49 protein-coding genes, 1 pseudogene and 1 riboswitch (1 of these 51 only partly in view) are annotated in these 50,231 nt (G+C 61.2%); of the genes and pseudogenes, 29 read left to right on the top strand and 21 right to left on the bottom strand.

The features are described from left to right. The 3 genes from ACE04I_RS05870 to ACE04I_RS05880 all read left to right on the top strand — a co-directional run. Positions 1-712 carry the 3' portion of an ABC transporter permease gene (locus tag ACE04I_RS05870; protein WP_046793271.1) on the top strand. 170 nt of this gene lie to the left of the window's left edge, so the window shows 712 of its 882 coding nt (coding positions 171-882); the start codon falls outside the window, past its left edge; the stop codon is at positions 710-712. Between the two features lie 61 nt (positions 713-773). Continuing rightward, the gene (locus tag ACE04I_RS05875; protein ID WP_046793272.1) at positions 774-1,649 is read left to right on the top strand and encodes a glycine betaine ABC transporter substrate-binding protein; all 876 of its coding nucleotides are present in this window, start codon (positions 774-776) and stop codon (positions 1,647-1,649) included. Positions 1,650-1,721: 72 nt separating this feature from the next. Further along, positions 1,722-2,030, top strand: coding sequence for a helix-turn-helix domain-containing protein (locus tag ACE04I_RS05880; protein WP_487206741.1), 309 nt, complete (start codon positions 1,722-1,724; stop codon positions 2,028-2,030). Between the two features lie 16 nt (positions 2,031-2,046). Here the strand turns inward: ACE04I_RS05880 and ACE04I_RS05885 are convergent, their stop codons facing one another. The 10 genes from ACE04I_RS05885 to aztD form a co-directional block, all read right to left on the bottom strand. After that, positions 2,047-2,985 (bottom strand): dihydrodipicolinate synthase family protein, encoded by a 939-nt coding sequence (locus ACE04I_RS05885; protein WP_046793273.1) that lies wholly within the window; start codon positions 2,983-2,985, stop codon positions 2,047-2,049. A 13-nt stretch (positions 2,986-2,998) separates the two neighbouring features. After that, positions 2,999-3,952, bottom strand: coding sequence for an ABC transporter ATP-binding protein (locus tag ACE04I_RS05890; protein WP_046793274.1), 954 nt, complete (start codon positions 3,950-3,952; stop codon positions 2,999-3,001). Beyond that, complete coding sequence (locus ACE04I_RS05895; RefSeq protein WP_046793694.1) at positions 3,953-4,969, bottom strand: ABC transporter ATP-binding protein; 1,017 nt, start codon at positions 4,967-4,969, stop codon at positions 3,953-3,955. It lies immediately after the preceding gene. An 8-nt stretch (positions 4,970-4,977) separates the two neighbouring features. Continuing rightward, positions 4,978-5,895 (bottom strand): dihydrodipicolinate synthase family protein, encoded by a 918-nt coding sequence (locus ACE04I_RS05900; RefSeq protein ID WP_046793275.1) that lies wholly within the window; start codon positions 5,893-5,895, stop codon positions 4,978-4,980. An 18-nt stretch (positions 5,896-5,913) separates the two neighbouring features. Continuing rightward, positions 5,914-6,789 carry an ABC transporter permease gene (locus ACE04I_RS05905; RefSeq protein WP_046793276.1) on the bottom strand — a complete coding sequence of 292 codons (876 nt, stop codon included), beginning with the start codon at positions 6,787-6,789 and terminating at the stop codon, positions 5,914-5,916. 3 nt (positions 6,790-6,792) lie between these two features. Then, positions 6,793-7,752, bottom strand: coding sequence for an ABC transporter permease (locus ACE04I_RS05910; RefSeq protein ID WP_046793277.1), 960 nt, complete (start codon positions 7,750-7,752; stop codon positions 6,793-6,795). Positions 7,753-7,818: 66 nt separating this feature from the next. After that, entirely contained in the window at positions 7,819-9,405 is a 1,587-nt protein-coding gene (locus ACE04I_RS05915) for an ABC transporter substrate-binding protein (RefSeq protein ID WP_046793278.1), read from the bottom strand. Beyond that, positions 9,402-10,133, bottom strand: a complete 732-nt coding sequence (locus tag ACE04I_RS05920; RefSeq protein ID WP_046793695.1) for a FadR/GntR family transcriptional regulator — start codon at positions 10,131-10,133, stop codon at positions 9,402-9,404. Before ACE04I_RS05920 ends, ACE04I_RS05915 begins: the two co-directional genes overlap by 4 nt. Before the next feature lie 109 nt (positions 10,134-10,242). After that, positions 10,243-10,521 (bottom strand): DUF982 domain-containing protein, encoded by a 279-nt coding sequence (locus ACE04I_RS05925; RefSeq protein ID WP_046793279.1) that lies wholly within the window; start codon positions 10,519-10,521, stop codon positions 10,243-10,245. Between the two features lie 123 nt (positions 10,522-10,644). Beyond that, a complete protein-coding gene (gene aztD / locus ACE04I_RS05930) occupies positions 10,645-11,877 on the bottom strand; it encodes a zinc metallochaperone AztD (protein ID WP_487206742.1) in 1,233 nt (410 codons plus the stop codon). Between the two features lie 172 nt (positions 11,878-12,049). Then, positions 12,050-12,274, top strand: a riboswitch (cobalamin riboswitch). A gap of 251 nt (positions 12,275-12,525) precedes the next feature. On the opposite strand from aztD, the gene nrdH reads away from it, so the two are divergent. The 5 genes and pseudogenes from nrdH to ACE04I_RS05955 form a co-directional block, all read left to right on the top strand. Continuing rightward, positions 12,526-12,750 carry a glutaredoxin-like protein NrdH gene (gene nrdH, locus ACE04I_RS05935; RefSeq protein ID WP_046793281.1) on the top strand — a complete coding sequence of 75 codons (225 nt, stop codon included), beginning with the start codon at positions 12,526-12,528 and terminating at the stop codon, positions 12,748-12,750. Positions 12,751-12,762: 12 nt separating this feature from the next. After that, positions 12,763-13,170 (top strand): class Ib ribonucleoside-diphosphate reductase assembly flavoprotein NrdI, encoded by a 408-nt coding sequence (gene nrdI, locus ACE04I_RS05940; RefSeq protein WP_046793282.1) that lies wholly within the window; start codon positions 12,763-12,765, stop codon positions 13,168-13,170. Beyond that, positions 13,158-15,311, top strand: a complete 2,154-nt coding sequence (gene nrdE, locus ACE04I_RS05945; protein ID WP_046793283.1) for a class 1b ribonucleoside-diphosphate reductase subunit alpha — start codon at positions 13,158-13,160, stop codon at positions 15,309-15,311. Before nrdI ends, nrdE begins: the two co-directional genes overlap by 13 nt. Positions 15,312-15,326: 15 nt before the next feature. After that, entirely contained in the window at positions 15,327-16,316 is a 990-nt protein-coding gene (gene nrdF, locus ACE04I_RS05950; RefSeq protein ID WP_046793284.1) for a class 1b ribonucleoside-diphosphate reductase subunit beta, read from the top strand. A gap of 123 nt (positions 16,317-16,439) precedes the next feature. Next, positions 16,440-17,303, top strand: a pseudogene (locus tag ACE04I_RS05955) (MBL fold metallo-hydrolase); the annotation flags it as partial. Positions 17,304-17,327: 24 nt separating this feature from the next. On the opposite strand, the gene ACE04I_RS05960 reads toward ACE04I_RS05955, so the two are convergent. The 6 genes from ACE04I_RS05960 to ACE04I_RS05985 all read right to left on the bottom strand — a co-directional run bounded on the left by ACE04I_RS05960 (position 17,328) and on the right by ACE04I_RS05985 (position 24,452). Next, positions 17,328-18,989, bottom strand: coding sequence for an ABC transporter ATP-binding protein (locus ACE04I_RS05960; protein WP_046793285.1), 1,662 nt, complete (start codon positions 18,987-18,989; stop codon positions 17,328-17,330). Next, entirely contained in the window at positions 18,986-19,900 is a 915-nt protein-coding gene (locus ACE04I_RS05965; RefSeq protein WP_046793286.1) for an ABC transporter permease, read from the bottom strand. Before ACE04I_RS05965 ends, ACE04I_RS05960 begins: the two co-directional genes overlap by 4 nt. Continuing rightward, the gene (locus tag ACE04I_RS05970; protein WP_487206743.1) at positions 19,900-20,907 is read right to left on the bottom strand and encodes an ABC transporter permease; all 1,008 of its coding nucleotides are present in this window, start codon (positions 20,905-20,907) and stop codon (positions 19,900-19,902) included. Before ACE04I_RS05970 ends, ACE04I_RS05965 begins: the two co-directional genes overlap by 1 nt. 71 nt (positions 20,908-20,978) lie before the next feature. Then, the gene (locus ACE04I_RS05975; protein ID WP_046793288.1) at positions 20,979-22,586 is read right to left on the bottom strand and encodes an ABC transporter substrate-binding protein; all 1,608 of its coding nucleotides are present in this window, start codon (positions 22,584-22,586) and stop codon (positions 20,979-20,981) included. Positions 22,587-22,623: 37 nt separating this feature from the next. Next, entirely contained in the window at positions 22,624-23,304 is a 681-nt protein-coding gene (locus ACE04I_RS05980) for an AroM family protein (RefSeq protein ID WP_046793289.1), read from the bottom strand. A gap of 191 nt (positions 23,305-23,495) precedes the next feature. Then, positions 23,496-24,452 (bottom strand): AroM family protein, encoded by a 957-nt coding sequence (locus ACE04I_RS05985; protein ID WP_197082517.1) that lies wholly within the window; start codon positions 24,450-24,452, stop codon positions 23,496-23,498. 136 nt (positions 24,453-24,588) lie between these two features. On the opposite strand from ACE04I_RS05985, the gene ACE04I_RS05990 reads away from it, so the two are divergent. Together ACE04I_RS05990 and ACE04I_RS05995 are read left to right on the top strand one after the other, a co-directional pair. Then, on the top strand, positions 24,589-25,668 hold the full coding sequence (locus ACE04I_RS05990) for an S-methyl thiohydantoin desulfurase family protein (protein WP_046793290.1): 1,080 nt from the start codon (positions 24,589-24,591) through the stop codon (positions 25,666-25,668). Further along, positions 25,665-27,206, top strand: a complete 1,542-nt coding sequence (locus ACE04I_RS05995; RefSeq protein WP_046793291.1) for a hydantoinase/oxoprolinase N-terminal domain-containing protein — start codon at positions 25,665-25,667, stop codon at positions 27,204-27,206. Before ACE04I_RS05990 ends, ACE04I_RS05995 begins: the two co-directional genes overlap by 4 nt. A 47-nt stretch (positions 27,207-27,253) precedes the next feature. Here ACE04I_RS05995 and smoA read toward each other — a convergent pair whose 3' ends face one another. From smoA to ACE04I_RS06010, 3 genes are read right to left on the bottom strand one after another with little or no spacing between them, the layout of a single operon-like run. After that, positions 27,254-27,772, bottom strand: coding sequence for an NADH-dependent FMN reductase SmoA (smoA, locus tag ACE04I_RS06000; RefSeq protein WP_046793292.1), 519 nt, complete (start codon positions 27,770-27,772; stop codon positions 27,254-27,256). Beyond that, positions 27,772-28,665: an aldo/keto reductase gene (locus tag ACE04I_RS06005; protein ID WP_046793293.1), complete on the bottom strand. Its 894-nt coding sequence runs from the start codon at positions 28,663-28,665 to the stop codon at positions 27,772-27,774. The genes smoA and ACE04I_RS06005 overlap by 1 nt, the downstream gene beginning before the upstream one ends. Next, complete coding sequence (locus tag ACE04I_RS06010) at positions 28,665-29,822, bottom strand: LLM class flavin-dependent oxidoreductase (protein WP_487206744.1); 1,158 nt, start codon at positions 29,820-29,822, stop codon at positions 28,665-28,667. Before ACE04I_RS06010 ends, ACE04I_RS06005 begins: the two co-directional genes overlap by 1 nt. Positions 29,823-29,916: 94 nt before the next feature. Between ACE04I_RS06010 and ACE04I_RS06015 the strand changes: the two genes are divergently transcribed. From ACE04I_RS06015 to ACE04I_RS06060, 10 genes are all read left to right on the top strand, one after another. Continuing rightward, on the top strand, positions 29,917-30,621 hold the full coding sequence (locus ACE04I_RS06015; protein WP_046793295.1) for a GntR family transcriptional regulator: 705 nt from the start codon (positions 29,917-29,919) through the stop codon (positions 30,619-30,621). Between the two features lie 246 nt (positions 30,622-30,867). Beyond that, on the top strand, positions 30,868-31,944 hold the full coding sequence (locus ACE04I_RS06020) for an ABC transporter ATP-binding protein (RefSeq protein ID WP_046793296.1): 1,077 nt from the start codon (positions 30,868-30,870) through the stop codon (positions 31,942-31,944). 56 nt (positions 31,945-32,000) lie between these two features. After that, positions 32,001-33,236 carry an ABC transporter substrate-binding protein gene (locus ACE04I_RS06025; RefSeq protein ID WP_487206745.1) on the top strand — a complete coding sequence of 412 codons (1,236 nt, stop codon included), beginning with the start codon at positions 32,001-32,003 and terminating at the stop codon, positions 33,234-33,236. A gap of 81 nt (positions 33,237-33,317) precedes the next feature. Further along, positions 33,318-34,262 (top strand): carbohydrate ABC transporter permease, encoded by a 945-nt coding sequence (locus tag ACE04I_RS06030; protein ID WP_487206746.1) that lies wholly within the window; start codon positions 33,318-33,320, stop codon positions 34,260-34,262. 1 nt (position 34,263) lies between these two features. Further along, a complete protein-coding gene (locus ACE04I_RS06035) occupies positions 34,264-35,118 on the top strand; it encodes a carbohydrate ABC transporter permease (protein ID WP_487206747.1) in 855 nt (284 codons plus the stop codon). A 52-nt stretch (positions 35,119-35,170) separates the two neighbouring features. Continuing rightward, complete coding sequence (locus tag ACE04I_RS06040) at positions 35,171-37,189, top strand: alpha-glucosidase (protein ID WP_487206762.1); 2,019 nt, start codon at positions 35,171-35,173, stop codon at positions 37,187-37,189. 160 nt (positions 37,190-37,349) lie between these two features. Then, entirely contained in the window at positions 37,350-37,790 is a 441-nt protein-coding gene (locus tag ACE04I_RS06045; RefSeq protein ID WP_046793300.1) for a MarR family winged helix-turn-helix transcriptional regulator, read from the top strand. A gap of 3 nt (positions 37,791-37,793) precedes the next feature. Beyond that, complete coding sequence (locus tag ACE04I_RS06050; RefSeq protein ID WP_487206748.1) at positions 37,794-38,069, top strand: DUF6522 family protein; 276 nt, start codon at positions 37,794-37,796, stop codon at positions 38,067-38,069. A 442-nt stretch (positions 38,070-38,511) separates the two neighbouring features. Beyond that, positions 38,512-38,817, top strand: coding sequence for a hypothetical protein (locus tag ACE04I_RS06055; protein ID WP_046793302.1), 306 nt, complete (start codon positions 38,512-38,514; stop codon positions 38,815-38,817). A 91-nt stretch (positions 38,818-38,908) separates the two neighbouring features. After that, complete coding sequence (locus tag ACE04I_RS06060) at positions 38,909-39,316, top strand: low affinity iron permease family protein (RefSeq protein WP_046793303.1); 408 nt, start codon at positions 38,909-38,911, stop codon at positions 39,314-39,316. Positions 39,317-39,324: 8 nt separating this feature from the next. Here the strand turns inward: ACE04I_RS06060 and ACE04I_RS06065 are convergent, their stop codons facing one another. Together ACE04I_RS06065 and ACE04I_RS06070 are read right to left on the bottom strand one after the other, a co-directional pair. Then, entirely contained in the window at positions 39,325-40,539 is a 1,215-nt protein-coding gene (locus ACE04I_RS06065) for a LysR family transcriptional regulator (protein WP_487206749.1), read from the bottom strand. Beyond that, positions 40,540-41,418 carry an NAD(P)-dependent oxidoreductase gene (locus ACE04I_RS06070; protein ID WP_046793305.1) on the bottom strand — a complete coding sequence of 293 codons (879 nt, stop codon included), beginning with the start codon at positions 41,416-41,418 and terminating at the stop codon, positions 40,540-40,542. 180 nt (positions 41,419-41,598) lie between these two features. Here ACE04I_RS06070 and ACE04I_RS06075 point away from each other — a divergent pair, with 180 nt between their 5' ends. The 9 genes from ACE04I_RS06075 to ACE04I_RS06115 form a co-directional block, all read left to right on the top strand. Next, on the top strand, positions 41,599-42,333 hold the full coding sequence (locus ACE04I_RS06075; protein WP_046793306.1) for a PIG-L deacetylase family protein: 735 nt from the start codon (positions 41,599-41,601) through the stop codon (positions 42,331-42,333). Positions 42,334-42,355: 22 nt separating this feature from the next. After that, the gene (locus ACE04I_RS06080; RefSeq protein ID WP_487206750.1) at positions 42,356-43,318 is read left to right on the top strand and encodes a VOC family protein; all 963 of its coding nucleotides are present in this window, start codon (positions 42,356-42,358) and stop codon (positions 43,316-43,318) included. A gap of 1 nt (position 43,319) precedes the next feature. After that, positions 43,320-43,991 (top strand): 4-carboxy-4-hydroxy-2-oxoadipate aldolase/oxaloacetate decarboxylase, encoded by a 672-nt coding sequence (locus tag ACE04I_RS06085; protein ID WP_046793308.1) that lies wholly within the window; start codon positions 43,320-43,322, stop codon positions 43,989-43,991. After that, positions 43,984-45,039 carry a 4-oxalomesaconate tautomerase gene (locus tag ACE04I_RS06090; RefSeq protein ID WP_487206751.1) on the top strand — a complete coding sequence of 352 codons (1,056 nt, stop codon included), beginning with the start codon at positions 43,984-43,986 and terminating at the stop codon, positions 45,037-45,039. Before ACE04I_RS06085 ends, ACE04I_RS06090 begins: the two co-directional genes overlap by 8 nt. Positions 45,040-45,076: 37 nt before the next feature. Continuing rightward, the gene (locus tag ACE04I_RS06095) at positions 45,077-45,937 is read left to right on the top strand and encodes an amidohydrolase family protein (protein ID WP_487206752.1); all 861 of its coding nucleotides are present in this window, start codon (positions 45,077-45,079) and stop codon (positions 45,935-45,937) included. A 34-nt stretch (positions 45,938-45,971) separates the two neighbouring features. Then, entirely contained in the window at positions 45,972-46,988 is a 1,017-nt protein-coding gene (locus ACE04I_RS06100; RefSeq protein WP_082118262.1) for a Bug family tripartite tricarboxylate transporter substrate binding protein, read from the top strand. A 198-nt stretch (positions 46,989-47,186) separates the two neighbouring features. Next, complete coding sequence (locus ACE04I_RS06105) at positions 47,187-48,713, top strand: ABC transporter substrate-binding protein (protein ID WP_487206753.1); 1,527 nt, start codon at positions 47,187-47,189, stop codon at positions 48,711-48,713. A gap of 79 nt (positions 48,714-48,792) precedes the next feature. Continuing rightward, positions 48,793-49,734: an ABC transporter permease gene (locus tag ACE04I_RS06110; protein WP_046793312.1), complete on the top strand. Its 942-nt coding sequence runs from the start codon at positions 48,793-48,795 to the stop codon at positions 49,732-49,734. Then, on the top strand, positions 49,734-50,231 hold a 498-nt coding region (locus ACE04I_RS06115), incomplete at its 3' end, for an ABC transporter permease (protein WP_487206754.1). The genes ACE04I_RS06110 and ACE04I_RS06115, both read left to right, overlap by 1 nt.

Consider the following 50,231-nt stretch of genomic DNA (forward strand, 5'->3'; position numbering starts at 1 on the left):
GGCACTGTGGCGCGTGAGCTTCGGCTTCGGTGTCTTCACGGCCGCCTCCCTCTGGCTCGTCGACCACATGCAGCTCTGGTCGCCGATGATGGAGACCCTGTCGCTGGTCATTGCCTCGACATTGATCGCCATGCTGATCGGCCTGCCGCTTGGGATCGCAATGGCGCGCGGCGACCGCTTTGCGGCCGTGACGAGGCCGGTGCTGGACCTGATGCAGACCATGCCGGCCTTCGTCTATCTCATTCCGGCCGCCATGTTCTTCGGTCTTGGCGCTGTGCCCGGGACGATCGCGACGGTCATCTTCTCCATGCCGCCGGTCGTCCGGCTGACCAATCTAGGCATTCGCCAGGTGCATGCGGAGTTCATCGAGGCCGGCAATGCCTTCGGCTGCACGTCCTCGCAATTGCTGTTCAAGGTGCAACTCCCGAATGCCATGCCCTCCATCATGGCGGGCATCAACCAGACCATCATGCTGGCGCTCTCGATGGTGGTGATCGCCTCCATGATCGGGGCGGGCGGCATCGGCAATACGGTGCTCACCGGCATCCAGCGTCTCGATGTCGGAACCGGTTTCGAAGGCGGCATCGCCGTCGTCATCCTTGCCGTGATCCTCGACCGGATCACCCAAAGCCTCGGAAAGCAGAGTGCCGGCATCTGGCGCGTGCTTTTCCGGAATACGGCGCAGCAGAAGGTGGCGGAAGCTCCCGCCTGATCCGCAGCGCTCGTTAATGGCGGCTTGCCGCCGCATGCGAACCTTCAAAAAAGGAGCAGATATGTTCAAGACACTCGTTACAATGAGCCTCGCTGCCGTTCTCTTCGGCAGCGCGACCACCGGGGCGATGGCGCAGGACGCCAAGCCGGTGAAGATCGGCTGGGCTGCCTGGTCGGACGCCGAATTCGTCACCAAGCTCGCGGCAAAGCTCATCAAGGACGAGCTCGGTCAAGAGGTCGAACTGGTCCAGACGGATGTGGCGCCGCTCTATCAGGGCGTCAGTCGCGGCGATCTCGATGCCATGATGATGGCCTGGCTTCCGCAGACGCATGCCGATTATTTCGCCAAGGTGAAGGACAAGGTCGAGACGCTCGGCACCGTCTATGACGGAGCAAAGCTCGGCTGGGTCGTCCCGAAATACGTTCCAGAGGATGCGATCGCTTCCATCGAGGATCTCAAGAAGGACGACGTCAAGGAACAGCTCGGAAACCAGGTGCTCGGGATCGACCCCGGTGCCGGCCTGACGCGTCTTTCCGAACAGGCAATCAAGGACTACGGTCTCGACGATTACAAGCTGCAGATTTCCAGCGAGGCTGGCATGCTGACCTCCGTCGATCGCGCCATGCGGTCGGAGAAATGGTTCGTCGCGACCTCATGGAGCCCGCATTGGATGTTCGGCAAGTATGAGCTTCGCTATATCGAGGATCCGAATAAATCCCTCGGCGAAGCCGAGCATGTCGACATCCTCGCTCGCCAGGGCTTCAAGGAGGACAATCCCAAGGTCGCCGAGTTCCTTTCCCGGATGAAGCTGCCGATCTCGGATCTGGAGGCGGCGATGTTCAATGCGCAGGAAACCTCCTACGACGCAGCTGTCGAGAAATACATCACCGACCACCCGGACCAGGTGAAAGCCTGGCTCGGTGGAAACGAAGGCTAGGCCTCGTTGACGGCTCCGCGGAAACCATCCGCGGAGCCGCTTTCTCAGCTCAATCCGGTGGAGCGCTTCAGCATGTATGATGGACAACAGGTTTCGGCATCCGCCGAAGACGATACGATCGGTGGCCGCATTTCGCTTGCGCGCGATGCGTTGAATGTCTCCGTCGAAGAGATTTCCGCGATTATCGGCGTCACGCCGGAAACCTGGCAGGACTGGGAAAACGATCGCGCCGCGCCGCGCGCTAACCGGCTGGACAAGATTGCCGGCGTCTTACAGGTAAGCCTTGCCTGGCTCTTGAGCGGCAGGGGCATCGGACCGTCATGGGATGGTTTCGAAGATAAGGCCCGGTTTGTGGTCAATAGCTCCAGCCGGTTCCACTAGAGGGCAGATTGCCGGCTCAATCGGAAATGAATTCGGGGATTTCCGAGCGCGCGATCTCGCGCAGGCGGATCGCCTCGCGCTCCTCGATCCATCGGTAGGGCCAGCGAAGCCGCGTCCCGACGGGCCCCCAGCCGCCGATCCCGCAGAGCAGCTTGTCGAGGGCAGCATTGGAAAAGCCGTGATCGCGGCGGAACGGGACGATGTGATTGTCCATGAAGGCGCAGATGCGTCCTTCCATTTCCAGAGCCTTATCGAGATCGGTCCGCATGAGTTCCGTCCAGTTCTGCGCCCCGCGCGGACTGAGACACGCCACGTTGGAAAAGGCGCCGGCTGCAATCCCATGCTTGATACCCGTGGCCAGGTGATGGCCAGGTACGAAGAGCGCGAATTCCGACAGATGCGAACGAGCCTCCTCATACCAGCGCTCGTCGCCATCGGCGAGCTTGATGCCGACGACAGAAGGGCAGGGGCCGCAGACCTCGGCAAGCTCCTTCGGTGAAAGCACCCGCTTTGCATGGGGCGGATTGTAGAGGATCAGTGGAATTCCGTCGGCACCCTCTGCGATGCGCTTCAGGAAATCGATCGCCTCGGGATCGGAAAGCGGCCACCAGTCCGGCAGAATAACCTGGATTGCCATAGGCTTGAGTGATACCATCCGGCGCACGCGGCCGAGCATGATGGTGGCGTCCGGCTGGCAGGCGCCGATCACGAAGGGCATGCCGGAACTTCTGCATCGTTCGGCCAGGATTTCCTGGATGCGGCCGAATTCCGCCTCTGTCTGGTTATGGAATTCGCCCGCCGTCCCGTTCGAATAGATGCCGTCGACGCCGGCCTTGATCAGGAGGTCGATTTCTTCTGCCAGTTTTCCAAAATCGATGCTGCCGTCCGCCACAATCGGAAGAAGAAGGCTTGCCCAATTGCCGGCAATCGGATGCCGGCGTGCTCTTGCTGTCACTATCCTTTTCCCTTCAATCTAGATCGTCACGGATGCAGGCCTTGAAATGCCCCGGCGCGGTTTGCCTGAGCTCGGGCACCGCCTCGCCGCAGGCGGGAAGCGCATGGGGACAGCGGGTGCGGAAGACGCAGCCGCTCGGCGGATTGGCGGGGCTTGGAATATCGCCCTTCAGGATCTGGCGGTCGCGCCGGACATCCGGATCGGGCGAAGGGATCGCCGAAAGCAGCGCGCGGGTATAGGGGTGCTGCGGTCTGGCATAGAGATCGGCGCTCGAGGCGATCTCCATGACGCGCCCGAGATAGAGCACGATCACCCGGTCGCAGATATATTCGACGACCGCGAGATCATGGCTGATGAACAGCATGGTGAGGCCGAGGCGTTGCTGCAGGTCGCGCAGCAGATTGATGACCTGGGCCTGGATCGAAACGTCGAGCGCCGAGACGGGCTCGTCGGCCACGATGAATTCCGGACCAAGCGTCAGCGCACGGGCGATGCCGATCCGCTGACGCTGGCCGCCGGAGAATTCATGGGCGTAGCGGTTGATCGCATCCGCCGGCAGGTCCACCCGTTCGAGCGCCTGGCGAGCGCGCTCCAGCCGCTCCTTGCGCGTGCCGATGTTCTGTATCTTCAGCCCCTCCGTCAAAATCTCCCCGATCGTCATGCGCGGCGAGAGGCTCGCGAACGGATCCTGGAAAATGTATTGCATCCGCGGTCGGGTCCGCCGCATTGCCGATCCCGAAAGCGCGGTGATCTCTGTCCCGTCGAAACGGATGCTGCCAGCGGAAGGTTCTATAAGACGCAGGATCGAGCGGCCGATCGTGGTCTTGCCGCTGCCGGATTCTCCGACGAGCCCCACGACCTCGCCCTTGCCGATATCGAACGAGATGCCCTGCAGGATGGTGAGCTTTGTGCCACGCGAAGTATAGTGTTTTTCAAGATCGCGGACGGAGAGGAGTGGTTCGCTCATTTAAATCTCCTGCCAGCGGATACAGCGGCTCTCGTGCCGGGCATTGACCTTCGCCAACGGGGGGACGGCGGCGCGGCAGGCATCGATCGCGAACCGACAGCGAGGAGAGAAGGCGCAGCCCTTCGGCATGGTCATCAGGCTCGGCACGACGCCTGGAATGGCGGCGAGCTTTTCGCCGGCCTGTTTCATGCGGGTCGCATCGCCGAGCTTCGGCATGGAGGCGAGGAGGCCCATCGTATAGGGATGCCTTGGATTGCGGAACACCTCTTTCACGGGCCCCGTCTCGACGATCCTGCCAGCATACATGACCGCTACCCGATGGGCGATTTCCGCGACCACGCCGAGGTTATGCGTGACGAACAGCATGGCCATGCCGCGCTCGCGCTGGAGGTTCTGCAACAGGTCGAGGATTTGCGCCTGGATGGTCACGTCGAGCGCGGTCGTCGGTTCATCCGCGATCAGCAGCGTCGGATCGCAGGAAAGGGCCATGGCGATGGTGGCGCGCTGGCGCATGCCGCCTGAAAGTTCGTGAGGATATTGGCCGGCGCGACGCTTGGCATCCGGAATGCCGACGCTTTCCAGAAGGCCGATCGCCGCATCCATCGCAGTCTTCCGGTTCGCCCGGCGATGGATGCGGATGGGCTCGGCTATCTGATCGCCGATCGTATAGACCGGGTTGAGGCTCGACATCGGTTCCTGGAAGACCATGCCGATGTCGTTGCCGCGGATTTCCCGCATCCTGCCGTCGTCGAGCTCGACCAGATTGATGACGGCGCCGTCCTTGCGCCTCAGAGAGATGCTGCCCGCGGCGATCGCGCCGACATTGCGGGTGAGCAGGCGCATGACCGAAAGACTGGTCACCGACTTTCCGGAGCCGGATTCACCCACAAGCGCCAGCGTCTCGCCGGCGGCGACGGCGAGATCGACATCGTTGACCGCCGTCACCTCGCCGGAGCGGATACGGAAGACGGTCCGCAGTCCCTTGATATCCAGTATGGTTTCGGCTGCCGGTTGCATCATGCTCATCAGGACAGGAGGCCCGTTGCTCGAAGGATCTCATTGATCCTTGCCGTTTCGGCTTCGTTGAGCGCAGCGCGCGGGCGGGGCATCACGGCGGTATCGATGATGCCGAGGCTCTTCATGGCCGCCTTGAATGCGCCGATGCCTGACGCGCCTCCGCTGACGCGCCCTTGCGCCACCCAGACGATCTCGAAGAGGCGGCAAAGCCGCTCCTGCTCTTTGCGAGCTGCTCCCCAGTCGCCGCTTTGGGCGGCGTTCCAGAGGCGCACATAGCCATGCGGATCGACATTCGCGACGCCGGGAACGACGCCGTGAGCACCCATGAGCAGCGCGTTGTCGACGACGATTTCCGATCCGGTCATCAGGAAGACGTCCTTTTTGTCGGCCAGATCGAGCAGCGCATAGCGGAAATTGCCGTCGTCTCCGCTGGAGTCCTTGAGGCCGATGATCGTTCCCTCTCGGGCAAGGGTGACTGTCGTCTGGCGCTGCAACTTCACATGCACGCAGACCGGGATGTCGTAAGCAATCAGCGGTATGTCGACGGCGTCGCGAATGTAACGGAAGTGGTCGACGATCTCGGATTGGCTCGTGACGGTGTAGAACGGCGCCGTCACCACGACAGCGTCGGCGCCCGCAGCCTTTGCCACTTTGGCGTGATGGATGACGCGGTCGGTGGTCGGGTCGATCACGCCGACGATCAGTGGCACGCGGCCATTGATGACCTTGGCTGAATGCTCGATGATTTCCTGTCTGGTCCTGTCGTCATGGAAGATCACCTCGCTCGTCGAGCCGAGCACGAAAAGGCCATGGCAGCCAGCTTCGATCAAGTGCTCCAGAACCCTCGTATAGGAGGGATAGTCGACCGTGAAATTCTGGTTGAGCGGCGTTACGACGGGAGGAACAACACCTTTGAATTTGGTCATTTTGCTTTCTTTCGATTGTCAGTGGAGTTCGGCGCGGGGATCGAAGGCGTCTCTCAGCCCGTCGCCGATGAAATTGATGGCAAGAACGGCGGTGACGAGCGCCCCGCCGGGAAACAGCCACTGCCAGGGATATTGCTCGAGCACGGCCGTGGAGCGGGCCGCGTTCAGCATGTTTCCCCAGCTTGCAGCCGGCGGAGCGATCCCAAGACCGAGGAAGGAGAGGCCGGCCTCGAGCAGGATGGCATTGGCGATCTGCAGAGTCGCGAAGACGACGAGGATGTCGATCGAGTTCGGCAAGCCGTGGCGGAAGAGGAGATGCGGGAGACCGGCACCCATGCCCCTTGCCGCCATCACGAAATCACGCTCGCGAAGTTCGAGGAGCCGCGAGCGTATCATTCGCGCCAATAGGGGCCAGGAAAGCAGCGAAATCACCAGGATCGTCGGCCAGATGCCGGTGCCGGCTATGGAGGCGAGAACCAGCAGGAAGATGACGGGCGGCAGCGTCATCACCAAGTCGACGAAGCGCATGGTTGTGGCGTCAACCCATCGGCCGGCAAGAGCGGAGATCGCGCCCACGAGAAAACCGATGACGGCAGCGATCGCCGTGGAGCCGATCGCCACAAGCAGCGATATGCGGCCGCCTTCGAGAACACGGGCAAAGACGTCGCGGCCAACGCCATCGGTGCCGAACCAGTGCTTGGCCGTCGGGCCGCTGTTCATGGCGAGAAGATCGATATCATTCGGCCTGAAGCTCCACCACAACGGATAGGAGAGGATCAGCACGAGTATTGGTACGATCAGGCAGACGCCGAAGATCGCGACGCGGTTGGTCACGAAGCGGTCGAGGGCACGGGCGATCGGGCCGGGGCTGCGGGTGGGAGTGCGAGCGAGCATGGATCACCCCACCTTGATGCGCGGATCGATCACCGCATAAGTAATGTCAGTCAGAAGATTGACGACGATGACGCAGGCACCGATCACCAGCGTAGCACCCATGATGACTGGGTAGTCGCGGGTTTCCACCGCATCCACGAGCAGCAGCCCCATGCCCGGCCAGTTGAACACGCTTTCGATGAAGATTGCGCCGCCGATCGCGAGCCCGATGGTGGAGCCGATCAGCGTCACGACCGGCAGTAGTGCATTGCGCAGCGCGTGCTTGGTGATCACCCAGAACTCGTAGACGCCTTTGGCGCGGGCGGTGCGCACATAGTCCTGGTTCAGCACTTCCAATAGGGAGGCACGCATGTAGCGGGTGATGAGTGCCGCCTGGGCAATGGCGAGAAGCGAAGCGGGCAGGATGAGATGATGCAGCAGGTCGCCGATCGAAAATTCCGCCCCCGGTGTCAACATTCCGCCGGATGGCATCCAGTTGAACCGGACGGAGAAAATATAAAGCCCAATCAGCGCGCTCAGGAACGCGGGACTTGAAATGCCTGCGAGCGCGAAGACGGAAAAGGAGATATCCAATACCGAGTTGCGGCGCACGGCACTGACCACGCCGATCGCAATGCCGGCAACGACGGCGATCACGATTGCCGATCCCATCAAAAGCACGGTGGGGCCGATGCGGGAGAGCACCAGATCGAGAACCGGCTGGTCGAACCGTTTGATCGAATAGCCGAGATTGCCGGTAACCGCTTCCTTGAGCCAGGCGAGATACTGGAAGGGCAGCGGCTGATCCAGGCCGAGCTGGATGCGCAATTGCGCAAGGTCACTGGGCGACATCGGCACGTTCGGATCGATATAGGCATCGATCGGGTCGCCGGGGGTGAGACGCAGCAGAATAAAGATCAGCAGGCTGAGCGCGAGCAGCATGCCGGATCCGATCAATAGGCGCCGGAACGTAAAGCTGAGCATGAAAATCAATCCCGTGGGGGTGGCGTCGGCAAGCCCGCGCCACCCGTTCTGGTGCTATTTTTGGGCTTACTCGGCCAGCGACCATTTTTCCGGATGGGCCTGATAGGGCCCGCCGCCGGGTGCCGGCGTCCAGATAAAGTCCTTCACCTTGGATGAGACGACTCCATAGCGATTGGCGACCCAGAGCGTGCCCCAGGGAAGCTTGCTGTTCATCACCTTGCAGACCTCCTGATAGCGTTCGGTCCGCTTGCTGAGATCGGTCTCGCCAAGGGCTGCGTCGAGCGCGGCGGTGAGATCGGGCATGCGGGCGCGCACGACGTTGGGGCCGGCCGGCGGGATCTGCTTCTCGTTGAGGCCGACATTGATACTGCCCGGATCTGGCCCGTTCTGCAGTCCCGCAAAGACCATCTGGAACTGCGATACGTCCGGCGTGGGATTGAGCACGATGCTGTTATAGGTTGGCGTGTCCACCGCGCGCGGTGTCACGTTGATGCCGACCTGGGCAAGCATGGCCTGAACCGCCGCCATGACATTGGCTGCGAGCGGCGTGGTATAGTAGGTCAACAGGGTGATCGGCTTGTCGCCGTTGATCTCCGCCCAGCCGGCCTCCTCCAGCAATTGCTTGGCCTTTTCCGGATCGTAGGCATAGGGATCGACGTCCTTTGGCACGAGCTGATCGGCGACATAGGCGCAATTGGCCTGTTTGGCCGCTCCGCCGTAAAGGCTCTGGATGATGGCATTGCGGTCGATTGCATGCATCACGGCCTGGCGGATCTTGAGATCCTTCCAGATCGGTGAATCGTGGTTGAAGCCGAGGTAGTTGACCACGAAGGAATCGCCTTCGATGACCTTGAAGGCGTCATTATCCTTGAAGGTCGGAACATCGTTGGAGTCGACATAGGTGAACTGGATTTCGCCGGCACGAAGAGCGGCGATCGCAGCGGCGGGGTCCGCGAAATAGCGGTTGATGAGCTTTTCCAGGACCGGCTTGCCGCCGCGATAATCCGTATTGGCGGTCAGCTCCACGTATTGGTCGGTGACATATTTGCTGAACTTGAACGGTCCGGTTCCGATCGGGGATGTGGACCACCAGGTATTCTTGGCCAGCTGATCGGCGGGGATCTTCGACAACGCGTGCTCGGGAAGCATCATGACCTTGGTCATGGTGTCGAGAAGGCTGGCCGAAGGAGCGTCCAGCTTGACGACCAGCGTCTTGTCATCGGGCGCCTCTACCGAAGAGACGGCCTTCAGACGGGCGGCGAGAACCGAACCGCTCTTGGCGTCCTTGGCGAGTTCCATGGTGAACTTCGCATCCTTGGCGGTGAAAGGCTGCCCGTCGTGCCATTTCGCATCCGCGAGCTTGAAAGTGTAGGTGCGCTGGTCGTCGCTGACCTGATAGGACGAGGCCAGTACGCCCACCACCTTCTGGAGCTTTTCGTCATAGGCGATGAGCGGCTCGTAGTAGGTGCTGAGCCAGGTAAAGCCGCTGGTCGCAGCCAGCGGATTGAAATTGCCCTGGAAGCCGCCGGGCCCGACGTCGAACCCACCGGAAAGCGTTGCAGCCTTCGCCGGGGCGGTGAATGCCGGAACGGCGGTCGTCGCCATCATTGCGGCCACGGCGAGGGCCGACGAGAGTCTGGTCAGTCGATTCATTGTGTTCCTCCCACATTTGAATTCGTCTTGTTGTTGGCAATCACCCTGGAAATGCCTTCGTAGTGGCGATCCAGGCGCAGCTTGGCCTCCTCGACATTCCTGGCCTCCACCGCATCGACGATCGCGGCGTGATCCCTCCAGGTGCCGATCGGGTCGAGATTGTCGAGATTCACGAAATCGGACGCCTTGTAGAAGGCGAGCCAGAACACATCGATCAGTCGGGCAAGCGTCTCGTTGCCCTGGCAGCGAAAGAGCAGGCGATGGAAGAGCTGGTCGTCTTCGGCAAAGGATTCCCCCCGTTGCGCATGCAGGCCCATGCGGTTCACGGTTCCCCGCAGTTCGGCGATATCGTCCTCGCCGATCATCTCGATCGTCTTGCCGATCAGGCCGACTTCGAGCGTGCGCCGGATCTCGATGACCTCTTCGATCTGCCGGAGAGCGCCGCCGAGCCCATAGGCGAGATTGTCGAGCAGCGGCTCGAAAGAGAACGCCTTTACGAAAATGCCGACGCCGCGGCGCGTTTCGAGGACACCGAGTGATTCCAGCGCCTTGATGCCCTCCCGCAGGGAATTGCGGCTGACGCCGAGCTGCTGGGCAAGTTCGCCTTCCGCCGGCAGCAAGGTGCCCGGTTGCAGCCCGTTATCCGCGATATAGGCCCGGAGGCTCTCCTGGACGGAAACGTGCAACAAAGGCGCGCGGATCAAAGGCTTCATCGTCTTGAGCGTCATGCAGGTTCCATCCAGATTGGCGGCCATGTTCCGAAACATATCCACTTGTAGGATATCTGTCAAATGGACACGAAAAGTAGAGAACCCTGGGGAGATGGTTGAAAGACGATCAGGCGAAGACGCTAAGATTGGCTTCCCGCGCGGCCGCCACGAAGGCAGCCCTTACCTCCGCAGCCGGCATCTCACCGTGCAGCCCGTCCAGACAGGCCTTGACGGCTACATAGAATTCGTCGCCGTCGTCCAGCGGCCAATCGCGGAGCAGGAGGTGGGCTGCGTCCTCGACGGAATTGACGATTCGGCACAATACCGGGCCGTGCACCGCCACCCCAACAGAGCGGAACCGATGCAGACTGTCCGATTTCGGGACTTTTTGCCGCTTGTTCACCATGACGACGATGGCGTTGCAAAATGCATGCCGGAACGGCGGTGAGTTCGCTTAAGGGCGCCTATGCACGAAGGGACGCCGGTCATCAGACCAGCGTCCCTTGCGGATTGACGGATTGGGCGGGCTTTAGTGCGTCGCGCCGGAACCGCCTGCCGCGACGATCGCGAAGGGCTGACCTTCCACCGGAATGGTCCGCGCTTCCTTCAACGTCTCGCTATCGACGAGGCGGACGAGGCTGTGTCTTGGATCGGTAACCGCGATGCGGTCGCCGGCGACTGCAAGGCGCGGGCGCGGATCGCGCCAATGGCCGTCCTTGCTGTAGGGTTCCGTGACCGTCTCGGATTTGGTGACAGCGCCGCTGACGACGTCGAGAAGATGCAGCTTGCCGTCTTCCGTCAGGATATAGGCATTGCGCGGCTTGGCCGGGTCCAGCACGAAATCCACGCGCCTCGTGGCCAGTTCGACGAGCCTGTAGGGTTCATCGCTATCCGGATCGATGAGCACGACCTTGTCCTCGCCATAGTTGCCCAGAAAGAACTGCATGGAAGTGCCGCCCAGCAGGGTCGAGACCTTTCCCTTCGGCAGGGCGTCGCCATAGGCGAGCATTTCAAGCTCCGGACCGTCCATGCCGCCGGGGCGCACGACAAGTACGCCTTCCTCGCAGCCGAAGGCCACCAGCCGCGCGGACGTCGCTTCTCCGTGCAACGCGGTGCAGGGCGCGACTTCGCCAACCTGCTTGCCCTCGATGTCCACGACCCGCAGGCCGAGCCGCGGCGGCAGTTCGCCCTCCTTGACCGCGGCATCCGTGTTCGGCACCGACACCAGGAGGTGGTTGCCCATCGGCACGGCGACGCCGTGATGGGCGGCAATGGTATCGAAGGCCTTGATATCGGCATGGCCTTCGCTCAAAGCGCTTTCCTTGAGCAGATCGAACCTTGCGGTGCGGTCGTAGAATACCGCCACGTCGTCGCCATGGGTCACCACATGGCCGGGCTTCTCGCCCTTGATCGTCGTGGTCAGGAGCTTCGGCTCCGAAATCTCGATATCCCGGTGCTCGCCATGGTCGGAGAGCGATATGCCGGTGGTGATGGCGTGGACGATGTTCTTGTCGCCCTGTACGGCGAAGACGGTCTTGCCCGATTCGCTGAGCGAAAGCGCGGCATATCCCTCGAGGTCGAACCGGCCGAGCTCCTTGCCGCTCTCGACATCCACGGCGCGGACGACGGGGAGCGTATGGTCTGCGATGAAAAGCCTCCAGCTTTCCTTTTCGGCCTCTTCCGCGAATGACGGAAATGCAAGCAGGGCAGTGGAGGTGAAGGCAGCCACCCTGAGGGTGGCGCTCGAAACGGGGCGGGACATGGTTGCTCCTCTTGAATGTAATAACATTACGAAGTTTCTGTTATAAAGTTACGAACCACTTGTCCAGAAGGCAGGCGGGCCCCGGTTGAAAAAAGGGAAAACATGACGGGCGCTGTTGTCGCGAAAAAGAAAGCGCGGCATCGAAGCTATTGACGTAAATTTAACCTCGGCTACTATATCTAGTGTTCGAGGTTCTCCCGATTCGCAAGATCGGGAGCTAAGACGGGAATACGGTGCGTGACGTCCATGATGGGCCGAGCAATGCCGGAGCTGCCCCCGCAACTGTAAGCGGCGAGCGTTCGTTCAGAAAAGCCACTGGGGTCGTGAGGTCCTGGGAAGGTGAAAACGGATGCCGCGACCCGCAAGCCAGGAGACCTGCCTCGAACTTGAACGTCCACGGGCGGGGGTGTCCGGAGGGTCGCGATGATGCGTGGGTATGTGCTCGCGCACACCGCTCCCGAACGCGCCGCAAAGCCACTTCGGGGGAAGTCTTATGTCTATGAGTTCCAATCCGCACCGGCGCGAGTGACGGGCGTATAGCGCCCGGCAATCGGCTACGGCTGCCTTCATTTTCCAACTCCTTCGCTCGGACATCGGCGGATGCCCGAACGAGTTCGCACGCCCTTATCCAAGATACGAGGATTACAAATGACAATCACCGTCTACAGCAAGCCGGCCTGCGTCCAGTGCGCTGCTACCACACGCGCGCTCGACCGGCAGGGTGTCGACTATACCGTGGTCGACGTCTCCGCCGATGCCGAAGCCTATGAACTCGTCCAGGGTCTCGGTTATCGCCAGGTTCCCGTCGTCATCGCCGGCGAACGGCATTGGGCCGGCTTCCGCCCGGACATGATCAGCGCGCTTGCAGCCTGAAGATGCCGTGTAATGGGCGAGATCGTCTATTTTTCCAGCCGATCGGAAAACACCCACCGCTTTGTCAAAAAGCTCGGCGTCCCGGCTTTGCGCATTCCTCTTCGTGCTGATGAGGCGCTGAAGGTCGAAGGAGCCTTTGTTCTCGTTGTGCCGACCTATTGCGGCGAAGACGGTCAAGGGGGTGTGAAGGGTGCCGTTCCAAAACAGGTGATCCGCTTTCTCAACGATGCTGAAAACCGCGCAAACCTTCGCGGCGTGATCGCCGCGGGCAACAGCAATTTCGGAGCGACCTTCGGGATCGCCGGCGACATCATCTCCGCCAAATGCCAGGTGCCGTATCTTTACCGGTTCGAGCTTCTGGGCACGCAGGAGGATGTCGTGAACGTCAGACATGGATTGGAACGATTTTGGACACGCTAACGCTTGAAAGGCCCGCAAAGACGGCCGAGACCGCGCACGACTACCATGCGCTTAATGCCATGCTGAACCTCTACGACGAGCAGGGGCAAATCCAGTTCGACAAGGACCGGCTAGCCGCGCGACAGTATTTCCTCAGCCATGTCAACCAGAACACCGTCTTCTTCCATAATCTCAGGGAAAAGCTCGATTATCTCGTCGCCGAGGGCTATTACGAGCAGGAGGTGCTGGACCAGTATTCCTTTAATTTCGTCCGCGATCTGTTCGACCACGCCTATGCGAAGAAGTTCCGCTTTCCGACCTTCCTCGGTGCTTTCAAGTATTACACCTCCTACACGCTGAAGACCTTCGACGGTAAGCGCTACCTGGAGCGCTACGAGGATCGTGTCTGCATGGTGGCGCTGGCACTTGCGCGCGGCAGTGAGGCCCTTGCCCGTGATCTCGTCGACGAGATCATTTCCGGCCGTTTCCAGCCGGCGACGCCGACATTCCTCAATGCCGGCAAGAAGCAGCGCGGCGAACTGGTCTCCTGCTTTCTGCTGCGCGTCGAGGACAACATGGAATCGATCGGTCGCTCGATCAATTCGGCGCTGCAGCTTTCCAAGCGCGGGGGCGGCGTCGCCTTGTCGCTCACCAACATCCGCGAGGCCGGTGCGCCGATCAAGCACATCGAGAACCAGTCTTCCGGCATCATCCCTGTGATGAAACTCCTGGAGGATAGTTTCTCCTACGCAAACCAACTCGGCGCGCGCCAGGGCGCGGGGGCGGTCTATCTCCACGCTCATCATCCCGACATCATGCGCTTCCTTGATACCAAGCGCGAAAACGCCGACGAGAAGATCCGCATCAAGACGCTCTCCCTCGGCGTCGTCATTCCCGACATCACCTTCGAACTCGCCCGCAACAACGAGGATATGTACCTGTTCTCGCCCTATGACGTCGAACGCGTCTATGGCGTGGCCTTCACCGAAATCTCCGTGACGGAAAAATATCGCGAGATGGTGGCCGACAGCCGCATCGCCAAGAGGAAGATCAAGGCCCGCGACTTCTTCCAGGTGATCGCCGAGATCCAGTTCGAGAGCGGCTATCCCTATCTCATGTTCGAGGACACGGTGAACCGCGTCAACCCGATCTTAGGCCGCATCACCATGAGCAATCTCTGCTCGGAAATCCTGCAGGTGAGCGAGGCGAGTACCTTCAACGACGATCTGTCCTATAGCCACATGGGCAAGGACATCTCCTGCAATCTAGGCTCGCTGAATATCGCCGCCGCAATGGATTCGGCCGATTTCGGCAAGACGATCGAGACGGCCATTCGGGCGCTGACGGCCGTATCCGACATGAGCAAGATCACGTCGGTTCCTTCCGTCGCCAAGGGCAATGACGAAAGCCATGCGATCGGCCTCGGCCAGATGAACCTGCACGGATATCTCGCCCGCGAGCGCATCTTCTACGGCTCCGAGGAAGGTGTCGATTTCACCAGTATCTATTTCTACACGGTGACCTACCACGCCATCCGCGCTTCGAACCGGCTGGCGGTCGAACGCGGCGCCAGCTTCAAGGGCTTCGAAAACTCGAAATATGCTTCCGGCGAATATTTCGACAAGTACACGGAGCAGGTGTGGATGCCCGCCACGGAACGCGTGGCGGTATTGTTCGAAAAGGCCGGTATAGCCATCCCGACCCAGGAAGACTGGCGGGCGTTGAAGCAGGCGGTGATGGAAGGCGGGCTCTATAACCAGAACCTGCAGGCCGTGCCGCCGACCGGCTCGATCTCCTACATCAATCACTCGACGTCCTCGATCCACCCGATCGTCTCGAAGATCGAGATCCGGAAAGAGGGCAAGATCGGCCGCGTCTATTACCCAGCCGCTTATCTGACCAACGACAATCTCGAATATTACGAGGATGCCTACGAGATCGGTCCGGAGAAGATCATCGACACCTATGCGGCGGCGACCCAGCATGTCGACCAGGGTCTGTCGCTGACGCTGTTCTTCCGTGACACGGCGACCACCCGCGACATCAATCGGGCGCAGATCTACGCCTGGAAGAAGGGCATCAAGACCATTTACTACATCCGCCTTCGCCAGATGGCGCTGTCCGGCACGGAAGTGCAGGGCTGTGTCTCCTGCGCCCTCTGATATCCGGTGAGAAACATGAATATCCAAGTGAAAAGCAAGCCTGCCAAGGCAGCAGCGGCCGTGCGCGCCATCAACTGGAACCGCATCGAGGACGACAAGGACCTGGAAGTCTGGAACCGCTTGACCGGCAATTTCTGGCTACCCGAAAAGGTGCCGCTTTCCAACGATATCCCGTCCTGGGCGGCGCTGAAGCCGGAGGAACAGCAACTCACCATCCGCGTCTTCACCGGCCTCACTCTTCTCGACACGATCCAGAACGGCGTCGGCGCGGTGAAGCTGATGGCCGATGCCGCAACGCCGCACGAGGAGGCGGTGCTTTCCAACATCTCTTTCATGGAAGCGGTGCATGCGCGCTCCTACTCCTCGATCTTCTCCACCCTTTGCTCGACGCCGGATGTCGACGACGCCTATCGCTGGTCGGAGGAAAACGAATTCCTGCAGAGGAAATCTGCGCTGATCATGGAACAGTATGCCTCAAGTGATCCGCTAAAGAAGAAGGTCGCGTCGGTCTTTCTCGAAAGCTTCCTGTTCTATTCCGGCTTCTACCTGCCGATGTACTGGTCGAGCCGCGCCAGGCTCACCAATACGGCCGACATGATCCGCCTGATTATCCGCGACGAGGCGGTGCACGGCTACTATATCGGCTACAAGTTCCAGCGAGGCATCGAGCGGATTTCCGAGGAGCGCCGACAGGAGATCAAGGATTTTGCTTTCGATCTTCTGCTTGAGCTCTACGACAACGAAGCCAGGTATACCGAAGCGCTCTATGACGGCGTCGGGCTGACGGAGGATGTCAAGAAATTCCTGCATTACAACGCCAACAAGGCGCTGATGAACCTCGGCTACGAGGCGCTGTTTCCGCCGGAAGCCTGCAAGGTGAACCCGGCTATCCTCTCTGCCCTCTCGCCTAACGCCGACGAGAACCACGACTTCTTCTCCGGCTCCGGCTCCTCATACGTTATCGGCAAGGCGGTCGCGACCGAGGACGAGGACTGGGATTTCTGATCGGAGGGAGCATCGCTTCGGCTACGCCAAATGTGATGGTAGACGCCGGGCTTGGCATGCGGCACCATCGCAAGTGCCTGCGTCCAACACCCGTGAGGAAGTGCGATGACGAGATTGCTTCATCCGCTTGTCGAGGGTTTTTACGACGAGCGGACAGGCAGCATTCAATACGTGGTCTCGGACCCGCAGACCCGCAAGTGCGCGATCATCGATCCGGTGCTGGACTATGACGAGAAGTCCGGCAGCACGGCCACCCGTCATGCGGACGCGATCCTTGACTACATCCATCAGAAAGGCCTCGATCCGGCATGGATACTCGACACGCATCCGCATGCGGATCACTTTTCGGCAGCAGCCTATCTGAAGGAGAAGACCGGAGCGCCCACGGCGATCGGGGCCGAGATCGTCAGCGTGCAGGAGCTCTGGCGGACGATCTATAACATGCCCGAGTTGGCGACAGACGGGTCGCAATGGGATCGGCTGTTTGCCCATGGCGATCGGTTCCCGATCGGGGAAATGGAATGCCGCGTCATCCATTCGCCGGGACATACGCTCGCTTCCGTTACCTATATCGTGGGCGATGCCGTCTTCGTTCACGATACCCTGTTCATGCCCGACAGCGGCACCGCACGGACTGATTTCCCCGGCGGAAGCGCCGAAAGCCTCTGGAAGTCGATCGAGTTCATTCTGGCTCTTCCGGCAGACGTGCGGCTCTTCACCGGCCACGACTATCGGCCGGAAGGAAGGCAGGCCCGGTGGGAAAGCACCGTCGCCGAGCAGAGGGCGAATAACATCCATCTGCGGGGAAGAGACGGCCACAGCTTCGTTCAAATGCGAAAGGAGCGGGACGCTACATTGCCCTTTCCGCGCTTGATGCTGCACGCGCTCCAGGTGAACCTCAATGCAGGCGCGCTTCCAGCGCCGGAAGGCGACGGCCGCAGGTATTTGAAAATACCCCTGGATGCCTTTCCCGAAACCGCCTGGTAGCGGATGAAGTTGGAAATTTCCGCTTCACAGTAGGGCGGCCCGCGAGGTCTGCCGGCCGCTTGCAAGCAGCGCCTGGGTATATTCGTGCTGCGGACGATCGAAGATGGCATCGGTTAAGCCCTCTTCGACGACCACCCCCCGCTTCATCACGATTGTCCGATCGCAGATCTGCCGGATCACCGCGAGATTGTGCGAAATGAAGACATAGGTGAGGTTCAGCTCGCCGCGCAATTCTTCGAGGAAGGTCAGAACTTGTGCCTGGACCGAGACGTCGAGGGCCGATGTCGGCTCGTCCAGGACGAGCAGTTTCGGATGGAGCGCGACTGCCCGGGCGATGCAGACGCGCTGCTTCTGGCCTCCCGAAAGCTCGTGCGGATAGCGATATTTGAACGCTTTCGGCAATTGCACGGTGTCGAGCAGTTCCTCGACTCGCTTGTCGATGTCACGGCCTCGCATTGCCGTCTGGATGCGCAGCGGCTCACCTATCGCATCGCCGACCGTATGGCGGCCGTTGAGGGCAGAGTGGGGGTTCTGGAAAACGAGCTGCATATCGCGGCGTTTCCGGCGCAATGCTTCGCCTGCAAGACCGGTGATACTGGAACCATCGAAGACAATCTCCCCGCAGGTCGGCTCGATCAGCCGCAGGAGCATGCGCGCCACCGTCGACTTGCCGGAGCCGGATTCGCCCACGATGCCGAGCACTTCGCCTGGCATGACCGAAAGACTGACTCCGTCGACCGCCTTCACGGTGCCGCCACCCATTAGACCGTACGTCTTGCGAAGATCCACGGCCGTCAGGAGAGGCTTTGCAGGAGATGTCTCGCTTTCGAACGGTGCTGGATCCTCACACTCCAGGAGACTGTGAACGCCGGCGACTTCATCGATCTCCGGCACCGCCGCGAGCAGTCTTTGCGTGTACTCGTGGCTGGGATTGCGAAGGATATCCTTCGTCAGCCCCTGTTCGACGATCTCGCCCTTGTACATGACAGCGCAGCGTTCCGCGACCTTGGCGATCGCCCCCACGTCATGGCTGATCATGATCACGGTCAGCCTGAGCGTCCTCACAAGATCGTTGATCAACTCAAGCACCTGTGCCTGCACGGTCACGTCGAGTGCCGTCGTCGGTTCATCGGCGATCAGCAGGTCCGGCTCGCCCGTCAGCGCCATGGCGATCAGGACGCGCTGGCGCATCCCGCCGGAAAGCTGGTGCGGATACTGGTCGAAGACGCGTGTGGGATCGTTGATGCCCACCTGACTGAGGAGTCCTTCGGCGCGTGCCCGGCGGGCGGTCTTGCCCGCCTTCGGCTTGCCCGTGGCGCGGTGATGTGCCGCGATCACGTCGGAAATCTGCTTGCCGACCGTGAAGAGCGGATTGAGATAGGTCATTGGATCCTGGAAGATCATCGAAATCCGCACACCGCGGATTTTTGCCCAGCCGGCATTGTCCAGTGTCGAAAGGTCCGTCCCGTCGAAAACGATGCGGCCGTCCATGATGCGCGACCGCTTCGGGCCGATTCCCATCATCGAGCGGACAAGCACGGTCTTGCCTGATCCGGACTCGCCGACGATGCCGAGCGTTTCGCCGCGGCGGACCGTCAGATTGATCTTCTTCAGCACATGCACGGCGCCGTCGAAAGTATCGATATCAAGGGTGAAATCGCGGATGTCGAGAAGGGAAGTGGTCATCGCTCGCGGCTCCGGGGATCGAGAATATCGCGCAGGCCGTCGCCCAGAAGGTTGAAGCCAAGGACCGTCAGGAAGATCGCCGCGCCCGGAAAGAACGAATACCACCACCAGTCGGGCATGTAAGATCTCGCGACTGAGACCATGGCCCCCCATTCGGGTGCCGGCGGCGGGGCGCCGAGGCCGATGAAGCCAAGGCCGGCGGCCGACAAGATCGCCATGCCCATGTCCATGCTCATCTTGACGATGATCGGCGACATGCAGTTGGGCAGGATGTGGTGCCAGAGTATCCAGGGCGTTTTGGCGCCGATCGAGCGGGCGGACTCGACGAAGAGCTCCTCCTTGACGGCGAGTGTCTTCGCCTCCACCAGGCGGACATAACCGGGCCACCAGACGATCGCCAGCGCGATCATGCAGTTGGTGAGACCGGGTCCGAGGGAGGCGACGATAGCAAGCGCCAGCGCAAGACCGGGCACCGCCAGGAAGAGTTCGGTCACCCGCATGATGCAGGCGCGGACCCAGCCGCCCTTGTAGCCGGCGATGATGCCGAGCGGCACGCCGACCAGCGCGCCGAGGCCGGTGATGACGATGCCGATCCAAAGCGAGGTACGGGCGCCAACGATGACGCGCGAGAAGATGTCGGCACCCATCTCGTCGGTGCCGAACCAGTGCTCCGCACCCGGCGGCAGAAGCCGCGCTTCCATGTTCACCGCGCCCGTCGTGTCCTGCGGATAGGGCACGATCGATGGGCCGATGGCTGCCAGGATCAGGAAGAGCACCACGAGCGTCAACCCGAACATGGAGGAGAAGCTGCCGCAAAACATGTGCGCATAAAGCCGCAGTTGGCGGATTCGGCTGGCATGTCGTTCGCGGAAGGAGAGCGGCGTTTCGCTCGTCAGATCGACATGTGACATCAAGCCCTCCGCAGGCGCGGATCGATCCAGGCATAGGCAAGATCGACCAGTGTATTGGCGATGATGAAGAAGAAGCCGATCAGCAGCGTCACGCCGATCACCGGCTTGAAATCGGAGGCGAGCGCGGAAGATACGGCATAAAGCCCGATCCCTGGCCAATCGAACACCGTTTCCACCAGAACCGTGGAGCCAAGCATCCAGCCGAAGCGAAGTCCGATCATAGCAAGTGTCGGCAAAAGGGCGTTCTTCAGCGCATAGATCATGACGATGCGGCGCGAAGACAGGCCATGGGCGCGGGCGGCGGCGATGTAGTCAGATTGCAGGACTTCGATCATTTCGGCGCGATTGACGCGCAGGATCGAGGCGAGACAGGGAAAGGACAGCACGAAGGCCGGCAGGATGATATGGGAAAAGGCGGTCTGGAAGGTACCGAAGCGCCCGGCGATGAGCGCGTCGATCAGCAGCGAACCCGTCATCATTTCAGGCGGGCGGGTCACCAGCGGCAGCCGGCCCGATACCGGCAGCCAGCCGAGATCGACGGAAAAGAAGAGCTGCATCAATATCCCGAACCAGAAGGCCGGGATCGCAACGCCCGAGATCGACAGGATGCGAGTGACATGATCAAGCGGCCCGTCCTTGTAGACGGCTGACAACATGCCGAGCGGAACGCCGACGACGACGCCCAGCGTCATCGCAACCAGGACGAGCTCAAGCGTCGCAGGAGCATAGCGTATGAGTTCATCGAGCACTGGCCGGGTGCTGACGATCGAGGTGCCGAGATCGCCGCTCAGGAGATCCTTCATGTAGATCGCGAACTGTTCGATGATCGGCCGATCCAGGCCATATTCCGTGCGGATCGTGGCGACCATGTCCTCGGTCGCGTTCGGGCCCGCAACAAGCCTGGCAGGATCGCCGGGGGCCACATTGGTGATGACGAAGGTCAACACCGCAATGCCAAGCATCGTGCCGACGACGGTCAGCAGTTTGCGCAAGGTGAAAGACAGCATGCCGGCCTCGGATCAGGAAAGGGAGGCGGCACCTGCCGCCTCCGGCATTGATGGAATGGACGAGTGGAGGCTTATTCCTCTTCCTTGATCCACAGCGGGTAGAGATCGACCTCGCCGGTAAAGCGGACCGGGCTAAACTGGAAGCCCTGCAGATAGCTCTGGTGTGCCCAGCGACGGTTCTGCAGCATGCCGAAGACTTCCGGCTGGTCCGCGACGATCTGCTTCTGGATCTCGGTGTAGAGGGTTGCCCGCTCGTCCCAATTGGTGCTGGCACGCGCCTTATCGATCATCTCCGAAACCTTCGGACTGTCGTAGAAGGCCATGGCGTAATATTGGCCCCAGCTGTTCTTGTGATATTGGTAGGCGACCGCATCCGGATCGATCGAGATCGGTGTGGTAAAGACCGAGGTCATGCTTGGCGACGTATCGACGCTTGAGCCGGCCGCCACCATGTTCGGCCATTGCTCCGGCCTGATGTTGACGTTGATGTTGAGCGCCTTCAAGTTATCGAGCAGCACGAGGCCGATGCGGCGCGCTTCCTCAAGACCTGCGACATGCACGTAGTCAAGCGTGATCCCTCCATCCTTATAGGCGGACTTGGCGAGATATTCCTTGGCCTTCGCAAGATCCTGGCGCGGAATGCCCGGCACCTCGATATGGCCTTTCATCGCATCCGGCAGCGGACTGGTCTCGAGCGTTGCCGCGCCGTTGTAGATCTGGATCAGGGCGTCGTAATCGAGAGCGTAGGCGATCGCCTTGCGCAAATTGATGTCTGCGGTCGGCCCCTTCTGGGTGTTGAACTTGATCCCGAACGTCGTCATACCCTTGTGATCCTGGATCACGATGCCCGGGATGTTCTTGACCTGCACGTAATCGTCGGAAGTCAGCCCTTCCACGATATCCGCCTCGCCGCGCTGAAGCGCAGCCTTCTGGGCGGCGGGCTCGCGGATCATCCGGTAGATGACCCCTGCCGGTCGGTTGTCGCCCTGCGGCCAACCCTTCCAGTAGTCATCGACCGCTTCGACCTCGTAGAGCACGTTCGGCTCCCAGCGTCCCAGCTTGAAGGGGCCAGAGCCGGCGGCGTGGTCGGTCAGCCATTTCTGGCCATAGTCGCCGTCGACCTCGTTCGCCTTCACCTCGTTCGGATTGACGATATACCACCATGGCAGGAAGGAGAGGAACGGCGCGTAAGGCGCCTTCAGCTCGAACTTGATAGTATGGTCGTCAACGACGCTGATGCCCTCTGGGGCCAGAAAGTCCTTCAGCATCCAGGCAACGCCCTTGTTGAGCTTCAGGCCGCGCTCGAAGGAATAGCGGATCGCTTCGGCATTTACCGGGTCGCCATTGTGGAACTTGGCGTCTTTGACCAGATGGAAGGTCCAGGTCTTGCCATCCTCGCTGGTTTCCCAGCGTTCCGCCAGCCAGGGCTTCAGCTCGGCCGGATCACCCTCGTATTTCAAGAGCGCGTCATAGACGGCCTGTTGGATCATGCGTGTCGACCAGTCGTAGCGGACATGCGGATCGAGCACCGGAATGGCCTGGCGTCCGCCGAAGACGATGACGGTGCCGCGGTCGGTGCGTTCAAAGGCGGCGACGGGTGAAACCAGCGCAGAGCTGGCCAGCATGGCAAGGGCGCTCAGGCCCAGTGCGAATTTCGTGAATGTGGCATTTCTGTTCATGTCCGTTCCCTCTTTTTCTTATTGCAGGAGCTGGTTGTCAAAGCATTTGGCGGAGCACGCCGGCGACCAGCCGCCTAGAAAGGAGCACTGGTGCGCGGATCGATGTCTTGGCCTGGGCAAGCATGTCGGCGGAGTAGCCCATGCAGTGCATGATGACGAGATCGCAGTTTGCCAGGCCCGCTGCCCGTTCTTCTATGTCGTCGCCGGCATAAGGCGAGGCGGCCACCACCTTCGGCTCGCCTGCGAAGACATGCCGTCTTGAAAATTCCCCTACCTGACGCTCAAGGGGCACGATGACGCCGAGCCGGCGGGCGGATTGAGCAAGCGCTTCTACGGTCGAATCGACGATACGCTGGGCCTCCACGACGAGCGTACGCCTGAGCGGTTCGACCTTCGTGCCCGTGCACAGCAGCACGATGATGTCGAAGCCCTGCTGGTCGATCTTCTGGAGCAGAAGGTTCAGACGCTCCTCGGTCCGCTCTTTGGAGGTGACGATTTCGTCTCCACTTGTGAGACGCGTGGCGAAGGAGAGCTCGCCAGGCCTCGCCTCCATGGCGGCAAGCTCCACGGGCGTCATACCGTCAAGCACGCCAAATTCGATCACATCGAACTTGCGATCTTCCTGGCCCGCGGTGATATCGGCGATCATCTCCGGCACGATGTCGCTTCGCGGCGTCTGGCCGATTGTGACGAATGCGATGCGCGGAGAAGAATTCATGTCGGCTCCAGGACGATCCCTTAAGGACTTCTACTGATCCAAAGCCTAGCGTGTCCCTTATGCCGCCTACTATCAGGGAGTTTCCCTATCCGGCCCACGATTGACGGAAAAGTGGATGATGAAACTTTGGGCAGGACCTGCTTTCTCGCTCAATGGGATCGGCAAAGCGAGGCCGCGGCTCGCCTTGGAGGTCAGAAAAACCCGGCGGAGACGACCAGCCGTATCAAGGCGCCCACTGAGGTCACTTCCATCTTGCTCATGACATTGGCGCGATGGATTTCGACGGTCTTGGGGCTGATTCCGAGCTGTCGGGCGACTGCCTTGTTCGACAATCCTTCAGCGACCAGCGAGAGGACCTGTTTTTCCCGCGGCGTGAGTCGCATCAGCCGTTCGGAAAATTCCGCGTGCACATCAGGCAGCGTAGCCGCTTGGGCCTGGCTGAGCAGCAGGCGGATTGCGCCGGCAACGATACGTCTGGCAAGCACCACCGGCTTGCCGCTCGCCTTGGCCACCATCTGCTGGTCGGCTTCCGTGAAGCTCACGGAATTAAGGACGATGATGTCGCACTCGGCGAGATCCACAAGGGCGCGGGCAAGTGATCCCCTGTCTCCATCGTGCGCGTGGGTCGCCGTCACCCGGAAAAGTCCCAGCGCTGGGATATCCAGCTCGGCAACCTGCTGCTCAAGCGGCTGGATAATGCCGATGGCCTCACCTTGCGAGGCGAGCGAGATGATGGTCGATTCCATGGCGCGCTGGGCATTGACGGTGGGGCAGGTGCTTTCGAATTCCCGAAAAATGCCGGTCGAAAGAATGACTACCAGATCGAACTCGTGGGGGTGAAAGCCGGCGACGATGCCTGCCATCCGTTCGGCGATCCTCGGCTTCGAAAGCACGATGTCGCCGCCGTCGCGCAATCGTGTAACGATTCCCGGCTCGCCCGGTCGCGGGCGGAATTGATCGATCTCCTCAATCGAAAGCCTGTCAAGGGCTCCGATTTCCAACGCCTCAATGGAAAGGTCGAGGCTGGACAGCATGGTCTCGATTAGATCTGCCCGAGGGGAGTGGCCGACACTAACGAACATCACCTTGCGTTTGGCTTCGCGGCTTTCCTTCGCTGGGTGACTGTCGTGGACGTTTGTCTGGGCCAATTTCGATTCTTCTCCCTGGTAGCCGTGAGGGCAAGCTTTGCTGCCCAATTTTTGTGCGCCGCTCCTCTAGGTGCAGTCCCTTATATTCTCGACGCGCCGACGAAGCTAGGTTCATCCCCGATCTTCGGAGGTGATTATGATCCGTGAATTCGAGATGGGCGAAATCGAGCCCTTGGCGGTCGGGGCCTGGATATTGGGGACCGGCGGCGGCGGCAGTCCGTACTTGGCGCAACTCAACCTGAAAAAGCTCTACAAGGAGGGAAAGCGGGTCCAGCTGATCGATCCGCTTGCGCTCGACGACAATGATGCCGTTGCGGTCGTCTCCAAGATGGGCGCGCCGCTGGTGGGACAGGAACGCCTGGTCGATCCGGCGCATCTGGCACGCGCCATGGAAGTCATGGAAGACTACACGGGCAAGAAGTTCCGGGCCGTCATGAGCGTCGAAATCGGTGGTGGCAACGCGCTCTCCCCCTTCCTGGCCGGGGCCATGCTGGACATTCCCGTCGTCGATGCCGATGCCATGGGCCGGGCCTATCCCGAGGCGCAGATGACAAGCTTCGCGATTGGCGACCTCACCATGTATCCGCTGACGCTCGTCGATTGCCGCGACAACGAGGCGATCGTTAGCAAGGCGGCCTCCTGGAAGTGGATGGAGCGGATTTCTCGCAAGATATGCACTGAGGTCGGTTCGACTTCCGCTACCTGCAAGGCCCCGCGCACCGGCAAGGAAGTCAAGGAGTGGGGCGTGCTGCACACGGTGACCAAGGCGGTTGCTCTCGGCCGCGCCGTTCTTGATGCGCGTGCCGCCCATGCCGATCCGGTCAAGGCGGTTCTCGACCACGAAGGCGGAAAGACCCTTTTCAGGGGAAAGATCATCGACGTAGATCGCACCACGACCGGGGGCTTCTTACGTGGCTCGGCAAGGATCGAGGGTCTCGACGGGGATCGTGGCTCGACGGTGGAGCTCGCCTTCCAGAACGAATGGGCGGTCGCCTTCAAGGACGGCGACGCGATTGCCATGACGCCTGATCTGATCTGCCTGCTTGATACGGTTTCTGGCGAGGCGATCGGCACGGAAACCGTACGCTATGGCCAACGGGTGACCGCGATCGCGCTTCCGGCGCCCCAGGTGCTTTGCACGCCCAAGGGCCTGCAGCATGTCGGCCCTCGCGCCTTTGGTTATGACCTCGACTTTAAATCGGTATTTGCAGCATGAAACGCATAGGCATCGACGTGGGCGGCACCAATACGGATGCCGTCCTTATCGACGGCGAGAAGGTTGTCTCCGCCGTCAAGTTTCCTACCACGGCCGACGTGATGCAGGGCGTGGTCAATGCGATCCAGAAGGTGACCGCGGATCAGCCGGCAAGTGCATCTCCTGTCGACGCGGTGATGATCGGCACGACCCATTTCACCAATGCGGTCGTCGAGCGGGCCCGTCTGGAACGGGTCGGCGCGATCCGTATCGCCATGCCGGCCGGTGCCTCCCTGCCGCCGATGATCGACTGGCCGGAGGATCTTCGCGATGCCGTCGATCCGCTTTCCTTCATGGTCGAAGGTGGGCACGAATATGACGGGCGTCCCCTGGTGCCGCTTGATGTGCCCGCGGTCCGCGAGGCGGCGATGAAGATCCGCGACGCTGGTATCACCTCAGTCGGCATCACGGCGCTGTTTTCGCCCCTCACCACCGAATGCGAGGATGAGGCGGCCGAAATCGTCCGCTCGATCATTCCGGACGCCAGGATCACGCTTTCCAACTCGCTCGGCCGCATCGGCCTTCTCGAGCGCGAAAACGTGACGCTTCTCAACTCCGCCCTGCAGAATCTCGGCTCCGTCACCGTGGCGGCCTTCGAGAGGGCGTTGAAGGAAGCCGGGATCGGCGCGCCTTTCTATCTCACACAGAACGACGGGACGGTCGTGCTCGCGGAGGTCGCCGCGGCCAATCCGGTCTACAGCTTCGCCTCGGGGCCGACAAATTCCATGCGCGGCGCGGCTTTCCTCACGGGGCTTACCGAGGCCATGGTGATCGATGTCGGCGGCACCACCTCCGATGTCGGCTGCCTTGTGGGCGGCTTTCCGCGCGAGGCGAACAATGTCGTCGAAGTCGGTGGCGTGCGCACCCTGTTCCGCATGCCGGACCTTTTGCCGATGGCGCTCGGCGGTGGCACGATCATCGATCCCGAAACCGGCAAGATCGGTCCTCGCTCGGTCGGCTACCGCATTACCGAAAAGGCGCTCGTCTTCGGCGGCGACACGCTGACGACGACAGATATCGCTGTGGCCGCCGGGTTGGTGGAGATCGGTGATCGCGACCGCGTCAGGCATCTTGACAAGACGCTGGTTGCAACCCTCCTCAAGCGCATCGAGGCGATGGTCGAAGATGGCGTGGATCGCATGAAGACTTCAGCCGAGGGCGTGAAACTGATCGCAGTCGGCGGCGGAGCCTTCCTTATCCCCGAGAAGCTGAAAGGCGCGTCCGAGGTGCTCAATGTCGAGCACGCAGGTGTTGCCAATGCGCTCGGCGCCGCCATGGCCCAGGTCTCGGGCGAGGTCGACCAGGTCTTTTCGGGATTGAGCCGTGAGGAAGCCCTGGCCGAGGCCGAAACGCTTGCTCGACGGCGGGCGGTCGAGGCCGGTGCACGGGAAGGCTCGATCAATGTTCTCGATACGGAGGATATTCCGATCGCCTATCTGCCGGGGAATGCCCGCCGCGTGCGGGTGAAGGTAGTAGGCGACATCAGTTTCGCCGCCTGATGTTTAGCAAACCTCTGCCCTGACCTCGGTCGGGGCAGACGTCAGCGTCATTGATTGGCGCTGGCAAACCGGCCGAACCGGCCGCGCGAAAAGCATAGCGGATCGCCCTCGCGATGCGCGGCGCGCAGGACGCGCCCGACGATCAGCGTATGATCGCCCGCATCAAGAAGGGAAGAGCGCTCGCATTCGAAGCGGGCAAGCGTGCCTTGAATGACCGGCACCCCTTCGCAGTTCTCGTCCCACAGCAATCCGTCGAAACCGCCGCCGCTGCGCGTGAAGAGCGCGCTCAAGCCGTCCTGTTCGGCGCTCAGCACGTGGACGGCGAAATGCGTCGCATCGATATAGACGCTGTGGCGCGATGAAGTTTTGGCGGCCGACCAGAGCACCAGCGGCGGATCGAGCGACACCGAAGTGAAGCTGTTGACCGTCATGCCGACCGGCCCCTCGGGCGTTCTTGCCGTGACAACCGTCACTCCGGTGGTGAAAGTTCCAAGCGCATTGCGGAAGGTGCGCGTGGTGGATGCGTCGGGCACGAAGATATGCTCGTCAAGCGTAGAAGTCAGCATCAGGGCACCTCGCGTCCATTCGCTTCCGAGTAGAGCTCGAACCACGTTTGCCGGTCAATCTGCACCTTGGTGGCATCAGCAATGCTGGCGATACGCTTTAGGTTGTTGGTTCCAAGCACAGGAATGATCTGTGCGGGGTGACGCAGCAGCCAGGCGACCGCAACCGCCGTGGGATCCACGCCTTGATCGGCGGCGATCCGCTCGAGCACGCCTGCTAGCGTTGCGCGCTCGGTGCTGAAGAGCGAGCCTCCGCCAAGCGGCGACCAGGCCATTGGCGGCAGGTTGCGCTCCTGCAGGAACGCGAGATCGCCGTTGACGAAGGCGCCGGTCGAGACCAGGCTCATCTCGATCTGATTGGTGACGAGCCGCATGTTCATGTTGGATTGGAGAAGCGTGAAATCCCAGGGGCGGAAATTCGAGACGCCCACGGCCCTGACCTTGCCGGATGCGACCAACCTATCGAGCGTCTCACCGGTCTCGACAGGATCGAGCAGGGGATCGGGCCGGTGGATCAGCAGAAGATCGATCCGGTCGGTTCCCATATCGCTGAGCGAGGCTTCGACGGAGGCGTGGATGTGATCGGCCCCGGTGTCATAGTGCTTGACGCGGGCCGCCGAATGCCGGCCGGCCGGTGCGACGATCCCGCATTTGGTGACGATCTCGATCTGGTCGCGCAGCGATGGCGAGGCCTTGAGCGCTGCGCCGAGGATCGCTTCGGCGGTGTAACCGCCATAGATGTCGGCCTGGTCCATCGTGGTGATGCCCTGCGCCAGGCAGGCCTCGATCTTAGCCTGCACGTGAGCGGGCGAAGTATCCGGGTCGTCGCCGATCCGCCACATGCCGTAGACGAGCCGGCTCAATTCGAGATCCGGAGAAAGCTTTATGCGGTCCATCAGTGGCGTCTCCCCTTGCCGAGCGGCGTCGGCGGTGTTTCGGCTGGCACGCGGCCATAGATATGCGGAAGTGAACAGGTTTTGAGTTGAGGCAGGACCTTGGTACCGAAATGCTCCGCTTCGTCGAGATGTGGATAGCCGGAAAGGATGAACGCCCGAATGCCCATCTTCCGATATGCTTCGAGCTCAGAAAGTATCTGGTCCGTCGAGCCGACGAGCGCAGCGCCGCAACCGGATCTCGCCCGCCCGATGCCGGTCCACAGATGCGGTTCGACATAGCCGTATTTATCGGCAAGCTCGCGGGTCCGGGCCTGATGCGAGACGCCGAGCGAGATGCTGTCATGAGCACGTCCGCGGATGAGGCGCCCGTACTCGTCATCGAGCCTGGAGACCAGATGCTCGGCATATTCGCGGGCTTCCTTCTCCGTGTCCCGGACGATCATGTGGACCCGCAAACCGTAGTCGAGCGTTCGCCCATGCGCCTTGGCGCGTTCATGGACGGCACGCATACGCTCGGCGAGCTGCTCCTTCGTTTCCGGCCACATGAGGTAGACATCGCATTGGGCGCCGCACAGTTCGAGCGCATCCGGCGAATAGCCACCGAAATAAAGAAGCGGACCGCCATTCTGCTGGTAGGGCTTGGCCGGATCGGTGGGGACGCCCTTGAACTGGTAGATCTCCCCTTCGTGGTCGATCGTGTCGCGAGTCCAGGCTTGGCGCAGGATTTCCACCACTTCATGACTGCGCCGATAGCGCAACGCGCTGTCGGCGACTTCGCCGGGAAAGTCGGAGCTGATGATGTTGAGGGTAAGGCGGCCCTTCAGCATGTGGTCGAGTGTTGCAACGGTGCGGGCCAGCATGATCGGCTGCATCTCCCCGCAGCGGACCGCAGCGAGAAAGTTGATGCTATCGGTGATCGGCGCACATCCGGCGACGAAACTGAGCGTGTCCTGCCCGACCTGATAGGAGGATGGGCAAAGGATATTGCGAAAACCCAGCGTCTCGGCTTTCCTGGCGATGGAGGAGCAATGATCCCAGCTTGAACGAAGGTCCCCGTCCGGCACTCCGAGATAGGCGTAGTCGTCGGAGCACAGAGCCGCAAACCAGGATATTTCCGCAGCATCGACATCGGCGGATGTTATGGGAACGACGGTCATGAAATCCTCCTCATGCTGCTGGCGTGGGATTGAATATCATCCGCATCTGTGTAAATCAATGGTGTATCAATTTGAGGGGGAGGAAATTCAGGTCATGGCACGCCATTCCGGTAGCCTACCGATCTATCTGCAATTTGCCGAGTTGCTCGCGCGCGACATTGCCGCCGGCCGCCTGGTGGATGGCGAAAAGCTTGCGCCCGAACGCGACATGGCGGTGGAACTCGGCATAGCGGTCGGCACCCTTCGCAAGGCGCTTGCCGAACTGCAGAGCAGGGGACTGCTTCAGCGGGTTCAGGGATCGGGGAATTACATCCGTGCCATCAGCGATCCGAAGAGCGTCTATGCCATGTTCCGGCTGGAGCTTATCAAGGGCGGTGGCCTTCCCACCGCCGAGGTCCTGGATGTGGAGCGGCTCAAGAAAGCCGGGGGGCTGCCGGAATTCGGCTCGTCCGACGAAGGGCATCGCATTCGCCGCATTCGCCGGCTTTCCGGACAGGTAGCGGCACTGGAGGAAATCTGGCTCGACGGGTCCTATGTGGAAGCGATCGCGCCGGAAGATCTGTCGGAGTCTCTCTATCTCTATTACAGGAAGCAGCTTGGCCTATGGATCGCCATGGCGGAGGATAGCGTTGGCTTGGATGTCGTGCCGGACTGGGCGCCACCGGCCTTCGGCCAGAAAGCAGGAGCGCCGATACCGCATGTTCTGCGCATCAGTCACGCCCAGGACGGAGCGGTCGCAGAGGTCTCCCGCACATGGTTCGATCATTCCGTGGCGCGCTATGTATCGCGGCTGCGCTAGCGGGTGTTGTCCTGCGAGGGCCAATCACGCCCAGACCATTCCGATCCTTGCCGATTGTCATGTTCTCCAGAACGCGCGGGCGGGACGGAATTGAGTATGATATGCTAGTTTAATCAGCATCTTAAGCATATGATTTCTTGCCTGAAAATAAAATTGATACACCATTGATTTCCTTTCTTGGGGCGATATGATCCCGCATGGTAGGAACATCGGGCCTTTGCGGCTTCGGATGTTGAGGAGGAATGAATGGCTTCAGTCAGCCTGCGCAAGCTGGACAAGAAGTACGGCTCGCTGCAAGTGGTCAAAGGCATCGACCTGGAGATCGCCGATGGCGAATTCGTGGTGCTCGTCGGCCCGTCCGGCTGCGGCAAGTCCACCACCTTGCGCATGGTGGCGGGTCTGGAGACGATCACCGCCGGCGAGGTCCGTATCGGCGAACGCGTGGTGAACAAGCTGCCGCCGCGCGAGCGCGACATCGCCATGGTCTTCCAGGATTACGCGCTCTATCCCCACAAGACCGTCCACGAGAATATGAGCTTCAGTCTCAAGGTGCGCGGCGTGAGCGCTGCCGAAACAGGCACCCGCGTTGCCGAGGCGGCGGAAATGCTCGGCATTTCTCATCTTCTGGAGAGGCGCCCTGGCCAGCTTTCCGGTGGTCAGCGGCAGCGGGTCGCCATGGGGCGCGCCATCGTGCGTCGCCCGCAGGTCTTTCTGTTCGACGAACCGCTCTCCAATCTCGATGCGAAGCTCCGTGGCCAGGTAAGGACCGAGATCAAGCGCCTGCATCAGACGATCGGCACGACGATCATCTATGTCACCCACGATCAGGTGGAGGCGATGACGCTTGCCGATCGCATCGTCATTCTGAGGGGCGGCGATATCGAACAGGTCGGCACGCCAGACGAGGTCTACAATCGGCCGCAAAGCATATTCGTCGGCGGCTTCGTCGGGGCGCCGGCGATGAATTTCGCAAAGGCGAAGGTCGTGGGCGATGCGCTCGTCTTCGGCGGAGGAAACACGCTGCCGGTTTCGGCGGTCGAACTCGGCAGGTCGAGCGCAATCGATGGCCGGGAACTGATCGTTGGTATTCGTCCGGAGCATTTCACGGCTGCAGGTGGCGCAGATGGTTCGCTTTCCGCCGAGGTCCAGGTCATCGAGCCGCTGGGCTCGGACACCCTGGTTCATTTTACGGTCGGTAGCGAGGCCATGACGGCGCGAATGCCGCCGAATTTCCGCCCCAAGCCCGGCACGCAATTCAGGCTCGGGATCGATCCTGCCAAGATACGCCTTTTCGATGTCGCCTCGGAGCGCGCGATCAATTGAAGCCGGGCGCGGCCGGCATGATAAGAACCGCGCGATTGTCAAAACGGGAGGATGAAATGAAGCTTCAGACACTCATGAGGGCTATGCTTACGGCAAGCGCGGTCGGTCTTGCGCTCCCCGCCTTCGCCGATACCGAGCTCAAGATCTATATCTCCAGCCAGCATCAGCCGCAGGTCTGGCGTAAGGTGCTTGACCAATACGAGACCAAGACGCCGGGCACCAAAGTAACCATAGAGACCGGCGGCAACACGTCGGAAGCGCAGGCGCAGTACCTTAACACCATCATGTCGGCGAAGGACGCTTCGCTCGATGTCCTCATCCTCGATGTCATCCGGCCGGCGCAGTTCGCGACGGCAGGATGGACGACCGCTTTCACCGACAAGGACATGTCCGTCTATCTGCCGGCCTATGCCGAGGCGAATACCGTTGACGGCAAGGTTGTGGCGCTGCCGGCCTTCGCCGACTCCATGTTCCTCTACTACCGCAAGGACCTGCTCGACAAATATGGCGTGACGCCGCCCAAAACCTGGGCCGAATTGAAGGCTGCCGCCAAGAAGATCACCGAGGGCGAGGGCAATCCGGATCTGCAGGGACTGTCCTTCCAGGGCAAGGCGATCGAGGGGGCTGTCTGCACCTTCCTCCTGCCGTATTGGAGCCAGGGCAAGACGCTCGTCTCCAACGGCAAGCTCGATTTCGACCGCGAAGCGGCCGAGAAGTCGCTCGCCCTGTGGAAGAGCTTCGTGGACGAGGGCATCTCCAAGAAGAACATTGCGGAAGTCGCCACCGACGATACCCGCAAGGAGTTTCAGGCCGGCAATGTCGTCTTTGCGGTCAACTGGTCCTATGCCTGGGCCCAGTCCCAGGGGCAGGAATCGGCCGTGGCCGGAAAGGTCGGCGTCGAAAGGCTGCCGGCGGTCGAGGGTGGCGAGCAGGCAACTTGCCTCGGCGGCTGGGAATTCGGCGTGTCGGCCTATTCCAAGTCGCAGGAAGAGGCAAAGAAGCTGGTAGAATATCTCTCCAGCAAGGATGTCTCGAAGTTCGTGGCGATCAACGGTTCGCTTCTGCCGACCTATGCCGATCTCTACACGGACCCAGATGTGACCAAGGCGGCGCCCTGGTTCGCCGATGCCCGGCAGGTCGTTGAGACCGCAAAGCCGCGGCCGGTCACGCCCCGCTATAACGAGGTCAGCGAGGTCATCCGCACGACGGTCAATGCCGTTCTTGCGGGCGTCACGACGCCGGAAGACGGCGCGGCGCAAATCGAGAGCCGCCTCAGGCGCATCCTGCGGTGATTTCATAGGGGAGGGGTGGAGGACATATTCCACCCCTTTGAACCGGTAAGGCGAAGACTCCTCTTTCAAGAAGACGCGGGAATGGCGGTATTGAGCATATCAGCGACGGACAGCGCAAAGGACAGTGAACGACCCTCCCCGGTCTGGATCCGCTGGCTCGACCTCAGCGATCGGGCCATGGCGGTCCTGCTCCTGCTGCCCGCAGCGGTGCTTCTGGCACTCATCATCGTCTATCCGATCGGAAGGCTCGTCTACACGAGCTTCTTCAATCTTTCGCTGACCTCAGGACTGCCCGCCGAATTCGTCGGCATCGAAAACTACCGGATCATGCTCGATGATCCGGTCTTCTGGGAAACCACTTGGAATACGGTGCTGATCACACTGATCACGGTTCCCGGAGCCCTGCTCCTCGGCCTCGGTCTGGCGCTGCTGGCCAACCTGCCGTTTGCCATGCAATGGCCGGTGCGCCTGTCGCTTTTGATCCCTTGGGCGCTGCCGCTGTCCTTTGCGGGCCTCATCTTTGCATGGTTCTTCCATTACGAATACGGAGTGGTGAACGACGTTCTCAACCGGCTCGGGTTCGAAGGCATCATCTGGTTCAACTCACCGAACTGGGCGTTTGCGGCGATCTGCCTGACGATCATCTGGAAGACTTCGTCCTTCATGGCGCTGATCATCTTGGCGGGCCTGCAGACCATACCGCGTTCGCTCTACGAGGCCGCCGATGTGGACGGGGCAGGGCGGCTGCGACAGTTCTTCGAGATCACGCTTCCACTCCTGAAGCCGGCGATCGTCGTCGCGCTGATCTTCCGTACCATCACCGCGCTCCAGACCTTCGACATTCCCTACATGATGACGGGAGGCGGGCCGGGAAGTTCAACCGCCACGCTTGCCATGTATATCCACCAGAACACGGTTTCCTTTCTCGATCTCGGCTACGGTTCGGCGCTGGCCGTGGTGATGTTCATCCTGTCGATGGGGGTAACGGCGATTTATCTGCGCATCATCCGGACCAAGGAGGCTTGAGATGAACGCTCTCGTTTCCTCTGGCCCGGCCCAATTGCTTTCCGGCAAGCCGCTGCGCTTCATCGCCGCCGGCATCCTTCTGATCAATGGATTGTTTCCGGCGCTCTGGATTCTTTTCACATCGCTCAAGACCGAGGGAGAACTGACGGCAAAGCCGATCACCTGGTTCCCGCATGCACCGACGCTCGCGAATTATGTGCAGGCTTTTTCCGATCAGCCGCTGCATCTTTTCCTGTTCAACAGCTTCATGGTCGCACTCCTGTCGACCTGCCTGACACTGCTGATCTCGGTGCTCGCGGCTTACGCACTGGCGCGCTTGAACCTGCGTTATCGCGGCGCGATCCTGTCGGTGATCGTGGCCGTCTCCACCTTTCCGCTCGTTACGCTCCTCGTGCCGCTTTTCGAAATCATGAGGGCTTTGAACCTGCTCAATACGTGGATTGCGCTGATCCTGCCCTATACGGTTCTTTCGCTTCCGGTCTGCACCCTGATCCTGGTGTCCTTCTTCGAGGGCATCCCGCGGGATCTGGAAAACGCCGCGATGATCGATGGCTGCACGCGGCTTGGCGCTCTCTTCAAGGTGGTCGTGCCCTTGAGCGCGCCGGGCGTCTTCACCGCGGGTATTCTCGCCTTCGTCAATGCGTGGGACGAATTCCTTCTGGCGCTTTCCTTCAATTCCAATCCCACCCTGCGCACGCTTCCCGTCGGCATCCAGCTCTATCAGGGGGAATTCGCCTTTCCATGGCCGGTGATTTCCGCCGCACTCGTGGTGGGCATCGTGCCGGTCGCGATATTGATCGTCATCTTCCAGGAACGTGTGGTTTCCGGCCTGACGGCCGGGGGAATAAAGGGGTGAATGGGAGATGCCGATGGAGGATGTCTTGATACGCGACGCGCTGCAATCGGTTATGGTCCCGGAGGCCGGGCGGGGAAAGCTGAAGGTCGAGAAGACGGCCGACGGGTTCTCCATTTCGCTCGAAGACCGCGTCGTCCTGCGGCACAGCGCATCCCATCCATCTCTGTTCGTGGGGCATGGCCAGGAACGGATGGACATGTACCGCGGCAATTTCGAGGTCGAGGACTACATCATCGAGCGCAGCGCGCTGCGGCATGCCGAGGTTCGGGCGGATGGGATCGATCTATCCGACGCAGAGGGCAGGGCACCCCGGCTGGAGCTCGTAGTCTCGGATGGCGCCATTCACTTTCGATCCCTGGACCCGTCGATCAACCGCTTCTGGATCCGGATCCATGCCGATAATGACGAGCATGTCTGGGGTGGCGGCGAGCAGATGTCCTATTTCGACATGCGCGGTCGCCGCTTCCCATTGTGGACCTCCGAGCCCGGCGTCGGTCGCGACAAGACCAGCGAAATCACCTTCCGGTCCAATGTCAAGGACAGGGCCGGCGGCGACTACTATAACACCAACTATCCGCAGCCGACTTACATCTCCTCCGCGCGTTATGCACTGCATGTGGAGACGACCGCCTACTCCGTTTTCGATTTTCGCCGCAAGACCTTCCATGAGGTCGAGGTGTGGGCGGTGCCGGAGCGTATCGAATTCCACACGGCATCCACCTTCATCGAGCTTGTCGAGGCGCTTTCAACCCGCTTCGGGCGGCAACCGGAACTGCCGGAGTGGATCTACAAAGGCGCGATCATCGGGCTGAAGGAGGGCGTCAACTCTTTCACCCGGCTGACGAAGATGCGGGACGCCGGCGTGCAGGTCTCCGGCCTCTGGTGCGAGGATTGGGTCGGTATCCGCGAGACCTCCTTCGGTTCCAGGCTTTTCTGGAACTGGCAGGCCAATGAGCAGCGTTACCCGGACCTGCGCCAGAAGATCGCCGAGCTCAACGATGATGGGGTCCGGTTCCTCGGCTATGTCAATCCGTATCTCTGTGTCGACGGCGCGCTCTTCGCGGAAGCCGAAGCCGCAGGCTATTTCGCAAAGGACGAAATCGGCCGCACGGCCATTATCGATTTCGGCGAGTTCGATTGCGGCGTGGTGGATTTCACAAATCCGGAAGCGGCTGAATGGTTCGCCGAGGAGGTGATCGGCCGCCGGATGCTGGATTACGGCCTCTCCGGCTGGATGGCCGATTTCGGCGAATATCTGCCGATCGATGTCGAACTCGCCAACGGCGTTGATGCGAAAATGATGCACAATGCCTGGCCAACACTCTGGGCCGAGGTCAATGCGAAAGCCGTGGCCAGCCGGGGGAAGACGGGCGAGGCCCTGTTCTTCATGCGGGCAGGCTTTACCGGCGTGCAGAAACATTGCCCACTCCTGTGGGGCGGCGACCAGTCCGTCGATTTCTCGCGACATGACGGACTGGTCACCGTCATATGCGCAGCACTTTCCTCAGGTCTGCTCGGCAATGCCTATCATCACTCGGATATCGGCGGCTATACGAGCCTCTTCGGCAATGTGCGCACACCCGAACTGCTGATGCGCTGGGCGGAGATGGCGGCCTTCACACCGGTCATGCGCTCGCATGAAGGAAACCGACCCCGTGACAATATCCAGATCGACCAGGATCCGGAGGTGCTGGAACACTTCGCCCGCATGACACGAATCTACGTGCATCTGGCGCCCTACCTCAAATCTCTCTCGAAAGAGGCTGGCGCGCGCGGCCTGCCGGTGCAGCGGCCGCTGTTCCTGCACTACGAGAACGACAGGAAGACCTACGACATTCAGGACAGCTATCTCTACGGGGCCGAGCTTCTGGTGGCCCCGGTCTGGCAGGCGGCGCAGGAAGAACGCGTTGTCTACCTGCCGGAGGGAGCAAGCTGGGTACATGTCTGGAGCGGACACGAATACCAGGGCGGGGCGGATGTGACGGTCGCCGCGCCGCTTGGCAGCCCACCGGTCTTCTATCGCACCGATGCCGCATTTGCGGAAATATTCGCGGCAATCAGACAGCTATAAGTCGTTGCGCTGCAGCGTTGCCGCGACGCAGAAACAGGTATCCCGCTCCGTCGCTGGGCAGCCAGACCTCCCGGTCGTAATATCGAATTGCAATTCCACCGACTTGATATATCGTATTGCGATATATTGGCGCCTGTCGAACAAGGAAAGTGATTGCAGCATGAGCGACTTTCTTTCGGATGCCGATTATGAGGCGCTTGCCAATCTGCGTTTCACGCTTCGTCGCTTCATGGACTTTTCGACTTCGGCAGCTCAGGAAGAGGGACTTCCGGGCCAGCAACACCAGGCCCTGCTCGCCATCAGAGGCTATCGTGGCGACGATCCGATGACCATTGGCTTGCTTGCCGAACGATTGCTGATCGCGCCGCATACCGCCACCGAATTGGTAGGAAGACTGGTATCCGCAGGTTATGTGACGCGCCGATCCGACCCAAGGGACAAACGGCGGCAGACGCTGGAGCTGACAGGAAAGGCGGAGGATGCGCTGCGGCGCCTCAGCGCCATCCATCTTACCGAAATACGGGATTTGGCACCGAGACTGATCGACCTGCTGACAGAATTGCAGGACAACGAGCCGCAGCGCAGGAAGGTGCCTGCTTAATCCATGATTGTCGAATTCCAACCGAACGGCGATTTCATTCTCGACGGAGCCGAACTGGGTGATCGCTTCGGTCTCTCCGAGCAAGATTTTCACCGCTATATGAAGCTCGGTCTGATCCGGGGGACAGTGGAGGTCGGCACCGGTGAGGACGAAGGCACGCGGCGGCTTTCCCTGCGTCTCGGTAACCGCATGTGGCGCGCGGTGCTGAATGCGGATAATTCAATCCGCCACGAAGAGATGACCTTTTTGCGCGGAAAGCCGCCGAAACGGCAGCTCTAACGGGAGCGGCGGGCACCGTTCCGATCGGCGTCGCGTGCCGATGCGCGTGGATCGACCCGGATGATGACCTTGTGGGGCCGGCCGCTGTCGCCTCGCCTCAAGATACTGATGACGCATTCTCCCGCGCTCGGACGTACCGAAAGGAGATGCCCGTTCGTGGCCGCGACCGCCTTGTCAGCCGCCGCACCGCAATCGAGCGCGTGATCCGATATCATGAGAGGGGTTGCGGTCTGGGCTCTTGCAACGGTCAAAAAGGTTGCTGCTGCGAGTATTGTCAGGACGATCATCTTTGCCTCGCTGCCTCAACTTCGTCGTAGCGGTTTTCGCAAGTTTCCTGCGGTCACCTTCTGCTCTTGGAATTTATATCGTGCTACGATATATTGTAAAGAAGGAGGGTTCTCGTGGCCCGACCGGGGCCTACCTCCATAAGGGAGATCCCGAAATGACGATCCGCGATGTGTTTCCTACTGTGGATATGAAGCTCGACCGGTTCGGCGAACAGCTCCAGAAATCCCGCGCTGCCTTCGATGCACATGGTCCCTGGCAGGAGCCTGAGGACCGATCTCCGGCAATGCTCAAAATGAGCAGCCTTCGCGATCAGCTTCTCGCGCGTTCCGCCTCGCAGGGCATGTCCTGGGACCTTCTCAAGCTCGAGTGGAGATATGATCTTGCGCTTCTTCTGAGCGATTTCAAACACTGGATGCGATACGTCGACGAGCATTTTAACGTTTCCAACTGGCGACGTTGACCGGAGGCGCCGTGCCGGTACCCCGGCAGGTGCAATGGAACCTAGTGGCTCCCCAAAAAGTTGGCATCCGCCTGTTTTTGGAGTCATGTAGATGGAAACGCGACTGAACTTCTTCACGAGATTTGCCGCAGCGGTTGCGGAACGGTCGGGCAAGCCCGTCACCTTTACCTTCGCAGTGGTGATCGTCGTCATCTGGGCGGTTTCCGGGCCGTTCTTCGGATTTTCCGAAACCTGGCAGCTCGTGATCAATACCGGCACGACGATCGTCACCTTTCTGATGGTCTTCGTGCTTCAGAACAGTCAAAACCGCGACGGAAGGGCATTGCAGGCCAAGCTCGATGAGCTGATCCTGGCAACCCACGCACAGAACAAATTCGTCGGCATCGAAAAACTGGAAGAGAAGCAATTGCGTATGTTGAGCGAGCGCCTTGCTCAGCAGGCAGAACGGATCGAAGACAAGGCGGACGAACAGGCTGTGTCCCAGACGGGAAAAACATAGCGGCAAGCCTATCGATCCGATCTGGGCCTGACGTCGCGAAGCAGATCCAGGAATTGCTGTTGTGCAGTGGTCGGCATCCATCCGTGACGGAAGGTGAGGCCGATCGGCCGCGACGTGTGGCTGAGATCGATGTCCAGGGCCGTCATCAACCCACGTGCGATTTCCGCCTTGGCCTGGAGATAGGAAACGCAGCCGAGATGATCGCTCTCGTCCAGGAGTTCGCGCATCAGGATTAGCGAGCCGGACTCCACGATGCTTCGCGGCGCCCGGTTTCCAAGGGGAGCGAACAGCTCGTTGAAGTGCTTCCTGGTCGGGGTGCCGGCCTGCGCCACGATCCAGGGATAGAAGGCCAGCTCGTCCAGCGCGATATCGGATCTTCCCACCAGGGGATGGTTCAGGCCCGCGACGATGACGACGGTATCACAGAAGAGTTCTTCCTGTTCGACGTCGCCGATGGGCACCGGATCGCGTAGCGCGCCGATGAGAAAATCGATCTCACCGCGCCGCAGACCCTGCAGAAGGTCGGCATATCGGCCCTCCATGATGTGGATCGGCAGGTTAGGGCGCAGCTTCCGGAAACAGGAGATGGTCTTGGGAAGCATGTAGGAGCGCGAAAGCGGCAGCGAGCCGATCACGATGCGACCGGCTTCCGCGCGCGTGAGGTCGGCAAGGTCTGCCTCGGCTTGCGCCAGTTCCGCAAAACTCAGCCGTGCCGCCTGAGCGAGCGCCTGGGCCGCCCGCGTCGCCACCATGCCGTAGGAGGTGCGTTCGAACAGCGGGCGTGCGGCTTCCTGCTCCAGCTGACTGACCGCACGATGCACGGTGGGCTGGGCCAGCCCTAGACGGCGGGCGGCGAGCGTGAAATTTTCCGATTCGCGGACAGCCACCAACGCCTGTAGCTGTGCCGAGGTCGCGGTGATCCTGAGCCGTGGCGAGAGGTCCGTCAACGCGGGATCAAGATAGCCGAAGGCGCGCCTGACCCGCGTCGCGAGCTGCTGGCCTGCCCTGTTGGAGAACAGACCTTGCGTGGTGCGGTCGAACAGGCTGATGCCGATGCTTCGCTCGATCTTCGAAAGCGCCTGCGTCACCGCCGGCTGGGAGACGTGACAGAGCTCGGCTGCCCTGGTTACCGAGCCTGTCTCCACCACGGCCAGAAAGACCCTCAGGTGACGAAGGTTCTGCTGGAGCACCTGAACAGAGTTATCGGAGGCAAGCCAGTTCATTTATGAAAGCTCGCCAAGGATTCGATCCGCTCGGGCACCAAGCGGTTCGTCTTCGTCTTTGAGCGACAGGGCGGCGATCTGTCTCTGCCAATCGGCAGCCGCGGTCGTCATCCGATCAGGCAGGTCGAGATCGCGCAGCGTCCTTGCGACTTCCTGCATCTCGGCCGCGCGCCTGGCTCCATGCACCATCATGCGTTCCAGGTTGTAGGCCGCGCGCTTGATCCAGTCGATGCCTGGGTCGGAAGCCTGCAACGACGAAAGAACAGCGTCCTCGACGCCTGCCCGGCGCGCGGCCAGCACGCATTCCGCAGTCAGTGCTTCCAACCCCTTGACCATCACCGAACGCAGCATCTTGATCGTGGATGCCTGGCCGGGTTCGCGACCGGCGATGCGGGCGTTCATTCCAAGCCCCGTAAGCAGCGCGAGCGCCTCTTGCGCATGACTGCCGGCGATGAGGAGCGGGGTGCGATGACGTGCGGGATGGACTGGCGCCATGACCGCGACGTCGACATAGCGCACGCCGTGCGTCGACAACATCTCGGCGGCTTGCGCCTTCGTCGAGGGGGCGCAGGAATTGCAGTCGAAATAATAGCTGCCGGTTTCGATCGCGGATACGGCAGTCTGGGCCGCCTCCAGCGCCCGGTCGGCGGTGACGAGGCTGAAGATCGCGCCTCTTCCGGAGAACGCCTGTGCGGGATTGTCAGCGCACAAAACGTCGAGCCGCGCGCAGGCCTGCCGCAGATTTTCATGCTCAGATGGATTGTCGACCTTGATGTCGTAGGTGGCGAGCCCCTCTGCCGGCGATTGGGGCAGCTCCTTCCATCCGGCGGTAAATGCCTGGCCTGCTTCGCCGAAGCCCAGCAGCGCGATCCGCACCATTTTTCCTCCTCCCACTCCATGCGCGAAGGCGATGAAGCGGCACTCCGCGCGAGCTCGATCCTGCCAGAGGCCGCCGGCTTTAAACAGGCCTTATAGCAAGAACTTATGACCCGTACCCGAATCCAAATTGGCGGCTGGCTTCGTTCGGAGCGAGAAGGGGAGCGGACAAGGAGGATATCCATGGCTGAAAAGAAAACTGCTCTCGTCATCAGCGCGCATGCTGCGGACTTCGTCTGGCGCTGCGGCGGCGCGATCGCCCTGCACGCGCAAAAGGGCTACGAGGTCACCGTCGTATGCCTTTCCTTCGGCGAGCGCGGCGAGTCGGCCAAGCTCTGGAAGGAGCCCGGCATGACGCTCGAAAGGGTGAAGGCAGCGCGCCGGGCGGAGGCTGAGAGGGCGGCGCAGGCGCTCGAGGTGCATGACCTCGTCTCCTTCGATCTCGGCGACTACCCGTTGCGGCTCACCGACGCGGACAAGTACCGTCTGGTCGATGTCATCCGGGCCGTACAGCCGGCCTTCATGCTCAGCCACTCGCATTACGACCCATACAACACCGACCACATGTATGCGACACAGGTGGCGCTGGAAGCGCGCATGATCGCCCAGGCCTGGGGCCATAATCCCGGCCAGCAGGTGCTCGGCGCGCCGCAGCTTTATCTGTTCGAACCGCATCAGACCGAGCAGATGGGATGGAAGCCGGACGTCTTTCTCGACATCACCTCCGTCTGGGACAAGAAGCGGGCCGCCATCGAGTGCATGGAAGGGCAGGAGCATCTGTGGGAATTCTATACCCGCGTCGCACAGAACCGCGCCAATCACTTCCAGCGCAATTCCGGCGGCCAATCGGGCGGTCGGGCAGCAAAATATGCGGAGGGATTCCAGTCCGTATTCCCGCGGACCGTCGATGAGCTCTAGAGCTCGCCGGGAGGAGGGTGAAATGGAACATTCGTTCGACATCGCGCACCTGGCGCATGTGGAAATGTATACCGACAGGTTCGAGGAGAGCCTGGATTTCTTCGTGCAGGTCTACGGATTGACGCTTTCCGGTCAGGACGAGGCCTCCGCCTATCTGCGTGCCTGGGACGACTACGAGTTCCACACGCTGAAGCTCACTCGTCACAGCACGACAGGGGTGGGCCATATCGCTTATCGCGCGGCCTCGGAGCAGGCTTTGATGCGGCGGGTGAAGGCGATCGAGGAAAGCAAATACAAGGTCATAGGCTGGGTGGATGGCGATCTCGGGCACGGCAAGGCCTTCCGCTTCGAAGACCCGTTCGGGCATGTCTTCGAAATCTACTGGGACACGGTGCGCTACGAGCCGCCGCCGGAAGAAAAGCCAAAGCTGAAGAATCTTGCGCAGCGGTTCCATGGGCGCGGCGCTCACCCCCGCAGGCTGGATCATCTCAACCTGCTTGCCGAGGATGTCGCCGAATTTCGCGCCTTCATGGAAACCTGCCTCGGCTCGCGCGTCACCGAGATGATCCGGCTGGACAACGGGCGCCTCGGTGGCTGCTGGTTCACGATCAACAACAAGACCTATGATCTCGCCTGCACGGAAGAGCATGGCGGCGGTAACGGGCGCCTCCATCACGTGACCTACGCCACCGATACGCGTGAGGACATTCTGCGCGCGGCCGACATCTTCCTCGAAAACGGCGTCCACATCGAAACCGGTCCGCACAAGCATGCGATCCAAGGCACCTTTTTCCTCTACCTCTGGGAGCCTGCCGGAAACCGGGTTGAACTCGCCAATTCCGGCGCCCGCCTGATCCTGGCGCCGGACTGGGAGCCTGTCGTCTGGACCGAGGCCGAGCGCAAGAAAGGCCAGGCCTGGGGGCTAAAGACGATCGAGACGTTCCACACGCACGGCACCCCACCGGTTAAGAAGGAAGGACACTGACATGGGAATTGTGGTGCAGACCGTTGCGCGGGCCGAACAGTCGATCATCGACAGGCTGGGACAGGCGGGTGTTGCCACGGTGCACGAAGCTCAAGGCCGCAAGGGCGTGCTGGCAAGCTATATGCGCTCGATCTATGCCGGCGCGCAGATTGCCGGCTCGGCGGTGACGATTTCCGCGCCTCCCGGCGACAACTGGATGGTGCACGTCGCCATCGAGCAGCTGAAGCGTGGCGATATCCTCGTCCTTGCGCCGACCTCGCCCTGCGACAACGGCTATCTCGGCGATCTTCTGGCAACCTCCGCGATGGCGCGGGGCTGCCGGGGGCTGATCATCGATGCCGGCGTCCGCGATGTTCGCGACCTCACGGCCATGGGCTTCCCCGTCTGGTCGAAGGCCGTTTCCGCCCAGGGCACGGTGAAGGAGACGCTCGGTTCGGTAAACGTGCCGATCGTCTGTGCCGGGACCTATATCGAGGCAGGCGACGTGATCGTCGCCGATGACGATGGCGTCTGCGTCGTCAGGCGTGAGGAGGCCGAGACCGTGCTGGCGGCGGCGGAAAAGCGGCTCGCCAACGAAGAGGCAAAACGCACACGACTCGCCGCCGGCGAACTCGGGCTCGATATCTATGACATGCGGCCGGCACTTGCGGCGAAGGGGCTGAAATATGTCTGAGGACGGCATCCCCTGCCTCTGGATGCGCGGCGGCTCCTCCAAGGGAGCATACTTTCTGGCGAGCGATCTGCCCGCCAATCCGAAAGAGCGCGACGAGCTCTTGCTGCGGATCATGGGCTCGCCCGATCCGCGACAGATCGACGGGATCGGCGGCGCGGACCCGCTCACCTCCAAGGTGGCGGTCCTTTCTCCGTCCAGCCGCGACGATGCCAATGTGGACTATCTCTTCCTGCAGGTCTTCGTGGACCAGGCGCTGGTCAGCGATGCACAGGGCTGCGGCAATATCCTTGCAGGCGTTGGCCCCGCGGCCATCGAGCGCGGACTTGTCGCTGCGACGGACGATGAGACCGAAGTACGCATCCACATGCGCAATACCGGAGAGGTGGCCCTGGCGCGAGTGCAGACACCGGGCGGTCGGGTGAATTACAAGGGCACGGCGGAGATCGCGGGCGTTCCGGGCCGTCATGCGGCGGTGCCGCTCCTGTTCATGAATATTGCAGGTTCGATGTGCGGCGCGCTGCTCCCGACCGGCAATGCGGTCGACCTCATCGATGGCATCGAAGCAACGCTGATCGACAACGGCATGCCCTGCGTCGTCATGCGGGCCTCCGACTTCGGGATTTCCGGCAAGGAAAGCCGCGAAGAACTGGAGGCGGATACGGCGTTGAAGGCAAAGATTGAGGCGATCCGTCTGAAAGCGGGCCCAATGATGCGGCTCGGCGACGTGACGAAGGCTTCCGTTCCGAAGATGACGCTCGTTTCCGCGCCGGAACACGGCGGCGCGATCGCGACTCGGTCCTGGATACCGCATCGCGTCCACGCCTCGATCGGCGTGCTTGCCGCGGTGACGGTCGCGACCGCCACGCGTCTCGACAAGAGCCCGGCAGCCGAGCTGGCGCAAAGCCCCTCGGACGGCCGCTATCTGGTGGAGCATCCGACCGGCTCGATGGAGGTCTTCCTGGATCTGGCCGAGGACGGTTCGATCCGTGGCGCAGGTACGGTCAGGACGGCGCGCAAGCTGTTCGAGGGAAAGGTTTTTCCCCGGTGAAAGCCGGGCTCAATCCACATGACGGGAGGCAATCACAATGACTTCGGCTCTCACTGCCAGCGAAACGCGGCGCAAACCGGATTTTATCCTGCCTGCCGGCGCCTGCGATGCCCATTGCCACGTGTTCGGCCCGGGTGCTGTCTTTCCCTATGCGCCGGGACGCAGCTACACCCCGGAGGACGCGCCGAAGGAGGCCCTGGCCGCACTTCACGATCGGCTGGGTATCGAGCGGGCGGTGATCGTCCAGGCAAGCTGCCACGGCACCGACAATCGGGCCATGCTCGACGCCATCGCGTGGCGGCCGGACCGCTATCGCGGGGTGGCGATCGTCGATGACAGTTTCGACGACCAGGCCTTTCAGCGGCTTGACGACGGCGGCGTGCGCGGCGTCCGGTTCAATTTCGTCCATCACCTCGGCGGCGCGCCGGACATGGACGTCTTCAACAGGGTCATCGACCGGATCAAGGGACGCGGCTGGCATGTCGTGCTGCATCTCGACGGCGCCGACATCGTGCCTCTGTCGGAGATGATCCGCAGCTTGCCCGTTCCTTTCGTGATCGACCACATGGGGCGGGTCGACACCAGCCTCGGGACCGAGCAGCCGGCCTTTCAGGCGCTTCTGGAGCTCGTCAAACGGGAGAACTGCTGGATCAAGGTCTGCGGTTCGGAGCGGATCTCCCGCTTTCCTTTCGATGCGGCGGTGCCGTTCGCTCGCGCTCTCATCGAGGCAAGTCCGGATCGTACTCTGTGGGGCACGGATTTCCCGCATCCGAATCTCAAGGAGCCGGTGGACGAGGCCGATCTCGTGGATCTCGTGGTGCGCCTCACTGACGGGGAGGGCGCGCGTCGCCGGCTGCTCGTCGACAACCCCGCGCGGCTTTACGGCTTTGCCGCCTAAACGGCGGCCTGACAAAAAAATGGAGGAGGAGAAGATGTTCAATAGCATGGCAGAAAAGCCGGCAACGCTGTTCAGGCGTGCCTCTAACTTGGCGACGTCACTGGTCGTTGCGTCCGCTCTCGCATTGACCGCGCCGACGCTCGCATCGGCCGAAGGTTATCCGGAGCGGGACATCACCCTCGTTCTGCCGTTCGGGCCTGGCGGAATCGCCGATATCACGTCGCGCGTCGTTGCCGACGCACTCGGCAAGAAGCTCGGTCGGCAGATCGTCATCATGAACCAGCCGGGGGCGGCCGGTGCGGTTGCCGCGCGCGCGGCGCTCAACGCCCCGGCCGACGGCTATACGCTGGCGCTCCTTTCGAACGGCACGGCGATCAGCGTGCCGCTGTTCGAGAACCTCCAGTTCGATCCGATCAAGGATTTCGTGCCGGTATCGAGCCTTGCCTATTTCGATTTCGTCTTCGTCACCAAGGCGGGCGGCAAGTTCAAGACGCTCGCGGATGTTCTTGAGGCGGCGAAGGCCGAGCCCGGGGCGCTGAATGTCGGCACCATCAATGTCGGCAGCAGCCAGAATCTGGCCGCTGAACTCTTCAAGTCTACCTCGGGCATCGATTTCACTATCGTTCCCTACAAGGCCACGCCGGACCTTCTTGTCGCCCTGCTCGGAGACGAACTCGACGTCATCATCGATAGCCAGACGGCGCTGAAGGCAGCGCTGACGCAGGGTCAGGCGGTCGCCGTCGCATCCTCCGGTCCGACCCGTTCGATCCTGCTGCCCGACGTTGCGACGGCACAGGAGCAGGGGGTGAACGGTTTCGACGTCACCTCATGGAACGCCATCTTCGCACCGACCGGCACGCCGCAGGACGTGGTCGACAAGCTGAACGTGACGCTGGTGGAGGTGCTCGCCGATCCGGCTATCCAAAAGCGCTTCGCCGAGCTCGGGGTGGAAGCCCGCTCCAGCAAGCCACAGGAGATTGGCGCCCGCCTGGAAGCCGACATCGGAAAATGGTCGGCAGTCATCGAAAAGGCAGGCATTCCGAAGCAGTGATTCCATCCCCTTCGGGATTAAAACAGGAAATCTGCGCATGAACTCGGCGGCCGTCACGACGGTCGCCGAGCCATTTTCTTTTTCGAACTGCGCCGGCAGCAGCCTGCCGCAGCGAAGTGATTGACACCTCTTCCAGCTTCGCTATTCTGTTATAAAGTCGCTTATAACATAATAGTGGAACTCAACTGGGAGACTGACATGAAATTGAAACTTGCTTTCCTTGCGGCCACGGTGCTCCTCACCGCGCCCTCCATGCTTCTTGCTCAGGAAAAGGGCGGCATCATCAATGTCGCGACGATCGGAGAACCGCCGACGCTCGATCCGATGTCCTCGACGGCGGACCTCGTCGGCATCGTCACCCAGCACATCTTCGAAACGCTCTACACCTTCGACAAAAGCTGGAAGGTAACGCCGCTTCTGGCGGAAAGCCTGCCCGAAATCAGCGCGGACGGAAAAACCTACACGATCAAGCTGCGCACCGGCATCACGTTCCATGACGGCACCGACATGACCTCCGAAGACGTGGTGGCGTCGCTCAACCGTTGGACCAAGCTTGCTTCGCGCGGAAAGCAGGCGGTCGGCTTCATCGAATCGATCGAAGCGCCCGACGCCTCCACCGTGGTGATCAAGCTGAAGCAGGCCTATGCACCGCTCACCTCACTGCTTGCCTTCAACAACTCCGCCGCCATCATCATTCCCTCGGAAAAGCAGGCCGAGCCGATGACCGACTTCGTCGGTACTGGTCCCTACATGCTGAAGGAGCGTAAGGCTGACCAGTATATCCAGCTTGCCCGCTTCGATGGCTACAAGTCGCGCGATGGGGAGAGCGACGGCTATGGCGGCGCGCGCCACCAGTATCTCGATGAAATCCGCTTCGTCCCCGTCCCTGATCCCAATACCCGCCTCGAGGCGGCGGTCTCCGGGCAGTACGAATATGTCGATTCCATCGCGGTCGAGTCCTTCGACAGGCTGAAATCCTCCTCCGCCTCGCAACCCGTCCTGCTGAAGCCGTTCGGCTATCCGGTCTTCGTCTTCAATACGGCCGAAGGCGTCGCGAAGAACGTCGAAATCCGCAAGGCCATCCGTCAGGCGCTCAGCATGGAAGACATGATGGCGGCCGCTTTCGGCGGTACGGATTTCTACACGGCCGATGGAAAAATCTATCCGGAGAATTTCGTCTGGAGCACGGATGCCGGAGTCGAGGGCAATTATAACCTGGCCGATCCGGAAGGGGCGGCCGAGGCCGCCAAGGCAGCCGGTTACAATGGCGAACCGATCCGCATCCTGACGAGCCGTCAGTACGAGTTCCACTACAAGATGGCGCAGGTCGCCGCCGAATATCTGAAACTCGCCGGCTTCACGGTGGACATGCAAGTCGTCGACTGGGCGACGCTGACCCAGCGCCGCGCCGACAAGGCGCTCTGGGACATCTATATCAGCCACAGCCCGTTCCTGCCGGAACCGGCTCTCATCGGGTCGCTTTCGACCAGTTCGCCGGGCTGGTGGGATACGCCTGCCCGCAAGGCGGCCGTGGATGCCTTCACGGCGGAGGTCGATCCGGACAAGCGCATCGAGCTCTGGGCTGAGGTCCAGAAGGCGATCTATGCCGACGTCCCGTTCATGAAGATCGGCGATTTCAACGCGGTTTCGGCCAAGTCGAACAAGCTTGAGGGCGTCGATCCGGCCCCATGGCCATATTTCTGGAACGCTTCGATCTCGAAGTAAGCAAGACCGAAGCGGGCGCCGGTACTTCGGTGCGGCGTCCGCCTCCTTTGATGCCTTCCGGACAGCGGAAAACGTATTCATGATACGATACATTCTTCAGCGCCTTGCCGGCATGATTGTCGTGATGTTCCTGGTCGTCACGATCGTTTTCGTGATCGTGCGCGTCACCCCCGGCGATCCGGCGGCCGTGATGCTCGGCCCCGACGCGACGCCGCAGGATATCGCCGATCTGCGCACGCGCCTCGGGCTCGATCAGTCGCTCGTCATCCAGTACGTCCTCTATATCGGGCAGTTGCTGAAGGGCGATCTCGGCCAGTCGATATTCCTCAACATGCCGGTGACTTCGGCGCTTTTGGAGCGGGCGGAGCCGACCTTCTTCCTCACGATTTTCTCGCTTGCGATCGCCAGCGTGATCGCGCTGCCGATCGGCATCTATGCCGCCTATCGGCGCGGTTCCTTCGTCGACCAGGCGGCGACCACCATCGCCATGCTGGCGGCCAGCATCCCGAGCTTCTGGCTCGGCCTGATCCTGATGCAGTTCTTCGCAGTCCGGCTCAACATCTTTCCGGTATCCGGCTATGGCGGTCCCGGCACGTCGTTCATCGGACGCATGTACCACCTGACGCTGCCGGCATTCGCGCTCGGTCTCGTCTCGTCGGCGCTCATCCTGCGCTTCACCCGCGCCTCTATGCTCGATGTGCTCGGCGACGATTATATCCGCACCGCCCGCGCTAAGGGGTTGATCGAACGGCGCGTGGTTCTGAAGCACGCGTTAAAGAATGCGCTGATCCCGATCCTGACTGTGATCGGACTGACGGCCGCCGTGCTGATATCCGGCGCGGTTGTCACCGAGACGGTCTTCGGTCTGCCGGGCGTGGGCAATCTTGTGGTCTCGGCCGTGCTCCGCCGCGACTATCCCGTCATTCAGGGAGCACTGCTGGTGATTGCCGGTCTCTATGTCCTCATCAATTTCGCGATCGACATGCTCTATCTGCTCGTAGATCCAAGGGTGCGCTACTGATGACGGAAGTTGTTTCCACAAAGCCGGCCGCAAGCGAGGGATCGAAGTTCCTCCGCCGCTTCGTCAAGCGCAAGACGGTGGCGGTCGGTCTCCTCATCCTGGCAGTCTTCGTTCTGCTCGCTGCCTTCGCGCCGCTGATCGCACCCTATTCGCCGTCGAAACTATCGATCGTGAACCGGCTGAAGCCGCCGAGCGAAATGTTCTGGTTTGGCACCGACGAGTTCGGCCGCGACGTCTTCTCGCGCACCATCTATGCCGGCCGGCTGTCGCTGCTGGTGGGCGCCGCCGTGGTGGTGCTCTCGGCCGCAATCGGCGTCACGCTCGGCCTGCTTGCCGGCTTCTTCAAGCGGCTCGACACGCCGATCGCTCGCCTCATCGATGCGATGATGGCCTTTCCCGACATTCTGCTCGCAATCGCGTTGGTCGCAGCACTGGGTCCTTCGTTGACGACCGTCATTGTCGCGCTCTCGGTCGTCTACTCGCCGCGGCTGGCGCGC

It is taken from the genome of Rhizobium moroccans, assembly GCF_057559155.1.

Excerpts from the sequence above, each read along its gene's own strand:
- ACE04I_RS05875 (WP_046793272.1), top strand. The coding sequence starts at position 774 with ATGTTCAAGACACTCGTTACAATGAGCCTCGCTGCCGTTCTCTTCGGC.
- ACE04I_RS05880 (WP_487206741.1), top strand. The coding sequence starts at position 1,722 with ATGTATGATGGACAACAGGTTTCGGCATCCGCCGAAGACGATACGATC.
- ACE04I_RS05890 (WP_046793274.1), bottom strand. The coding sequence starts at position 3,952 with ATGAGCGAACCACTCCTCTCCGTCCGCGATCTTGAAAAACACTATACT.
- ACE04I_RS05895 (WP_046793694.1), bottom strand. The coding sequence starts at position 4,969 with ATGCAACCGGCAGCCGAAACCATACTGGATATCAAGGGACTGCGGACC.
- ACE04I_RS05900 (WP_046793275.1), bottom strand. The coding sequence starts at position 5,895 with ATGACCAAATTCAAAGGTGTTGTTCCTCCCGTCGTAACGCCGCTCAAC.
- ACE04I_RS05905 (WP_046793276.1), bottom strand. The coding sequence starts at position 6,789 with ATGCTCGCTCGCACTCCCACCCGCAGCCCCGGCCCGATCGCCCGTGCC.
- ACE04I_RS05910 (WP_046793277.1), bottom strand. The coding sequence starts at position 7,752 with ATGCTCAGCTTTACGTTCCGGCGCCTATTGATCGGATCCGGCATGCTG.
- ACE04I_RS05915 (WP_046793278.1), bottom strand. The coding sequence starts at position 9,405 with ATGAATCGACTGACCAGACTCTCGTCGGCCCTCGCCGTGGCCGCAATG.
- ACE04I_RS05920 (WP_046793695.1), bottom strand. The coding sequence starts at position 10,133 with ATGACGCTCAAGACGATGAAGCCTTTGATCCGCGCGCCTTTGTTGCAC.
- ACE04I_RS05925 (WP_046793279.1), bottom strand. The coding sequence starts at position 10,521 with ATGGTGAACAAGCGGCAAAAAGTCCCGAAATCGGACAGTCTGCATCGG.
- aztD (WP_487206742.1), bottom strand. The coding sequence starts at position 11,877 with ATGTCCCGCCCCGTTTCGAGCGCCACCCTCAGGGTGGCTGCCTTCACC.
- nrdH (WP_046793281.1), top strand. The coding sequence starts at position 12,526 with ATGACAATCACCGTCTACAGCAAGCCGGCCTGCGTCCAGTGCGCTGCT.
- nrdI (WP_046793282.1), top strand. The coding sequence starts at position 12,763 with ATGGGCGAGATCGTCTATTTTTCCAGCCGATCGGAAAACACCCACCGC.
- nrdF (WP_046793284.1), top strand. The coding sequence starts at position 15,327 with ATGAATATCCAAGTGAAAAGCAAGCCTGCCAAGGCAGCAGCGGCCGTG.
- ACE04I_RS05960 (WP_046793285.1), bottom strand. The coding sequence starts at position 18,989 with ATGACCACTTCCCTTCTCGACATCCGCGATTTCACCCTTGATATCGAT.
- ACE04I_RS05965 (WP_046793286.1), bottom strand. The coding sequence starts at position 19,900 with ATGTCACATGTCGATCTGACGAGCGAAACGCCGCTCTCCTTCCGCGAA.
- ACE04I_RS05970 (WP_487206743.1), bottom strand. The coding sequence starts at position 20,907 with ATGCTGTCTTTCACCTTGCGCAAACTGCTGACCGTCGTCGGCACGATG.
- ACE04I_RS05975 (WP_046793288.1), bottom strand. The coding sequence starts at position 22,586 with ATGAACAGAAATGCCACATTCACGAAATTCGCACTGGGCCTGAGCGCC.
- ACE04I_RS05980 (WP_046793289.1), bottom strand. The coding sequence starts at position 23,304 with ATGAATTCTTCTCCGCGCATCGCATTCGTCACAATCGGCCAGACGCCG.
- ACE04I_RS05990 (WP_046793290.1), top strand. The coding sequence starts at position 24,589 with ATGATCCGTGAATTCGAGATGGGCGAAATCGAGCCCTTGGCGGTCGGG.
- ACE04I_RS05995 (WP_046793291.1), top strand. The coding sequence starts at position 25,665 with ATGAAACGCATAGGCATCGACGTGGGCGGCACCAATACGGATGCCGTC.
- smoA (WP_046793292.1), bottom strand. The coding sequence starts at position 27,772 with ATGCTGACTTCTACGCTTGACGAGCATATCTTCGTGCCCGACGCATCC.
- ACE04I_RS06005 (WP_046793293.1), bottom strand. The coding sequence starts at position 28,665 with ATGGACCGCATAAAGCTTTCTCCGGATCTCGAATTGAGCCGGCTCGTC.
- ACE04I_RS06010 (WP_487206744.1), bottom strand. The coding sequence starts at position 29,822 with ATGACCGTCGTTCCCATAACATCCGCCGATGTCGATGCTGCGGAAATA.
- ACE04I_RS06015 (WP_046793295.1), top strand. The coding sequence starts at position 29,917 with ATGGCACGCCATTCCGGTAGCCTACCGATCTATCTGCAATTTGCCGAG.
- ACE04I_RS06020 (WP_046793296.1), top strand. The coding sequence starts at position 30,868 with ATGGCTTCAGTCAGCCTGCGCAAGCTGGACAAGAAGTACGGCTCGCTG.
- ACE04I_RS06025 (WP_487206745.1), top strand. The coding sequence starts at position 32,001 with ATGAAGCTTCAGACACTCATGAGGGCTATGCTTACGGCAAGCGCGGTC.
- ACE04I_RS06030 (WP_487206746.1), top strand. The coding sequence starts at position 33,318 with ATGGCGGTATTGAGCATATCAGCGACGGACAGCGCAAAGGACAGTGAA.
- ACE04I_RS06035 (WP_487206747.1), top strand. The coding sequence starts at position 34,264 with ATGAACGCTCTCGTTTCCTCTGGCCCGGCCCAATTGCTTTCCGGCAAG.
- ACE04I_RS06040 (WP_487206762.1), top strand. The coding sequence starts at position 35,171 with ATGGTCCCGGAGGCCGGGCGGGGAAAGCTGAAGGTCGAGAAGACGGCC.
- ACE04I_RS06045 (WP_046793300.1), top strand. The coding sequence starts at position 37,350 with ATGAGCGACTTTCTTTCGGATGCCGATTATGAGGCGCTTGCCAATCTG.
- ACE04I_RS06050 (WP_487206748.1), top strand. The coding sequence starts at position 37,794 with ATGATTGTCGAATTCCAACCGAACGGCGATTTCATTCTCGACGGAGCC.
- ACE04I_RS06055 (WP_046793302.1), top strand. The coding sequence starts at position 38,512 with ATGACGATCCGCGATGTGTTTCCTACTGTGGATATGAAGCTCGACCGG.
- ACE04I_RS06060 (WP_046793303.1), top strand. The coding sequence starts at position 38,909 with ATGGAAACGCGACTGAACTTCTTCACGAGATTTGCCGCAGCGGTTGCG.
- ACE04I_RS06065 (WP_487206749.1), bottom strand. The coding sequence starts at position 40,539 with ATGAACTGGCTTGCCTCCGATAACTCTGTTCAGGTGCTCCAGCAGAAC.
- ACE04I_RS06070 (WP_046793305.1), bottom strand. The coding sequence starts at position 41,418 with ATGGTGCGGATCGCGCTGCTGGGCTTCGGCGAAGCAGGCCAGGCATTT.
- ACE04I_RS06075 (WP_046793306.1), top strand. The coding sequence starts at position 41,599 with ATGGCTGAAAAGAAAACTGCTCTCGTCATCAGCGCGCATGCTGCGGAC.
- ACE04I_RS06080 (WP_487206750.1), top strand. The coding sequence starts at position 42,356 with ATGGAACATTCGTTCGACATCGCGCACCTGGCGCATGTGGAAATGTAT.
- ACE04I_RS06085 (WP_046793308.1), top strand. The coding sequence starts at position 43,320 with ATGGGAATTGTGGTGCAGACCGTTGCGCGGGCCGAACAGTCGATCATC.
- ACE04I_RS06090 (WP_487206751.1), top strand. The coding sequence starts at position 43,984 with ATGTCTGAGGACGGCATCCCCTGCCTCTGGATGCGCGGCGGCTCCTCC.
- ACE04I_RS06095 (WP_487206752.1), top strand. The coding sequence starts at position 45,077 with ATGACTTCGGCTCTCACTGCCAGCGAAACGCGGCGCAAACCGGATTTT.
- ACE04I_RS06100 (WP_082118262.1), top strand. The coding sequence starts at position 45,972 with ATGTTCAATAGCATGGCAGAAAAGCCGGCAACGCTGTTCAGGCGTGCC.
- ACE04I_RS06105 (WP_487206753.1), top strand. The coding sequence starts at position 47,187 with ATGAAATTGAAACTTGCTTTCCTTGCGGCCACGGTGCTCCTCACCGCG.
- ACE04I_RS06110 (WP_046793312.1), top strand. The coding sequence starts at position 48,793 with ATGATACGATACATTCTTCAGCGCCTTGCCGGCATGATTGTCGTGATG.